General features: G+C 33.5%; 51 protein-coding genes and 5 pseudogenes (1 of these 56 only partly in view). 22 read left to right on the plus strand and 34 right to left on the minus strand.

The features are described from left to right. The 3 genes from KO527_RS14570 to KO527_RS14580 form a co-directional block, all read right to left on the minus strand. The coding region (locus KO527_RS14570) for a hypothetical protein (RefSeq protein WP_216041012.1) at window positions 1-203 on the minus strand (203 nt) is incomplete at its 3' end. A gap of 14 nt (window positions 204-217) precedes the next feature. Continuing rightward, a complete protein-coding gene (locus KO527_RS14575) occupies window positions 218-1,483 on the minus strand; it encodes a tetratricopeptide repeat protein (protein WP_216041013.1) in 1,266 nt (421 codons plus the stop codon). A gap of 244 nt (window positions 1,484-1,727) precedes the next feature. Then, entirely contained in the window at window positions 1,728-2,942 is a 1,215-nt protein-coding gene (locus tag KO527_RS14580) for a Xaa-Pro peptidase family protein (RefSeq protein WP_216041014.1), read from the minus strand. A gap of 157 nt (window positions 2,943-3,099) precedes the next feature. Here KO527_RS14580 and KO527_RS14585 point away from each other — a divergent pair, with 157 nt between their 5' ends. Further along, entirely contained in the window at window positions 3,100-3,996 is an 897-nt protein-coding gene (locus KO527_RS14585) for a cation diffusion facilitator family transporter (protein ID WP_216041015.1), read from the plus strand. Here KO527_RS14585 and KO527_RS14590 read toward each other — a convergent pair. Genes KO527_RS14590 through KO527_RS14635 form a run of 10 tightly spaced genes read right to left on the minus strand, consistent with a single transcriptional unit; the run spans window position 3,993 to window position 13,361 of the window. Then, complete coding sequence (locus KO527_RS14590; protein ID WP_216041016.1) at window positions 3,993-4,952, minus strand: LPP20 family lipoprotein; 960 nt, start codon at window positions 4,950-4,952, stop codon at window positions 3,993-3,995. The genes KO527_RS14585 and KO527_RS14590 overlap by 4 nt on opposite strands. Beyond that, window positions 4,949-6,799, minus strand: coding sequence for a right-handed parallel beta-helix repeat-containing protein (locus KO527_RS14595; RefSeq protein ID WP_216041017.1), 1,851 nt, complete (start codon window positions 6,797-6,799; stop codon window positions 4,949-4,951). Before KO527_RS14595 ends, KO527_RS14590 begins: the two co-directional genes overlap by 4 nt. After that, the gene (locus KO527_RS14600; RefSeq protein WP_216041018.1) at window positions 6,780-7,787 is read right to left on the minus strand and encodes an MlaD family protein; all 1,008 of its coding nucleotides are present in this window, start codon (window positions 7,785-7,787) and stop codon (window positions 6,780-6,782) included. Before KO527_RS14600 ends, KO527_RS14595 begins: the two co-directional genes overlap by 20 nt. Window positions 7,788-7,789: 2 nt before the next feature. Beyond that, on the minus strand, window positions 7,790-8,446 hold the full coding sequence (locus KO527_RS14605) for an ATP-binding cassette domain-containing protein (protein WP_216041019.1): 657 nt from the start codon (window positions 8,444-8,446) through the stop codon (window positions 7,790-7,792). Beyond that, window positions 8,443-9,240, minus strand: a complete 798-nt coding sequence (locus KO527_RS14610; protein ID WP_216041020.1) for an ABC transporter permease — start codon at window positions 9,238-9,240, stop codon at window positions 8,443-8,445. Before KO527_RS14610 ends, KO527_RS14605 begins: the two co-directional genes overlap by 4 nt. After that, entirely contained in the window at window positions 9,224-9,940 is a 717-nt protein-coding gene (locus tag KO527_RS14615) for a hypothetical protein (protein WP_216041021.1), read from the minus strand. The genes KO527_RS14610 and KO527_RS14615 overlap by 17 nt, the downstream gene beginning before the upstream one ends. Beyond that, a complete protein-coding gene (locus KO527_RS14620; RefSeq protein ID WP_216041022.1) occupies window positions 9,915-10,610 on the minus strand; it encodes a hypothetical protein in 696 nt (231 codons plus the stop codon). Before KO527_RS14620 ends, KO527_RS14615 begins: the two co-directional genes overlap by 26 nt. Continuing rightward, entirely contained in the window at window positions 10,607-11,608 is a 1,002-nt protein-coding gene (locus KO527_RS14625; RefSeq protein ID WP_216041023.1) for an LPP20 family lipoprotein, read from the minus strand. The genes KO527_RS14620 and KO527_RS14625 overlap by 4 nt, the downstream gene beginning before the upstream one ends. 12 nt (window positions 11,609-11,620) lie before the next feature. After that, window positions 11,621-12,889: a murein transglycosylase domain-containing protein gene (locus KO527_RS14630; RefSeq protein WP_216041024.1), complete on the minus strand. Its 1,269-nt coding sequence runs from the start codon at window positions 12,887-12,889 to the stop codon at window positions 11,621-11,623. A 22-nt stretch (window positions 12,890-12,911) separates the two neighbouring features. Beyond that, window positions 12,912-13,361 (minus strand): LPP20 family lipoprotein, encoded by a 450-nt coding sequence (locus tag KO527_RS14635; protein ID WP_216041025.1) that lies wholly within the window; start codon window positions 13,359-13,361, stop codon window positions 12,912-12,914. Between the two features lie 157 nt (window positions 13,362-13,518). Here KO527_RS14635 and KO527_RS14640 point away from each other — a divergent pair, with 157 nt between their 5' ends. From KO527_RS14640 to KO527_RS14695, 12 genes are all read left to right on the plus strand, one after another. Further along, window positions 13,519-14,580, plus strand: coding sequence for a hypothetical protein (locus KO527_RS14640; RefSeq protein ID WP_216041026.1), 1,062 nt, complete (start codon window positions 13,519-13,521; stop codon window positions 14,578-14,580). Window positions 14,581-14,588: 8 nt separating this feature from the next. Beyond that, the gene (locus KO527_RS14645; protein ID WP_216041027.1) at window positions 14,589-16,592 is read left to right on the plus strand and encodes a CsgG/HfaB family protein; all 2,004 of its coding nucleotides are present in this window, start codon (window positions 14,589-14,591) and stop codon (window positions 16,590-16,592) included. Between the two features lie 15 nt (window positions 16,593-16,607). Next, window positions 16,608-19,427, plus strand: a complete 2,820-nt coding sequence (locus KO527_RS14650) for a hypothetical protein (protein ID WP_216041028.1) — start codon at window positions 16,608-16,610, stop codon at window positions 19,425-19,427. Beyond that, window positions 19,428-19,775: a hypothetical protein gene (locus KO527_RS14655; protein WP_216041029.1), complete on the plus strand. Its 348-nt coding sequence runs from the start codon at window positions 19,428-19,430 to the stop codon at window positions 19,773-19,775. It begins immediately after the preceding gene. 29 nt (window positions 19,776-19,804) lie between these two features. After that, complete coding sequence (locus KO527_RS14660) at window positions 19,805-20,404, plus strand: adenylate/guanylate cyclase domain-containing protein (RefSeq protein ID WP_216041030.1); 600 nt, start codon at window positions 19,805-19,807, stop codon at window positions 20,402-20,404. A gap of 76 nt (window positions 20,405-20,480) precedes the next feature. Then, window positions 20,481-20,756 (plus strand): hypothetical protein, encoded by a 276-nt coding sequence (locus KO527_RS14665; protein ID WP_216041031.1) that lies wholly within the window; start codon window positions 20,481-20,483, stop codon window positions 20,754-20,756. A gap of 96 nt (window positions 20,757-20,852) precedes the next feature. Further along, the gene (locus KO527_RS14670) at window positions 20,853-21,566 is read left to right on the plus strand and encodes a DUF599 domain-containing protein (RefSeq protein ID WP_216041032.1); all 714 of its coding nucleotides are present in this window, start codon (window positions 20,853-20,855) and stop codon (window positions 21,564-21,566) included. A 124-nt stretch (window positions 21,567-21,690) separates the two neighbouring features. Next, complete coding sequence (locus tag KO527_RS14675) at window positions 21,691-22,065, plus strand: hypothetical protein (RefSeq protein WP_216041033.1); 375 nt, start codon at window positions 21,691-21,693, stop codon at window positions 22,063-22,065. 293 nt (window positions 22,066-22,358) lie between these two features. Continuing rightward, on the plus strand, window positions 22,359-23,474 hold the full coding sequence (locus KO527_RS14680) for an efflux RND transporter periplasmic adaptor subunit (protein WP_216041034.1): 1,116 nt from the start codon (window positions 22,359-22,361) through the stop codon (window positions 23,472-23,474). Window positions 23,475-23,547: 73 nt separating this feature from the next. After that, window positions 23,548-26,676, plus strand: coding sequence for a CusA/CzcA family heavy metal efflux RND transporter (locus tag KO527_RS14685; protein WP_216041035.1), 3,129 nt, complete (start codon window positions 23,548-23,550; stop codon window positions 26,674-26,676). A gap of 133 nt (window positions 26,677-26,809) precedes the next feature. After that, a complete protein-coding gene (locus KO527_RS14690) occupies window positions 26,810-27,586 on the plus strand; it encodes a transporter substrate-binding domain-containing protein (protein ID WP_216041036.1) in 777 nt (258 codons plus the stop codon). A gap of 89 nt (window positions 27,587-27,675) precedes the next feature. Beyond that, a complete protein-coding gene (locus KO527_RS14695; protein WP_216041037.1) occupies window positions 27,676-28,251 on the plus strand; it encodes a thymidine kinase in 576 nt (191 codons plus the stop codon). Between the two features lie 62 nt (window positions 28,252-28,313). Here the strand turns inward: KO527_RS14695 and KO527_RS14700 are convergent, their stop codons facing one another. Then, on the minus strand, window positions 28,314-29,123 hold the full coding sequence (locus KO527_RS14700; protein WP_216041038.1) for a pyruvate, water dikinase regulatory protein: 810 nt from the start codon (window positions 29,121-29,123) through the stop codon (window positions 28,314-28,316). 284 nt (window positions 29,124-29,407) lie between these two features. Between KO527_RS14700 and ppsA the strand changes: the two genes are divergently transcribed. Continuing rightward, a complete protein-coding gene (gene ppsA, locus KO527_RS14705; protein ID WP_216041039.1) occupies window positions 29,408-31,783 on the plus strand; it encodes a phosphoenolpyruvate synthase in 2,376 nt (791 codons plus the stop codon). 161 nt (window positions 31,784-31,944) lie between these two features. Then, window positions 31,945-34,998 carry an FAD-binding and (Fe-S)-binding domain-containing protein gene (locus tag KO527_RS14710; protein WP_216041040.1) on the plus strand — a complete coding sequence of 1,018 codons (3,054 nt, stop codon included), beginning with the start codon at window positions 31,945-31,947 and terminating at the stop codon, window positions 34,996-34,998. 192 nt (window positions 34,999-35,190) lie between these two features. On the opposite strand, the gene KO527_RS14715 is transcribed toward KO527_RS14710, so the two are convergent. Further along, complete coding sequence (locus KO527_RS14715; RefSeq protein ID WP_216041041.1) at window positions 35,191-36,402, minus strand: tyrosine-type recombinase/integrase; 1,212 nt, start codon at window positions 36,400-36,402, stop codon at window positions 35,191-35,193. A 431-nt stretch (window positions 36,403-36,833) separates the two neighbouring features. Continuing rightward, window positions 36,834-37,289 (minus strand): hypothetical protein, encoded by a 456-nt coding sequence (locus tag KO527_RS14720; protein WP_216041042.1) that lies wholly within the window; start codon window positions 37,287-37,289, stop codon window positions 36,834-36,836. Between the two features lie 534 nt (window positions 37,290-37,823). On the opposite strand from KO527_RS14720, the gene KO527_RS14725 reads away from it, so the two are divergent. Both KO527_RS14725 and KO527_RS14730 read left to right on the plus strand, forming a co-directional pair. Continuing rightward, window positions 37,824-39,743 (plus strand): DEAD/DEAH box helicase, encoded by a 1,920-nt coding sequence (locus KO527_RS14725; RefSeq protein WP_216041043.1) that lies wholly within the window; start codon window positions 37,824-37,826, stop codon window positions 39,741-39,743. Between the two features lie 92 nt (window positions 39,744-39,835). Continuing rightward, complete coding sequence (locus KO527_RS14730; protein ID WP_216041044.1) at window positions 39,836-40,126, plus strand: DUF1244 domain-containing protein; 291 nt, start codon at window positions 39,836-39,838, stop codon at window positions 40,124-40,126. Between the two features lie 111 nt (window positions 40,127-40,237). Here the strand turns inward: KO527_RS14730 and KO527_RS14735 are convergent, their stop codons facing one another. The 14 genes and pseudogenes from KO527_RS14735 to KO527_RS14790 form a co-directional block, all read right to left on the minus strand. Beyond that, window positions 40,238-40,768 carry a DUF1456 family protein gene (locus KO527_RS14735; protein WP_216041045.1) on the minus strand — a complete coding sequence of 177 codons (531 nt, stop codon included), beginning with the start codon at window positions 40,766-40,768 and terminating at the stop codon, window positions 40,238-40,240. Between the two features lie 85 nt (window positions 40,769-40,853). Further along, window positions 40,854-41,324, minus strand: coding sequence for an FKBP-type peptidyl-prolyl cis-trans isomerase (locus tag KO527_RS14740; RefSeq protein WP_216041046.1), 471 nt, complete (start codon window positions 41,322-41,324; stop codon window positions 40,854-40,856). Window positions 41,325-41,435: 111 nt separating this feature from the next. After that, the gene (gene asd / locus KO527_RS14745) at window positions 41,436-42,548 is read right to left on the minus strand and encodes an aspartate-semialdehyde dehydrogenase (RefSeq protein WP_216041047.1); all 1,113 of its coding nucleotides are present in this window, start codon (window positions 42,546-42,548) and stop codon (window positions 41,436-41,438) included. 153 nt (window positions 42,549-42,701) lie between these two features. Next, entirely contained in the window at window positions 42,702-44,240 is a 1,539-nt protein-coding gene (locus tag KO527_RS14750) for a GGDEF domain-containing protein (RefSeq protein WP_216041048.1), read from the minus strand. 146 nt (window positions 44,241-44,386) lie between these two features. Beyond that, on the minus strand, window positions 44,387-45,811 hold the full coding sequence (locus tag KO527_RS14755) for an extracellular solute-binding protein (protein WP_216041049.1): 1,425 nt from the start codon (window positions 45,809-45,811) through the stop codon (window positions 44,387-44,389). An 84-nt stretch (window positions 45,812-45,895) separates the two neighbouring features. Continuing rightward, complete coding sequence (locus tag KO527_RS14760) at window positions 45,896-46,582, minus strand: hypothetical protein (RefSeq protein ID WP_216041050.1); 687 nt, start codon at window positions 46,580-46,582, stop codon at window positions 45,896-45,898. Between the two features lie 57 nt (window positions 46,583-46,639). Beyond that, window positions 46,640-46,768 (minus strand): annotated as a pseudogene (locus KO527_RS14765) (TrmH family RNA methyltransferase); the annotation flags it as partial. 22 nt (window positions 46,769-46,790) lie between these two features. Further along, window positions 46,791-46,919 (minus strand): annotated as a pseudogene (locus KO527_RS25975) (TrmH family RNA methyltransferase); the annotation flags it as partial. Between the two features lie 22 nt (window positions 46,920-46,941). Next, window positions 46,942-47,070, minus strand: a pseudogene (locus KO527_RS25980) (TrmH family RNA methyltransferase); the annotation flags it as partial. Window positions 47,071-47,092: 22 nt separating this feature from the next. Continuing rightward, window positions 47,093-47,221: pseudogene (locus KO527_RS14770) on the minus strand (TrmH family RNA methyltransferase); the annotation flags it as partial. Between the two features lie 22 nt (window positions 47,222-47,243). Continuing rightward, window positions 47,244-47,372: pseudogene (locus KO527_RS14775) on the minus strand (TrmH family RNA methyltransferase); the annotation flags it as partial. A gap of 22 nt (window positions 47,373-47,394) precedes the next feature. After that, complete coding sequence (locus KO527_RS14780) at window positions 47,395-47,901, minus strand: RNA methyltransferase (protein WP_216041051.1); 507 nt, start codon at window positions 47,899-47,901, stop codon at window positions 47,395-47,397. A 297-nt stretch (window positions 47,902-48,198) separates the two neighbouring features. Then, entirely contained in the window at window positions 48,199-48,711 is a 513-nt protein-coding gene (locus KO527_RS14785; RefSeq protein WP_216041181.1) for a YcgN family cysteine cluster protein, read from the minus strand. Between the two features lie 21 nt (window positions 48,712-48,732). Further along, window positions 48,733-49,020, minus strand: coding sequence for a YcgL domain-containing protein (locus KO527_RS14790; protein ID WP_216041052.1), 288 nt, complete (start codon window positions 49,018-49,020; stop codon window positions 48,733-48,735). 110 nt (window positions 49,021-49,130) lie between these two features. Between KO527_RS14790 and minC the strand changes: the two genes are divergently transcribed. From minC to minE, 3 genes are read left to right on the plus strand one after another with little or no spacing between them, the layout of a single operon-like run. Continuing rightward, entirely contained in the window at window positions 49,131-49,844 is a 714-nt protein-coding gene (minC, locus tag KO527_RS14795) for a septum site-determining protein MinC (protein WP_216041053.1), read from the plus strand. 5 nt (window positions 49,845-49,849) lie between these two features. Next, complete coding sequence (minD, locus tag KO527_RS14800; protein ID WP_216041054.1) at window positions 49,850-50,659, plus strand: septum site-determining protein MinD; 810 nt, start codon at window positions 49,850-49,852, stop codon at window positions 50,657-50,659. A 1-nt stretch (window position 50,660) separates the two neighbouring features. Further along, complete coding sequence (minE, locus tag KO527_RS14805) at window positions 50,661-50,918, plus strand: cell division topological specificity factor MinE (RefSeq protein ID WP_042149299.1); 258 nt, start codon at window positions 50,661-50,663, stop codon at window positions 50,916-50,918. Between the two features lie 89 nt (window positions 50,919-51,007). Here minE and rnd read toward each other — a convergent pair whose 3' ends face one another. The 3 genes from rnd to KO527_RS14820 form a co-directional block, all read right to left on the minus strand. After that, complete coding sequence (gene rnd / locus KO527_RS14810) at window positions 51,008-52,150, minus strand: ribonuclease D (protein ID WP_216041055.1); 1,143 nt, start codon at window positions 52,148-52,150, stop codon at window positions 51,008-51,010. 59 nt (window positions 52,151-52,209) lie between these two features. Continuing rightward, window positions 52,210-53,871 carry an AMP-binding protein gene (locus KO527_RS14815; RefSeq protein ID WP_216041056.1) on the minus strand — a complete coding sequence of 554 codons (1,662 nt, stop codon included), beginning with the start codon at window positions 53,869-53,871 and terminating at the stop codon, window positions 52,210-52,212. 192 nt (window positions 53,872-54,063) lie between these two features. After that, window positions 54,064-54,930, minus strand: a complete 867-nt coding sequence (locus KO527_RS14820; RefSeq protein ID WP_216041057.1) for an alpha/beta hydrolase — start codon at window positions 54,928-54,930, stop codon at window positions 54,064-54,066. A gap of 110 nt (window positions 54,931-55,040) precedes the next feature. Here KO527_RS14820 and KO527_RS14825 point away from each other — a divergent pair, with 110 nt between their 5' ends. Beyond that, window positions 55,041-56,348, plus strand: a complete 1,308-nt coding sequence (locus KO527_RS14825) for an alkaline phosphatase (RefSeq protein ID WP_216041058.1) — start codon at window positions 55,041-55,043, stop codon at window positions 56,346-56,348. 99 nt (window positions 56,349-56,447) lie between these two features. On the opposite strand, the gene KO527_RS14830 is transcribed toward KO527_RS14825, so the two are convergent. Continuing rightward, window positions 56,448-57,191 (minus strand): methyltransferase domain-containing protein, encoded by a 744-nt coding sequence (locus tag KO527_RS14830; RefSeq protein ID WP_216041059.1) that lies wholly within the window; start codon window positions 57,189-57,191, stop codon window positions 56,448-56,450. Window positions 57,192-57,298: 107 nt separating this feature from the next. On the opposite strand from KO527_RS14830, the gene gloB reads away from it, so the two are divergent. Further along, a protein-coding gene (gene gloB / locus KO527_RS14835) for a hydroxyacylglutathione hydrolase (RefSeq protein ID WP_216041060.1) crosses the window boundary here: on the plus strand, window positions 57,299-57,671 show its 5' portion. 395 nt of this gene lie beyond the right edge of the window; the window shows 373 of its 768 coding nt (coding positions 1-373); it begins with the start codon at window positions 57,299-57,301; its stop codon lies beyond the right edge, outside the window.

Genomic DNA, 57,671 nt, shown 5'->3' on the forward strand with positions numbered 1-57,671 from the left:
TGGCTTTGGCTTTGGCTTTTTGAGCTACTTTGAGATTGAGAAGGGGGACTCGATTTTGTAGGTGTAGACTTTGAAGCCGAAGAGCTTGATGGTGGCGAACTCGAAGGCGGCTGACTTGGAGGCGGAGGCGTCTGGGTAGACTTACACGCCACTAGAATAAAAATCAAAGTCATCATACAAAATAATTTAAGTGCTGTATTCATTATATAACTCCAATTTATTTCGGAAAGATATGTAGTTTCATTTGTTCGGTTTTTATCGGTATTCCTTTTACAAGCTTAGGTCTGAATTTCGTATGTCTCAATGATTTTAATGCAAGTGATCTTAACCTTGTGCTTTCTTTCATATTTGAATTAACAACCCTTATGTTTTTTGCTCGACCATGTTTAGTCACATCAAAAGATGCTTGTATGAATTTAGTATTTGATAGTAATAAATCCTTCGATATGTTTTCTCGAGTATTAGTGGCCAAATTTGGTAAATAAGGAAGTGCAATTGGTTTTTGGAATAAGTCTTCAGTAAATGTATTACCAGCATCATTTAGCATCGCAAATTGATAAGCTTCATTGTATAAACGCATAGCGGATTGCCTTTTTTCAAATAATAAATACCAATCAGCAAGTTTCAGCTTAACTGTAGAAATAGTAAAATAATCAGGTTGCGTCTGATTTTCCAATATCTCAATTTCATTTAATATTGTATCTCTACCATTTGAAAAGCTGGTACGTTTGAGTGAAATAATTTGGTTTTGATAATTCGTTGTAGTGGTATATTCGGTATTATCTATTAAGTTTGAATTAATCTCTGAAATATCAAAAGTTGCAAAAAAATAGTTTATTATCATTTTGTTATTCAATATATAAATATTGCGCTTATCAAATTCACCATAAACTGTTTCGCTAATATTTAACGCCATTTTATATAGGTAATGTGCATTATATAGATCTTGCGCAGGGCTAGGGGAGTAGCTCATGGCGTAAGATGTTAAATTCCAATTAGCCAACTTAACCAAAACTTGTAACATCCCTTCATCTTGCTCGGCAAAATTACGATTATGCAGCCAATATAAATAATTGTACTTCTCATGAACTTGTTTCCATTTTTTTTGCTGTTTTAAGCTTAGTATTATTTTTTCTAAAATGGGAATTTGCGCTTTTGAATATAATCCATCATTAATTCTATTTAAATGAAGAGAACGATTAAAAGTGGTGATCGCTAAATCATGCTTTTGTTGTTTTTGATATATGTCGGCTAAATTAGCTAATTCTTGAGCTAACTTATCACTATAAACGCCTTCAGCAGATTCGAGTTCTTCAATTGCATTTTCGTAGTCTGTGATTTGCTCATTTAATGTTTTTGGTGAGTTGTTATCAGCAAGTTTAAATGGGTTACTGGGATTATTGAGTGTATTAGCTGCACTAATAGAAAAGCACAAAAATGTCAGTATTAAAAAACTAAAATTCAAATATAAATTTTTTGTCATAACTAATCTCCATGATTGCACCGAATTGGACGTAATCTTTTGAGCAAGTTTTCCCTGACAGAAATTTTTCTTAGTTATAGCTAAGATATTTAATTTATTATTATATTTTATTTAAAACATTTTAAACTAAATGTTTTCTTTTATTTGATTAAAGTATAGACGATAAAAATTAGATAGTTGTAAATATTAGGCAGATTTTAAATTAATAAAAAAAGCATCATAAAAATGATGCTTTTTTACATGTTTAAGCTTCTAATCCGAAAGGATCATCTATCGAGTGAGAAGGGGTTGTAAACCATACAGGTCCATTTTCATCCATATAAAAATGATCTTCTAAGCGAATACCAAATTTTCCAGGGATCACTAACATAGGTTCATTACTAAATACCATGCCAGTTGCAAGTTTTGTTTCTGTTCCTCTAACTAAATATGGCCATTCATGAATATCTAATCCACATCCATGACCCGTTCTATGAGGTAAGCCTGGTAGTTGATAGTCTGGACCATACCCATGAGCCTCTAATACTGTTCTTGCACCGTCATCAACATTGCCACAAGATGCATTCAATTTAGCTTCATTAAAGGCATTTATTTGAGCATCTTTTTCAACCTGCCAAGCAGCTCGTTGCTCTGGTGTTGCTTCTCCATAAGCATATGTTCTTGTGATATCCGAGTTGTAACCATGTAATAAACATCCAGTGTCTATTAATACCCAATCATTTTCTTTTAGGGTCTGAGGATCTTTAACACCATGAGGGAATGAAGTGGCTAAACCAAATAGCACGATGCAAAAAGAAGAACCTGTTGCACCGACTCGTTTATGCGCTTCATTTATAAATTGCGTTACTTCCAATGTTGTTATGCCTGGATGTAAAATCCTAGCGGCAGCTTTGTGTACTTCAATTGTCATATCTTTTGCACGTTGCATTAGTGCAATTTCAGATTTTGATTTTATTTGTCTACATAAAGCACTCACTTCTGAACCATTAACATATTCATAATGTGATGCAGCTTTTCTGATGCCATCAAAAACAAAAAATGCTGCAGACTCATCAATAGCAATTTTACCTGAGGAGATCCCCATTTTATTTAAAGTGTTTGCAAATAGGGCATACGGGCTTTCATGCTCGTGCCAACCATTAAAATGACCCTGAATAAGCATATGATCTCTTAATGAGCCTTCTTCAAAATGTGGTGCGATGAACTCTAATTCACCTTGCGCTGGCAAAATAGCACCTACAAGTCTTTCACTTTTATACCATTTCAACCCTGTAAAATAATATAAATTAGTGCCAGCATCTAGATACATAGCTTTTATATTTTGTTCACGCATTAGCTTTTGTGCTTTATTTATACGTGCTTCAAATTCTTTTTGAGATATTGAAACAATATCTTTAGTCATATCTGACAATTTATTTAGCTCTTGCTCTATCGAAGAGCCGCCTACGCCTAATGTCATGTTAAGTTCTCAATTGCATACAATATGTAAAATGTACCATGTAGATATCAAAAAATGAAGATAAGCTAAGTGTTTAACTGTAATAATTGAAAATTAAAGTGCTTTTAATTGTAACGAAGGATACAATTGCGACTATATAACATTATATATTTTTTAAATGACAGATATTACAACCCATAAATCTTCTCAAAGACGTTTATTAACAGCACTAGCCATCACCTGCACTTTCATGATAATACAAATCATAGGTGCTTTTTATGCTAATTCTCTGGCTGTATATGCAGATGCTGGTCATTTGTTTGTCCATAATAGTTCATTATTTATCGCTTTAATTGCGTCAGCTCTTGCAATAAAACTTGCTACTACTTTTAGCGATGGATACCGTAAAGCTGAACTTTCTGGGGGCTTAATTAATGGTTGTTTGTATCTATTAATAAGTGGCTTTATTTTACTGCAAGGCTCTGAGCGTTTATTAGAGCATGAACATCACGTAGGTTTAGAAGTAAATACTTTTATTATGTCTTCAATTTCTGCTCTTGGATTCTTATTTCACGGTGTTTCCGCTTTTGTCTTATATCGAGGTAGAAAAGATAGCATTAACGTATACGCTGTTTTCCTGCATACTTTTTTTGATTTACTATCTACAGTCATTACCTTCATAACGAGTATTGTGATTCATTATACAGGTTGGTTAGCTGCAGATTCTATCTCGAGTATGATAATTTCTATATTTGTATTAGTGACAGGTTTGAAACTCGTTCATAAGTGTATCGTTGGTTTATTCTTTTGTGGGGTACGCTTACCTTCAGTTAAAAAAATAGAAAAAGCCTTATTGAAGCTAGATCATGTCGATAATATTCATAATTTAATTATAAAAAGTGAAAATAAAGAAATATCTGTCGGTGTGCATATTGTTTTAAAACACGCTTGTACGTTAGAAAAACATGATGAAATATGCCGTTTAGAGGTAGAATCTCTATTAAAAAACCAATTCAATGTTGCTCAATGTGTATTACAAATTGAAGCACATGGCTGTAATGGTGCATTTGCTTAATCTAATACAATAATAACCCCGGTATCTTTTAACATATTATTTTTTGTTAAATAAATCAGCTTTTGAGCATCCTGATTATTTAACATGATCTCAGAATTGTTGTTGTTCCATATTTTATTCGCCTTTATTAATAAAGGCGAGTCGCCCACAATAGGGTGATCCATTGCAAATTCGACCTCTGAAGCAAAAAGAGACACTAGTTGTCCACTATCTATAATCTCACTGATATTTTTTTCATTTGGATATAGGATATCGCCACTACTTCTTCTGATTTTAGGATCAAGTGAAGGTATAAAATCACTGCCTCTCACATCAATTACGATACCAGAGATTTCATTAATACTCTGTGAGGCTTTTAATTCAGGTTTTTCATCCAGAAGTGCTTCAATATCAGACACTCTCTTAGTTAATATTTCTATTTGTTTTAATAAATCTTGCGCAGAACTATTACTTTGGCTTGCATATGCTGATCTCATGAATCCGTTAAATAACATTTTGATATTAAATGCAGAGTTTTGTTTATTATTTAATTGTGCATAAATGGATTTAGAAATTTTACCTTTTAGTGGCGCTTGCAAAACAACTTTACAAGAACCATCAGCCCTGTTAACTCTCGATTTGATTAAAGCACCTTGTACCGTTCCCTCAACACTTGATTTAACAATATCACTCGTCAGAGAATAATTACTAACAAGGGTCGTTGAATTCACTCGTACACCTTGAAAAGACTCTAATAAATTACGTTGTGCATCCACTATCGCGGCTCTGCACGCAAGTAACGGAGAAACTTTAGGATTTTTACCTGCAGGAGCGACACCATAACCAATGGCTTCAACACTCGATTTTGTCCAATCTATAACACCACTTGCGCCTACAAACTCAGTATAACTACCATCTTTTGCAGCTACATTATTCACAAAACAACAAATAAAAATAATTAATGGATAAGCTTTCATGGATGAACCTCCATTTTACCTAACACAGCTCTTGAAGCTGATTTATCAAACGAGACACTTTTTAGCTGTACCGCGAAACTAGATGAGTTTTGGATATGAAATGGTTTATTGCTTTGTAATTTACATGTGTTTATTTTTAAACGAGAGCGACCTGACAATACAATTGCACTGGTAGAACTACCAAAAAGTTGACAGTTAATCAGACTCACATTTGCATTACCGCTTATATTTATTGCTGAGTATTTTGCTTGAGTAGACTTAAGGTTTTTTAAAATCGGATCTCCGGTTTTTATCCCGATACCTATCCCTGGATTTATAAGCGACAAACCTTCAATTTCAACTGTATTAGTACTATTTAATATTAAATACTGTTTTGAAGCTGATGACATAGACTCATTGGAGAATTCAATATTCTTTTTACTTCCCCAAAAATATGCATTACCTTTTATTTCAATCGTCGCTGTTTTTTTAAATTTCAGTTTTACACCTGGTTCTATCACAATTGTAGAGTTAGGCATAAAGCGAGTATATTCGGTAACGATATAAGGGCTATGCTTTCTTGTTAATACAGATGTACCAAAATAATCTCCTTTGAGCTGATTGTTTAATTCTTCGATATCGAGTAATTTAATGGGGTAAACCGTTACATCAATTTCATTTGAAAAGCTTTTATTTTTAGCTTTATCTATTGCGATAATAGATAAGTTTATTACTTCAAATGGATTAAATGGCCCTTGCAAAGTCAGTTCTGATGCGGATGATACAAAATGTACTTTTTGATTAGAGTTGTTTGAAGAACGGGTCACTTGATAAGTTATGCCTTTTTCAAGAGCTTCACTCCATGAAAGGTGTATATTGTCCGTCGTTGAAAAATCGGCTTTAAAGTTACTTACGTTTGATGGTTTTTGATTGTCAAAATTAACTAACCCCATTGGACTAATACTACGGGAAATTTGACCTTTTGAATCGATCAGCTTACCAGTGACAACACGTTCTATCCCTTGCCATCGTTTATCAACGTTAATTTTAGAAGTATAAATACCAGGATCACTTTCTATTAAATCAAAGCTACCTATATTTTCAATTTCAATAATTGCTCTATTACCTGAATCACCTTTGATCCCTAAGGAAATTGAATCTCCATATTTAAACCATTTATCTGCACCATCATGTAAAACCATCTCAATAGCAGGTGAGGAGGTGCCTTTATAACCTTCTGGTTCTGGCATTGATTTAGATATTTCTCGGCCTAATTCATCAGCTGCTGCAAATAAGTTTTTATCTTCTAAATGAAGTGCAGCCAATGCTGCATTTAATAATAAACCCCACGGGCTTGTTGATACACCACCAGCACGCGATGTGATCGTTTTATCAATATGCCATATACGATCGCCGTCTTTGGAGATGAGCTCTAAACTAACACCGAGTTTTATATGCGCATAAATACCCGCATAAAAACTTTCATAATCTGTGACAGTACCAGTTAAAACGGCGTCTGCTCCTAATGAGTCTGCTAATTGTTGGGCTGATAATTTGCCATTATGATTTTTAAGATCTACTTCCTTATTATGTATTAATTTAAAGTTTTTATTTGATAAGTGACTTTGAAGTACAGCCCTTAGGATTTTTGGGGCTTCTAATTCTGATGTCGAATTTGAAAACTTTGAGATTGCAATCACATTGGGCAGTTGCTCTTTATTTATCTGCTTATCTTCACCTGAAGTCATATCTTCAATTGTTCTAATAGGCTTAGTAATTGCTATAGTGCCTTTTCTGCTTACTGAACAAGCCGACAGTATTAATAAGATCGAAATTGAAATTATAATATTACTTGTTAGTCTGTTCACTAATTTCTCCTTGAATGGGGGTTTTAAGTAAATCTTTGACTGACTCTTTATTGTTATAGTATGGAATTGCAGATCCGTCTTGCTTTTTAACATTCTTCATCGGGTTTGAACCCAAAATCCATGAGTTTTTTATTTTTTTAGATAAAAGCTCTATTTCTAAAAGGGTATTATCTAGCTGATTTAATGTAGTAGGTACTTTTTTAATACTTGGTTTAATTTCACGGGATAATAATTTGAGCTCATTTATAAATTCAGTGGTCGATTTAAATGTTTTCTCTGAATCTACCAACCTAAGTTCCATCAAAGAGATAACTGGTGATATTTTGTCGCTGATTTCAATCAATTTAGTATCAAATGTTTCAATACTAGAATCTATTTGAACCGAAGTTTTAATTAATGATGTTATAAGCGTATCAACATTAATCAATATTGAATTTATATGCTGCTTTTGTTCAACCAGATTTGATGTTAAGTTATCAATATTCGCTATTATCTTGCCTATTTTCTTGGACGATTCTGCAACATTAAATTCTTTAGTCAGATCCGCTAACGATTGTGGCTCTTTCGTATTTATAAATTCACCATCTTTAAGTATGTTCAATTGAGTACCAGGAATAAAAATCATTCCTTGGCCGATTAACATAGTATCAAAACCTAATTGAGAATCTATTTTTAAGTAGCTATCTGATTTATATAAATTTTCATACTTACTGGGTAAACTAATTGAAATTTCAACTTGGCCAGTTTTTAATAGGTTAATGCTTGTAACCTTACCAATATCAACACCTGCAAGCTTCACTGGGGCACCTAATGTGATACCAAAACTTTGTTTAACATTGGTTTTAAATTCTAAATACTGCTCTGGTGTTATAAGCCCATTTTTAATCGTACTTAAATAGATGAAAGCTGAAAAAGCAAAAATGATAAATAAGCCAACAAGCTTTTCTTGTGGGCTTGTTTTAAAAGACTGTGGTAAAGAAAAACTCATAATTAATAGCGCGAAACATTAAAATTTTTAATTTCCAATCTATGATCTGAAAAATTATCCATATCACCAGCAGTTATAGTCATAATCATGCTCATATTGTTATTTCTAATATATCTGACTAATTTCATTAATAATCCCTTTCTCAGTTGCTCTGACATACCAGATTGTATTTCATCCAATAAGATGACCTTTGGTTTAGATGAAAGTAGTCTTAATAAGTTTGCAAGCCTCAGTTGAACATCATTAAGCTGATAGGGGTATTTATCGAGTAAATAATGCAAATCAAATTCTTGTGCAACACTTAATACGTTGTTATCAATAACACTGTCTTTAATTTTTGTATGAAATATTTGAGGCAACTTACAGTTTTCTTTAACTGTATACATAGATAGTAGTCCATCACTTTCGAATTGCATGCCAACAGTATGAAAAAGTTTAGAATTATCTATATTCGTTGATATCAATCCTTCATATATTACACAGCCATATTGCGTTACTAATGTGTTGTTACATATTTTTAATAAGCTAGTCCCACCATCTAATACTCCCGTTTTAATGACTGTTATTTCATTATAGTTAATTGTTAAATTTAAATTTTTGAACACTATGTTTTTATCAAACTGTAAGTGTATACCTTTTAATTCAAGTAACGTTTTCATCTATAAGCAACCACCGACAATACAATATTTACTGTAAATAAAATAATTAGCTGACTTGTTGTTGATGTTGAAATTGATCTGGAAATACTAGCGAATTTAGGTTTAACAGATGCACCATAATAGATACAAGTTAAACCAATAAAGAGTCCTGCAATGAGTGCTTTTGACGCACTAATGATAACTTCATTAAGTGATATCTGCTCTAAAATTGTTTGTAGGAAATAAAGTAAGGTAACAGAATCATTTTGCAACAGTGACATTAATACCCAAGACGAAAAAATGCAGACCAAATCGAAGTAAAAAAACATTAATAATAATGATAGGGGAAAAGCATAAAATACAGGCAGTAATAATAAAAATACAGCAGGTATTTTTATCGCACTTAATACTTCTAATTGATTATGTTGCTTCAAATAGCCTATTTCTGCAGTCACCGCATTTGCTGATCTGGCTATTAATATAATGCCAGATATAAGCGGACCAATTTCTCTTACAATGACAAGTACAAATAACTTTGCATAATAATCAATAAAACGCGTATTTTCTCCCAGAATAGAATATGTCAGTGACATCATTAAAATACCTATCAATATCGCTATCACCGTATTGATATAAGTCGCTTTTAGACCTGTATTATAAATCTGCCTAATAAATAGATCCCAAAATATAGAAAACTTATTAACAGAGAATAAACTTGAAGATATAATAATTGATCGGGTTAAAAGGCCAAATAAATCTAGCAGCATACCAAATAAACTTATAATAATATGACCAAGCTTACCCAGTAAAACCATGTAATTGCCCCCAAGATAAAAGTTCTTTTATTTTTAAAGGTGATAAAGCTAATTCATAATATATTAAGGCCTCATAATAAAATCCTTTTGCTTTTACCATCTCATTATTTTTTAAAGCAATACTGGAAGACAGTACAAAAGCATCAGCTACTAACTGCCATTGCTGTAACCTTATATAAATTTCAGATGCCAATATTAAAGAGGGTAGATGTAACATTTTTTTGCCTTTAAGCATTAATGCTTGCGCATAATGTGCCTGAAAGTCGATAAGTTCATTTATTTCTGCATCAGTTAACAGCTTATCTTGAAGTAGTTTTACAATTAACCTTTGTTTTTGGCTATTTGTAACTTGAGTTAGCTCATTAAACCAATATTGTGTTTTATAGAGGTTAAAGTTTATGGCTGCAGCTTCAAATATTTTCGCTTCATTACGTGTTTTTAAAACTGTAACCCACATTAAATTACAATATGAATCAATATCCACATCATTAAGACATAAAAAAGCATATGATCTATAAGCATCGAGCCACTGTTTTTTTTCAAGGAAGTATTTACTGAGTCTTTTAACACCTGAAATATTTTTACTCTCTAAAAAGTATTTTAAATTATTTTTATTTTCTAAAGGTATCGCACTACCATTATTTGAGGAGCAAGATATCAGCAAAAACATTAAACTAAGATAAATGATTTTTTTTATCATCTTGTTGTATCATCCGCTTTAAAACATGAAAGTTGTCTTCTGTATTGACGTATAAATCTAAAATATTAATCGCTTCATCAGTTGATTTATGTTGCAGCATAAAATTAAGGCTATGACGCAAAGGTTTTAATGAATTATTACTGATCTGCAGCTCTAATAGGTCGGCAAAATCATCATAATCGCCTTTTAAAAATAAGGTTTTTGATTTCCTTTCAAAACGCCATTCTGTAAAACGCATTAAATATCGATTCATAACTGACGCCAGCAGAAATGCAAATGCCATTGCAACTAAATCACCTAACTTATCAAATGAAATTTCTTCAAATTGTTTCGCATTCTCACTGATAGTAGCGCTATTTGTTGCTCTAATAACTTCAATATAACTTTTTGCGACGCTATTAAGCGGATTGATTTGTAAAGCCTGTCTAAATTTTAATTCTGCATCTTTAAATTGTTTACTTTCATATAAAGCTTGACCATAAAGCGCAAATAAAACATCGTTTTTCGGATAGTGCACAGTTGCTTTTGCTAAATAAGTTTCTGCCTTTTTGAATTCTCCGGCCTCAACATTTATTTGGGCTTTAACTATGGCTACTTTTAAAGAGTCAAATGCAAACACCTTAAAATGACTCAGTAATAAAACCATAATCAATAATGAATATTGCCTCATTGAGCTACAACTATCATGACACTGGCTTTATCGAGTGTTTTTGCAATATAGGCATTTGATTTAATGAAAGTGGCAACATCATCAGATACCACTAGATCGGAGTTTCTTGACTTATAAGTTCCTATCGCTTTTACAATATAAGGTGAATAAGCAACACGTTTATTGTCTACCGCATTATTAACATCAAAATCATATGAAACAGGGCGTTTTTTAAATGCTTCACTGTTTAGCATTTGAGCGGTAGGGTAAATAACCTTACCATCTTTTGTTCTTAGCTTAGGAATGGTAGCAAGCTGAAATTCATCAACGCCTTGCGCATCTATTAATAATCCTGAAAAGCTGGTATTGCCTTCGAATGCTAAGAGCTTTGCATCTATAAAATCCAATGCATCTTTAGGTTCTTTTTTTATTTTAACTTGTAGCTCTCTTAGTAAAGTAACAATATTATCAGATGAATTATTATCCCTAGCATATGCTTTACTTATAACCCTCCAATTTTCACCATTAAAGATTCTGCTAATAGTGTCTTTAATTTTAGGAATTAAATTAAAGGAAGTTTTAGTATCTCTATTATTTTTATTTGATATTGTTTCAATTAAATTACCGTCCATTTTAACTTCAATCACTACTTGGGCGACTTCATTTTGATAAATATCTTTGATAATCAAAGCACCTTTTACAACAGCATCTAATTTAGTTTTTATAACGTCAGAATGCGCCTCTAAATCTTTAATGGTAGTTTCCGAGCTCACTCTGACACCCGATAAAATTTCAGCTAAGTTTCTATAAGCATCAACTTGTGCAGCTCTTCTTGCCATTAACCTTTTTTTGCGATTGGGAATGTTTTCGCCAGCAACACCATAACCACTGGCAAATACGGTGCCTTTAGTCCAATTTACACCGCCGGTTTCACTTCCTTGGATCACATCTTCTGCTTTTAATGCATCACTCATTAAAACTAAATGTGTAAGTAGTAATGTTAAAAGTAATTTTTTCATTTAAGCTCCATTTTAACTATCAAAGTGCGCATACTTAGATTTTCTAGCAACGATTTTTTTTAAGTAATTTCTTGTTTCTTGTGCAGGTAAGTATGTCAATAAATGACTATAGACTTGTTCAGCAGACATTTGATTTATCGTTTTAGCTGCTTTTGAAAGGTTTTTTTCTCCTGTAAAAGTTTTTGCTAGATTACCGACACCAGTATTATAACTTGCTACAGCACAATAAAATCTCGATAGAGGGTCCTTTATTTTTCGAAGATATCTACTTTGCAGTAGTTTAAAATATGCAGTACCTAGTTGCAGGTTGTTCGTTTCATCAAATAAATACTCTGGTGATACCACCTTCTTTTGGCCATGGGCATAATTATGGGCGTCTATTCCGGCTGTTTTTGGCACAAGTTGCATTAAGCCAAATGCAGGTACTGCAGAAACAGCTCTAGGGTTAAAGCTAGATTCTGTTTCCACAATTGCAAGGATTATTGAAATAGGAACGCCATATTGACTAGAAAACTGTTTTACAGAATCAAAGTTTTGTTCCATTAGCACTTTTTGATAATCGTTAACAAACTTTATGGACATACGAAGAATTGATTCGTCACCCTTTGCTATTAATTCTAATTTCACACCGGTGTCTTTACTGAGCGTGCTATTAATAATTTTTTCTTGTGTTGAGGGGGTATTAATCTTAATTGGTTGTGATGCTTCTTGATTTATCTCTTTACTTTTTTCCTGATTACTAACTGATAACTTTTCAACTGCAATATTTATGATAACGTCCTTTTTTGGTAAAACAGCATTTAATGGATTAAATTTTTCCACTTTTGAATGCTTTACATCTATACCTTTATTTCTTAAGTTTTGATTCAATTCTTTTGCGAATACATCCAATTCATTAATATCAGAATTGTTTTTTGATGTGAGCGTTTTAGCCATTTTATCTAATTTTACTTTCGCAACTTTGAGCGCTTCACTTTCAACTTTCGTTTCTATTATGACTTCACCTTTTTCATAATTAATAACTGAACGCGTTTCTAAATTTTTGCTATATCCCACCCAGGTATTTTTAGAGGGCAGACGAATATCATCAGGCCACTTAACAGATATCTTTTTACTTGCACCTTTGAACGATTCTTCTATCGCTTTTGAATATGCATCATATATTGCATCTATTTGATCTGTTTTATCTTTAAATTGTTTATCTAGTAACTTATCAATTTCATCAAATGTTAAATCTGGTGGCGTTGCATACGCAAAGTTAATCGCTAGGTTAGTTAACATACAAAAAACCATTAACTTAATGTTATTTATCATTTAATGATTCACTTATTAACTTGATTGAATCTCTTGATTTACAGATCTTTGATTCGTTTGTTAGACACAAACCCAATGTCACCTCAGCGACAAAGCTGCCTTCCTCTGGTTTTACATTTTGCTCAATAATAAACGCGCCTTTTATCAGGCTCTTAACCCTAGTCGCTATCACATCGCTTGTGACTTCATAATCTTCAACGCTTGTACCTGCGCTTAACTGAATTCCTCTTGTTGTTTCAGCCATTTGTCTCTGTGCATCCAACTGCGCAGCTCTTTTAGCCATCATTTTTGCTTGAAAGTCACTTGAGGTTTTAGTTGGGTCAACAGTACCAAAACCTTTCACTTTCAAGATACCAGCTACTTGTGATGCACAAGTATTTGATGAGGCAAAAAATATTGAAACACTGAGTAAAGTTACTGTTAAAGCATTATTAACCATGTTTTTTCCTTTGTATTTCTTACTACTTGCATGCGCTAAATTTAAGTTAGATAAGCTAAGTCATTACATTAGTCTATAATTGAAAATATAGTAAAAAATGTACATTTGTGTAGTTAAACTATAGTTGTTTCTAAATTAAATATGGAAATACAAAACCATGGTTCAATTTCAACTAAAGCGTTTAAAATTGTTTTTATTTTTTTTTCTTTTCATATTACCTTTAAGTATTCAAGCTAAAGTGATTGTGGCAAAGGGGATCAGTGATGTAGTTGAAGGAGAAAAAGCTAAAACCAGAAATATAGCACTCACAAATGCAAAACGTGCAGCTGTCGAACAAGTAGCAGGTGCTTTTGTACAATCAAGAACATCGGTTAATGACTTCGTATTTGCGCAAGACAAAATCTATAGTTCTTCATCAGGTAATATCTCTTCTTATGTCATCTTATCTGAAGGAATTAATGATTTTGGCGCTTATGAAGTAGAAATTGAAGCGAATGTTGATATTCAGGAATTATTATCTGATATTAAACAAATTTTAAAAGTAAACGGCTGGAGCCGAAAACCAAGAGTTTCTATCGAAGTAAATACAAATAACCCATCTGCAGGCACAAATTTAAAATCTATTTTAACGTCTAAGCTCAATAAAAATGGTTTTGAAGTCTTTGATCAAAGTCAGCGAATTCAAGCAGGCTTTACCATATCGATGGATGTGAATTTTCAAACCACTCAAAGTAATTATCAAGGTATCAATCTGGTTTCTAATAACTTATCTGTTGTCACTAATGTAAAAAGAAAAGGCGATGGACAAATTATAGCGAGTTCAAATGTACAAGCATCAAAAGCCGGTAGCAATCAATCAAAATTAATTAAATCCTTATCTAAACAGCTTATTAGTAAAACTTGGTCTACATTAAAAAAGGAAATAATTAAATTTTGGCAAGAAGAACAGTATATCGCTCGTTCAATTTATTTAGACCTTAAAAATATCGCTTCATATAAACAAGCACAAGCATTTTCAAGTGCTTTAAAACAAAGTGTCTCGGGAATGCTAGATATAGAAATTGTGAAGTATGAAAATGAGATAAGTAATTACCTATTAAAGTATAAAGGATGGCCAGAGCAACTTCATGCTGAAATTTTGGCTGGTCCTTTAAAAAGCGAATATCAATTAGAACTTATAAGCGTTGATTCAAATAATGTCACATTTAGAATAAATTAGGGATTAATATGTTTAAAAATAAATGGCTAATTTTTACAGTAGCGATAACGATATTGATCGGTTGTCAAAGTACTTCTAATAAAGGAAAAAAAGAATTTGATATTTCCCAGCAATTAATGGCTTCTCAAAAATATTCTGAAGCAGTGTCATATCTAGAACTTGCGATACAAAAAGAGCCGAAAAATGAGCAATATAAAGCGATTTTAGCCAATGCAAAACAAAAAGCGACAAGCCAGATAATCAATGAAATTAATCAAGTATTAACATCACAGCCGTTAAATAAATCAAATATAGATTTATCCAAATCTTTGCTTATGAAAGCTAAAAAAATAGATGCTCAAAATAGTCTGTATTCCCAAAGTGAATCATTGATTTCCAGCAATGAAGCTAAATTATTATCTCAAGTTAAAACTCTTCATAAGAATGTTAAATCTAATATAAATAATAATGAATGGGTTAAAGCAAACTTTACAATTAAAAAGCTTACGAAGCTTTATCCAAACTATGAAGACTCAAGCTTATTAATTCAAAAGATAAAAATCCAAGGAAGTCGGTTTTATTTTAATAAAGCCACAGATGCTTTTGTTAAAGATGATTTTAAGCATGTATTAGAGAACGCAAGAAAAGCAATCACTATCAACCCTACAAATAAAAAAGCCAAACAACTAATTGAAAATACAAATAAAAAGAACAACAAAGAGTATTTTATAAAATTAGCTGAACAAGCAAAAGAGCAATTAAATTGGGAGCAGGCCTACAATTCGTGTGAGAAAGTACTTTCATATGAGCGCGTGAATCCATTTTGCATAGATTTAAAACAGATTGCTAAAACTCAATGGAGTGACTCATTGATAAGTCAATCCCGTCAATTTATGACTCAAGGTTATTTAGCTAAAAGCGTTGATAAATTAAAGCAAGCCCAAGATATAAACTCTGGTTATGAAGATAATAAATTAACCGCACTTAGAGCCTCTTTATCCCAAAAAATTGATAACACAGCAACGGAACTGGCTGAACAAAGAAAATATGGTTCTTCTTGGTACCTTTTACGCTTAATTACACAGTTTAACCCTGATTATGAAGACCTATTTAAAAAAACAAAAATCGTAGAAGACGCTATTGTTGAACGCGTTAAAAAATCCATTGCTGTATTTGATTTTAAAAGCCCATCTTATAATGCAGATTCAGGTGTATTAGTAGCTAACAATCTCATTTCTAACTTATTCAATAGCGCAAGCAAGGACATCAATATTTTAGAAAGAGAAAACTTAAAGTCTATTTTAGAAGAAATGAAATTAGGTCAAATTGGTGTTGTTTCAGAGTCAACAGCACAGGAAATGGGCCGTATTTATGGTATTGATATCGCGATCATGGGCAGCGTCTTACTATATAAAGTAGATGCAACTAACTCTAAAAGTTCAAAAACAGTGCGGTATAAAGTTGGTGAAGAGATCTCTGATAATATTGATTATTTAAATTGGAAAGCGATGAATCCTAATCCAAAAAAAGAAGATTTAAGAAGTGCGCCTAAAGCAAAAATATTAACACCTAAATATGAAGAAAAAGAATACGATGTACAACATATGAAGAAGGTCGGTTTTATTCAGTTATCTTTTAGAATTGTTGATGTTGCAACGGGTGCAAATACGCGTGTAGAAACAATCGAAAGAAAGAAAATAGTAGAAGATCAATCAAATGAAGGTATCAAGGATGCAAACGTAAAGTTTAATCCTTTAGAAATTCCAACAGATACTGAGCTTTTACAATTAATGGCGACAGAAGTAGTAGAAGAGCTTTCTAGAGAAGTATTAAAACCGTTAAGAAATTTAGAAAAAAAATACTTTGAGAAAGGAGAGGAGTTTTTATTAAAACGTAAAGAGAATATTAATGCAATAGAGCAATTTGTTGATGCGGTTTTCGATGAAAAACTCAAAGCATCTGTCGGTTCTCCAATTACAAGTCAATCTAATAAATACTTACAATCCATTATTGAGAATCATAGATTTAATTAATCTTAAGGTTAAACAATGAAACACTTATGGATTAAATTTGTTTTAATCGGATTATTAATTTTCTGTAAAATTACAATCGCAGATACACGAAGTTCAATTGCATTATTTAACTTAACACCTATTAGCATGGATGCAATAGGTGCAGATGCAGATTTGCTATTCTCTTTAGAAACTGAACTTGATAAATCTCAATCCATTTCTGTCATGTCTCGAAGAGATATGGAAGCCATTCTGTATCGTATTGGCGGGGCGCAAGTTGCTGATACAAATAAGGTGATGTCTTATGGTTTAGAACTTGGTGTTAATTTTGTTCTGACCGGTGAAATAGACAAAACTGGAAGTTTAGTCACTGTTAATATCAAACTTATCGATATATCTAATAATCGAGTAAGCCAGACCTGGCAAGAGTCATATAATGGTAGAGGTGACATTCTTCAACGCTCAAAGCAGTTAGCCAAAGTGATTGAATTAACTCTAATAGAATCAGCTTTACAAAGTAATTCATTTACCGATGAAGTCACTGCGCTTGACTATATTTTGGATTTAACTGCAAGTACCAGTAACTCTGGTATCCAAATAAATTGGAATATTAGTACAGATATTTCAGTTTTATACACAAATGTATATAGAGGTTCATCACAAGAAGGGCCTTTTGAGTTTGTTTCAAGTATTGAAGAGACACAATTTGAAGATGAAGTCAGCGGCAGCTATTTTTATAGGTTAGACCTAGTATTAGAGGATGGGAGAGAAATAAAAGGAACTAAAACAGTCAGCGCACAATCGTCAACTAACAATATAAAAGTAGATATAAGTTTGTCTCCGCCAACAATTATGAGCCAAAGTAGTTTAGTTAACGGCATTAAAATTGACTTTATTCCTCAATTGAATAATCAAGGTGTATTGGGATATCATTTTTATCAAAAACAAGCCGATAGCACTTGGTTAAAAGTACATTCGATTAATAAAGATAAAACATTAAATTATTCTATTGTTTTAGATAAAAACTTTATCCCAAATAATGCGTATTCAGTATCTGTTACCGCATTCAGTGAGCAAGGGGAAAGTAAACGCTCCGAAGTAATTAGTTTTACAACACCGAGTCTAATTAAATTAACGACCGACAATAAACAATATTTACGAGCTACAAATCTTATATGGGACAAGGCGAATTTAGGAACAGGTTATAAAATTTATCGGAAAAAACAAACATCAAATGAATGGCAAGTTGTAAAAACATTATCAGATCTCACTAAAACGCAATATCAAGATAAAGTTGGCTTAGAAGATGGGCAAACCTATCTGTATGCCATTTCCTTGATTGATAAGTTTACTGAATCACCAAAGTCAGAGCAAATACATATATCAACAAAACCGCTATCTGAAGCGCCAAATCAATTTAGTGCAAAAGGGAACTTAGTTAAAAAAGTAAATATAACGTGGCAACCCATCATTGACAGTGATATTTCTGGTTACGCTATTTACCGCCATGAAGGCCAACTTACAGATGATACTCGTTTAACTGAGATTGCATTTGTTGAAAACTATCAATCTAGTAATTATACCGATGGCAGTATCAGGCCCTTAAAAGATGGGCAGAATTATCATTATGCGATTGCCGCTAGAAATATATTTTCTACTGATGGTAAATTAACTGAAACTCAAAGCATTATCACTAAACCTTTACCTGAATCCCCCTCTAATATTGCGTTATCAGCATCAGAAAATGCAATAAAAATCACTTGGAACCCAAATCCAGAAACCGATATAAAACACTATCGTGTATTTAGAAAGTGGAATAATGAGCCATGGCAAAATATAGCAAAGAGTACAGACACCCAATTCCAAGATACAAATTTAAAGGTCTATGCCAAAACGTTTTATAAACTCACCGCTATTGATTTAGATGGATTAGAAAGTAACAGTTCATCGACCCATGAAATTTTAAGTCCTTTAAAACTAAATCTTAAAGTTAAACAACAACACTTATTGAGAACAATAATACTTTCCTGGGAGCCTAAGAAAAACATAACTGGCTATAAACTTTATTCAAAAGATAAAAATAAAACCAAATGGCAGTTAATTAAAACATTAGAAGAACCAACACTTGCCACATATAGAGATGTTGATAAAAAGAGATTAAAAGAAGGCTCCGAATATGAATATAAAATAACAGCATTTGATAAGTTTATCGAAACGCAGTTTTCAAATATCGTAGTAGGAACAACCAAAGCCCTACCATTACCCCCTCAAGAATTTAAAGCTAAAAGTGGTTTAGTTAAAAGTGTGCAACTGTCTTGGTTACGCTCTACTGATCAAGACAATAAAGGGTACATACTATACCGTAAAAATTCCAAAGGAGAATTTGAGGAAATAGAAAAGATATCAAATCTAAATAAAGACAACTATTTAGACGATGGAGATACCTTTAGCGATTTAACTGATGGCACACAATATGAGTATAAAGTTGTAACATTTAACAAATATTCTGTGAGCGGTGCATTTTCACACGTTATTAGCGCGACAACTAAACGTATTCCAGAAACAATTAAAGGGTTAAGCATAGAAAAAGACACTACAGGTTTAATGCTTTTTTGGCAATTATCAACCAATAAAGATATTAGTCAGTATCACATATTTAGAAGTACAAATAGCAGTTGTTCAAGTATGAGAAAAATTACTAATGTTAACTCAGCTGAAGATGTATATCTAGATTCAACTATAAAGCCTGATACTCATTATTGTTATAAAGTGATGGCAATTGATAAAGATAAGCTACAAAGCAAGTTATCCCTTCCTGTGTTATACAAAACATTACCTAAAATAGAAGGAACATAAATGAAATTATATATAGTTTTTTTATTATTTATAACAAGTCATTTATATGCAAACGATTTATCTCAAGCAAATAAAATGACTAAAACCCCTGAATATAACAAAATTAAAAAAGTGTATGAAAAATGTGTTATCCAAAAAGGCATTGAGTTTGTAAAAGTAAGCTCCCCTTCTGAGGCCATAAAATATGCACCGATTGCATGTAAAAGGCAGCTACTTGCAATAAAACAGTTTTTTTTATCAAGTGCTTTTAAAAATGAGATTATTAATGCATTGGTTCAATCTGTAAAAGAAGGGGCTGAAATTGATTTAGTTAACGCTGTATATAAAGAACGACTGAAATATTTCTAACCTTATTTAGAATAAGTAGGGGCAATAAAATGAAAGAATTACAAACATTATTAGGTGATTACTTTCACCAATCTGATGATGATAATAAATCAGAAATAGAAGAAGTGATTTGGGCAAAATATGGTGTAAGTGGTTATATATTAATAATGGATATGTCGGGGTTTTCTTTAGTAACGCAAAGATATGGCATCGTTTATTATTTAGCTATGATAGAAAAAATGAGATGTACAGTAAAACCATTGATATCAAAAAACTCAGGTACTTTAGTCAAGTTTGTAGCAGATAATGTATTTGCTTCATTTCAAAGCGCCGAAGATGCAATTAAAACAGCAATTGATATCAATAACCAACTTGATGAGATTAATCAGGCATCTTCAAAACAATGGGATATTTGTGTCTCAACGGGGATAGATTACGGTCGCTATTTATGTACTGATGATGGTGATGTATTTGGTGATGCTGTAAATTGTGCAAGTAAATTGGGCGAAGATATCGCACACAAAAATGAGATACTTGTATCCCAAAAAGCATTTGATAATATCAGTAATCCTGACTCATTTACCGCAGAACATGTTCGATTTAAAATTTCAGGGATTTCATTGGAAGCTTATTCAATTAAAGCTAAATGATTAAATTTCAGTTGCTGTTTTTTTTTTCTTAATTTAGTCTAAAATAATAGGTTCATTTAACTTATCAAGTGATCTTATGACAAAAGAAATGGACAAGTTATTATCCAAACATAAACAGTTAATCCACAGTGAGAATCAAAAAGTACTTTCGCATGTGCAACGTGAAACACCAGAATGGGTCCATAATACGGTTATGGTGCAGGGGTGTGATGTACCTTTCAAATATAATAGAAAACAGAAGTACAAAAGTTTAAAGGGTGCAGTCGTTAATATTACTTATTATCCTACAACAGAAGTGATTGCTGGTTTTGAAATGGAAATAATGAAAACAACACGAATTAAGATATCTTAATTGATAATTATGTTATTTAATCTTTTCAACACTATAATTTTATAAAGATAATTTGTACACTTAAATATCATACTTTCTTGTGAATAAATTCAAATTATGTTGTTTTCATTATTAGATGTTTTAGCATTATGCTGCTTTATTTTTTGCTGGTCTGGTTATACTTATTTTGCACGTAAAAAAGCAAAAACAACTGATTGTATCGCGCGAAGTTTACATCAACACCGTATTCATTGGATGAAAGAACTCATGAATCGTGACATCAGAGTGGGCGATGCTGCGCTTCTAGCAAATCTAGAGCGAAACATTGCTTTTTTTGCTTCAACAACCCTCATTATTTTAGCTGGTGTATTAACTCTTTTTGCTCAAGTAGAACGACTTGAATCAATTATCGCTTCTTTACCTTTTGCGCTGAATGCCAATCATTTCACAATACAAATTAAATTAAGTTTACTCGCTTTTATATTTGTATTGGCATTTTTTCAATTCACTTGGTCTATGAGGCAGTATGGTTTTGTCAATGTGATGATAGGCGCTGCACCAATAGATTTAACAGCTCATAAAAAGCACTTACAAAAATATGCCGTTGAAATGGCTATAGTGCAAGATCAAGCCGCGCATTCTTATAATTATGGACTGCGATCTTATTATTTTTCTTTAGCAGCGATTTGTTGGTTCTTTCATCCTGTTTTATTCATTTTAGCAAGTATATTTGTTTCTTATACTTTATATAGACGTGAATTTAAATCAAAAGCCGTCAGAGCAATGACAAGAGCTAAAGAGTACCTTAAGCAAGAACTCAATGAAAAGTAATATGTTTTGTTATATAGTTTCAATTACTTAGCACTTTTAATAACTTATAAATACATTGAGAAATGAAATTTTATATGTTATTTTTTCTTTGTTTTAATTAATTTTTTGGGTATATATTTTTTAGATGTTAAAAAATAGGTTATTATTTTTATTAGTGATGTTATTAATGTGCCAGCCTTTGCTGGATTTCATTGATGTGCAACACCATAATGAAAAGCTTAACCAAACCTCCCAACTTTTAGTTCAACAAGCAGAGTTAGATTCTCATTGCATAGAAAATGGAGATCACAAACTTCATAATGTTGAACACCAATCTATTTCCCAAGAACTTGATGAACAAAAAGATTGTTCTCATTGTTACAGTTGCCATACAGGGATTTTTTTACCTCTTGTTTTAAACAATACGGATATTGTACTTAATCCTCTCTCACTACAAAATTTAAGAGTATTATTTAACTCTGAACACATAGCACCAGAACATCGCCCTCCGATAGCTTAATCATTTTTACCTCATAAATTTTAAACAAACCATAACTTTCAAAGTTACTTGTACATATTTACCATACATAAAATTTAGGTTTATCTCATTAGAGATCCTGAAATTTATGTTGGAAATACCAATTCTATTAAGTTAGTGATCTAATATAAATTAGGATAAATTTTCAAGAACAAGGCGCTTGATTGAGCAATAGCTGGCTATTGGGAATGAAAGCAACGTAGTTATTGTATATTTAGACCATTTAGATTGATCATATATTTATTAGAATTGGTATCATGCTTAAGAGAATTAAAATGCTTAAAACACTATTAACAGCTTGTATTATATTAATATTAGCGATGACATCAATGCACACATATTCATCAGAAGGTCATGAACACAAAGAAGAAGTTGAAAAAGAAATCACAACACTATTTACTTCAGAACAAATGCAAATTAGTAATATTGAAGTAGCAGCTTTAACACCTCAAAATGTAAATTTTTCACTCTATGCGCCAGGTGAAATAATGGCAAATGGATATACCAGCTACTCAGTCTCCCCAAGAGTTGATTCAATCGTACTCAAACGTCATGCTATTTTAGGTCAACATATCGAAAAAGGTGCAGCGTTAGTGACTTTATTTAGCGTTGATGTCGCAAGAGCACAAGCCGCATATAGGCTGAGCTTAGCCCAATGGGCAAGAGTAAAAAAACTCGGTAAAGCAACTGTGACTGAAAAGCGCTATTTAGAGGTAAAAGCAGAGCATGAAGTTGCTTACAGTACTTTAAAAGCATACGGCTTATCTGAAGACGCAATTAAAAAATCCACATCATCTAAAATAGATAACCTTGGACAATATACTTTATATGCACAAACACCCGGTGCCGTATTAGCCGATGCGTTTTTACAAGGGAAAAGAGTGCTAGCTGGTGACGAAATAATGTTGTTAGCAGATGAGCACCAACTTTGGGTAGAAGCGCAGTTACCGCCTAATAGCTTGATTAATATCCCTGAAGGCACAAAAGCAAATATTGTAATTGATAATCAAGAGTTTATCGCTGAAGTTATTCAAGAAGGCCATACCATAGACCAACAATCGCGCACTAGAACAATTCGTTTATCCTTGGAGAATGAACAACATAAGTTACACCCAGGAATGTTTACTGACGTTAACTTTCTATTTAATGAAGACAAACCTGTCATGACAGTGCCTGAAACTGCTTTAATGCGAAGTGCTGATGGAGACTGGGTTGTTTATGTAGAAGATCATCCAGGGGAGTTTGAACCCGTAGAAGTGTCACTTGGTCGTCGATTTGTACAAGGCCGTGAAATTTTAGGTATTAAGTCAGGCACTAAAATTGTTATGAAGGGCGCATTTTTTGTTGCTTCACAAATTGCTAAGGGTGGATTTGATCCACATAACCATTAACGAAAATGATTGTAACTTGTGAATTTAACAAAGGTGGGATAATTCCCATAGCCATTATAGCTTAAGGCAAATTATGTTTAATAAAATAATAGAATCAGCCATCAATAATCGTTTAATAACCATATTAAGCCTTGTTGCTTTAGTGATCACTTCATTTATTGTGATCCCAAAATTAAATTTAGACGCATTTCCTGATGTAACAAATGTTCAAGTATCAGTTAATACTGAAGCCCCCGGTTTAGCTTCCGAGGAAGTTGAACAGCTTATTACATACCCGATTGAAGCTGTAATGTACGCATTACCAGATGTTGAGCAAGTGCGCTCGATCTCAAAAACGGGTCTTTCTGGTGTTACGGTAGTATTCAAAGAGGGCACTGATATTTACTTTGCTCGGCAATTGGTATTTGAAAGGCTGCAATCAGCTAAAGAACTCATTCCGCAAGGTGTTGGAATGCCAGAAATTGGTCCAAATACCTCAGGGCTTGGTCAAATATTTCAATACTTATTGATTGCGGATGAAAACTCTGGTCTAGATGCTATGGCATTACGAAGTTTAAACGATTGGGTCGTTAAACTACTCATTTTACCAGTTGATGGCGTGACTGACGTATTATCTTACGGTGGCGATGTAAAACAGTACCAAGTAAACGTTAATCCTAATAAATTATTAGCATATAACTTAACCCAAGATGATGTTGTAACTGCTCTTGAAGGTAACAACGAAAATGTTGGTGGCTGGTATATGAACCGTGGCCAAGAGCAACTGGTCATTAGAGGCATGGGCTGGTTTAATAGCTCAATAAAAGGTATCGCAGAAATTAGTCAAACGCCAGTTAAAACCATTAATGGAAAAGTGGTCACTGTTTCTGACATCGCAAAAATAGAATTAGGTAGTGAGATCAGGCAAGGTGCAGTTACTATGACGCGTCGTGCTCAAGGTGACACAATCGAAACCTTAGGCGAAGTCGTATCTGGTGTTGTTTTAAAACGCATGGGAGCAAATACAAAAGCGACAATCGATGGTATTAATCAAAGAATGGAATTAATTCAACAGGCATTGCCTGATGGCGTTACATTGGAAAGTTTCTATGATCAGGCTGATTTAATTTCAAAAGCCGTATCAACAGTTGTTAATGCGTTATTGTTAGCTTTTGTTTTTATTGTCATTATTTTAGCGCTATTTTTAATGGATTTAAGAGCCACATCATTAGTACTCATATCTATTCCTATCGCTATCGCTATCGCCTTAATGATTATGTCATGGTTGGGGTTATCAGCTAATTTAATGTCTTTAGGCGGTATAGCAGTTGCAATAGGAATGCTTGTTGATGGCTCGGTTGTCATGGTAGAAAATATTTATAAACATTTAATCGACCACAATAATTCTAAATCAACTAAAGATCGCGTATTAATCGCTGCAAAAGAAGTCGCTCGTCCTATTTTTTTTGCAGCTTTGATTATACTCGTAGTTTTTTTACCTTTATTTAGCTTTCAAGGCGTGGAAGCTAAATTATTTCAACCTATGGCCATCAGTATCATGCTTGCCATTATAGCCGCTGTTTTTGTTGCACTCATCTGTGTACCTGCATTAGCGGTATTTCTATTTAAGAATGGCATTAAACCAAAAGAAAGTTTTTTATTAAAACCCATAGAGACTTTGTATCATCGAGGGCTGAATTTGGCGATGAGAAGTGTAAAATTAGTGATTGGCATCGCTTTATCTTTAGTTTTATTCACTATTGTATTAATTCCTCAGCTTGGCACTGAATTTGTCCCAGAATTAGAAGAAGGCACACTTAATTTAAGAGTTACTTTAGCACCTTCATCTAGCTTAGATACAAGTTTAACAGTTGCGCCAAAGATTGAAGCTTTATTACTTGAGTTTCCAGAAGTTGAATATGCACTTAGTCGAATTGGTCGCCCAGAACTTGGCGGTGATCCGGAACCTGTGAACAATATCGAAATATATATCGGGTTAAAACCTGTCACACAATGGACTAGTGCTATTAACCGTTTTACGCTGCAAAATCTAATGGAACAAAAATTAGACGTTTTCCCTGGATTACTTTATAACTTCTCTCAGCCTATCGCGAGTCGTGTTGATGAACTGCTCTCAGGTGTTAAAGCACAATTAGCGATAAAATTATTTGGACCAGATTTAGATGTATTAGTATCTAAAGGACAAGAAATTGAAGCCGCTGTAAAGCGTGTACAAGGGGCAAAAGATGTTGCAATGGAACAAATAGCAGGTGAAGCGCAACTTGTTATAAAACCAAACCGTCGCCAATTATCTCGATATGGTTTATCTGTCGGTGATGTTATGGCAGTTGTCAGAGATGGTTTAGGTGGCACTGATGCTGGCCAAATTATAAATGGCAATGAAAGGTATGATATCTATGTACGTTTGGAAGAGAGATTTCGAAAGAACCCACAAGTGATTTCGCAATTAAGAATCAAATCTCCTAGTGGTGCTATTGTACGATTAGAAGATGTTGCAGCTGTTTCAATTTCTTCAGGACCCCCACAAGTAAGGCGTGATGATGTTCAGCGTAGAGTAGTAATACAAGCCAATGTTCAAGGAAGAGATATGGGTAGTGTGGTTGCAGAAATTCAATCAGCAATTGCTAAAAATATCGATTTACCCACGGGTTACTCAACTGCAATTGGTGGTCAATATGAAAACCAGCAAAGGGCACAACAAAGACTATCAATAGTAGTGCCTATATCATTACTGATGATCGCACTCTTATTGTATTTTGCATTTGGCACATTCGGACAAGCCATGTTAATTTTAGTGAACGTGCCTTTAGCAGTGATTGGTGGGGTTGTTGCTTTGTATGTATCAGGGCAATATTTATCGGTTCCCAGCTCAGTTGGTTTTATCACATTATTTGGTGTCGCTGTACTAAATGGCGTGGTAATGGTTGAAAGTATTAATCAAAGAATTACAGCTGGTGAAGATGCCTCTATAGCAGCATTTAATGGAGCAATTGCTAGGTTAAGACCTGTTTTAATGACAGCTTTGACTTCAGCTTTAGGTTTGATCCCTATGTTATTATCTAATGGCATAGGTGCTGAAATTCAAAAACCTTTAGCGACTGTGATAGTAGGGGGTTTAATCACAGCAACATTATTAACTTTGTTTGTAGTGCCTGTATTATTTACGAAATTCTCAAAAGCAAAAATAGCACAGCTATCTTAAGATAAAATAGACAAGCAGCATTAAATGTCGCTTGTCTACTTACCCATTTAACAGAGCACCTTCAATAAAAAACACTGCTTAACATCTATCGACTACACTTTAAGTTTATCACGTCATTTTTAGGTTTTTACAATTGAAAATTTATCTGATGTTATTGTGTATTCTAACTATCTTTAATTTAGCTTTTGCTAATACACAAACCAATTTATTATTTTGCTATGAAGATAAGTCATTACCGCCTTACTTTTTAGGAGAAGGTGCTGATGTGCCAAAAGATAAGCCAGGTGCAACCATTGAATTGATGCGACAATTAGATCTAAAATTCTCTGAATTAAACATCAAATATATTAGAAAGCCCTGGAAAAGATGCTTAGATGATTTATCAAAATCGACTGTGGATGCTGTAATAGGGAGTTATCATGCCGAAAGGGAAAAGTTTGGCGTTTATCCTAAAGTTGTGGACAAAGTTGATCCTTCAAAAGCAATTAGTAAACACGCTGTATGTTTTATTAAAAACAAAAACAGTTCATTTTTTTGGGATGGAAGAAATATACAAGGTAATAATAAAATGGTTATTGCAGTGACTGCTGGATATATGATCATTAAAGTATTAGAAAAACTGCCTGTGATAATACATGAAACTCGGTCTGCCGATCAGGCTTTAATTTTGCTTAAAAAGAAAAGAGTCGATGCCGCTGTATCTTTATGTCAAATAGATAAGTATGCAATGAAAAGACATAATGAACTTGAATCTCAATTTACACTTATGTATCCACCATTGCATGTTAAAAATGGCTATTTAATCGTATCCCACGAGTATTATCAAATTAATGAACCACTGGTACAAAAAATTTGGAATTATCTTATAAATTTAGATAAAAATGCGATTTATAGCGAATATTTTAAATAATTTCTAATAGGTATATCAGCCATTACCCACTTTCAATTAAATAATAATTAAAGTAGCATCCGTTATTCTATTTTTTTACCGAGAGTAATATGGCTCAATTGTACTTTTATTATTCAGCAATGAACGCAGGCAAGTCAACGACTATGCTTCAGTCATCTTTTAATTACCAAGAACGTGGTATGAACCCAGTAATATTCACTGCAAAAATTGATAATAGATTTGGTGAAGGTAAGGTTAGTTCAAGAATTGGATTAGAAGCTGATGCTGAATTGTTTACAGTTGAAACACAGCTATTTGATCATATTGCTACATTAAATGAAAAACAAAAAGTACATTGTGTTTTAATTGATGAAAGTCAGTTTTTAACAAAAGAGCAAGTACATCAAATTTCTGATGTTGTTGATACCTTAAAAATTCCAGTTTTATGTTATGGTCTAAGAACTGACTTTAGGGGGGAGTTATTTACTGGAGCCCAATATTTATTAGCATGGGCAGATAAATTAATTGAATTAAAAACTGTTTGTCATTGTGGCCGAAAAGCCAATATGGTGCTTAGAACAGATGAAAATGGTGTTGCAATGGCTGATGGCGATCAAGTTGAAATCGGCGGAAATGAGCGTTACGTTTCAGTGTGTAGAAAACATTATAAAGACGCATTAAAATAAAAAATTATAAAAAAGCAGGTTCATTACCTGCTTTCCCAATTTAATATCAAGGCTATTTGATATTAATATTTTCGTCTTTCAAGACCCGTTTCAGCCAATATTTTAGCCGATATTTCCTCAACAGAATGCTGTGTAGAATTCAAATATGGAATACGGTTCGTTTTATATAACATCTCAACTTCACGTACTTCAATTCTACACTGCCTCATAGAGGCGTATTTACTGTTTGCGAGCCTTTCGTTTCTAATAGCAGCTAAGCGTTCAGGTTTTATTGTTAAACCAAATATTTTCTTTTTATGCGGCAATAATGAAGGAGGAATTTTAAGATCATCCATATCATCGTCAGTAAAAGGATAGTTTGCCGCTTTTATGCCATATTGTAATGCCAGATATAAACTTGTCGGGGTTTTACCACTTCGACTGACCCCAACTAAAATAATGTCAGCTTCTTCATAATTTTTTAAATTAGCACCGTCATCATTCGCTAACGCATAGTTCACAGCATCAATTCGAAAATCATAACTTTTTTCATGCATACTATGCGTTCTATGGGTACGGGGCACAGGTTCTACTTTGATTTCTTCTTCTATTTGATCACTAAAAACGGTTAAAAAATCATAACACACACCTTGAGATGAATTAATAATATCTGTTAATTCATGATCAACAAAAGTGTAAAAAACCAAAGGTTTTTCACCTTTAGAACTGATAGCTTTATCTATTTGGTTTTTTACTTCTAATGCTTTTTCCTTGGTTTCTACAAATGGGATTGTAATATTTTTAAAATCCACAGGAAATAATGACAGTGTTGCATGGCCAAAAACTTCGGCTGTAATAGCCGTACCATCAGAAATATAAAATGCTGTTCTCAACTGTTTAACCTCAAGTTTTTAAATATCTTGTTTTGTTAAGAATAATATACACTATATTTTGAATATATATCTAAACTGTAAATATATATATCAAAATCACATATTTGTGTATTTACCTGACCCCATTTAGCGGTGTAGAATTAAATTGACCTATTTGGAGGGTCTCATTCGTTAATATTGATAGTTGATACTATGTTGTGAGTTTTTATTGGAACGCAGTTCAACTAAAACAGGGTAAATAGCACTTAGTATCAATCATATAATCTGCTTTTGGAGATAGTTCCGTGCAAGAATCCGTTCTCTGGTATCAAGAACTTGGTATGCAAGATGTTCCTCGTGTTGGTGGTAAAAATGCCTCACTTGGTGAAATGATTTCTAACCTAGCAAATGCTGGTGTTCAAGTCCCTGGTGGATTTGCAACAACATCAGATGCTTTTAACGAGTTCCTTGAGCAATCAGGATTAAATGCTCGCATCTATAATGTATTAGATGACTTAGATGTTGATGATGTGAATAAGTTAGCGCTGGTTGGCGCAGATATTCGTCAATGGATCATTGATACACCTTTTCATGAATCTTTCAATTCAGCTATAAAACAAGCCTATACAGAGCTATGTGACGGCCATGAAGATAATGCATCATTTGCTGTACGTTCTTCAGCAACAGCTGAAGATATGCCTGATGCATCATTCGCAGGACAACAAGAAACTTTCTTAAATGTCCGTGGCATTGATGCTGTAATGGTTGCAATCAAGCATGTTTTTGCTTCTTTATTTAATGATCGTGCTATTTCATATCGTGTTCATCAAGGTTATGACCATCGTGGTGTCGCATTATCTGCTGGTATACAGCGCATGGTAAGATCTGATAAAGCATCATCAGGTGTGATGTTCAGTATAGATACTGAATCTGGTTTTGAAGACGTTGTGTTTATTACCTCAAGCTATGGCTTAGGTGAAATGGTTGTACAAGGCGCTGTTAACCCAGACGAATTCTACGTTCATAAACCAACTCTAGCTGCTGGAAGACCAAGTGTTGTTCGCAGAACTTTAGGCTCAAAAGCGATTGAAATGGTTTATTCTGACGATGAAGGCCATGGCAAGCAAGTTGAAATTATAGACGTACAACAAAGTTTAAGCGACCAATTTTCAATTACTGATGACGAAGTACAAGAGCTTGCAAAACAAGCTGTTATCATCGAAAAACATTATGGCCGAGCGATGGATATCGAATGGGCTAAAGATGGTAACGACGGTAAACTTTATATTGTACAAGCCCGTCCAGAGACTGTTCGCTCTAATGAAGATGCGAATGTTATGGAGCGCTATAAACTAAATGAATCATCAAAAGTAATTGCTGAAGGTCGTGCCATAGGGAATAAAATTGGTAGCGGCACAGTAAGAGTACTTGAGTCAATTGCACAAATGGATCAAGTACAAGTAGGTGATGTTTTAGTAACAGATATGACAGATCCAGATTGGGAACCTATCATGAAACGTGCATCTGCGATTGTTACTAATCGTGGTGGTCGAACATGTCACGCTGCAATTATCGCGCGTGAATTAGGTATTCCGGCAGTAGTAGGTTGTGGTAATGCAACTGATTTAATTAAAGAAAATGATGAAGTTACGGTTTCATGTGCTGAAGGTGATACAGGTTTTATTTATCAAGGTAGATTAAAATTTGATGTCATTACTTCTCGTGTAGATGAAATGCCTGATTTACCAATGAAAGTAATGATGAATGTTGGTAATCCAGATCGCGCATTTGATTTTGCTCGTCTGCCTCATTCAGGTATAGGTTTAGCTCGATTAGAGTTTATTATCAACCGCATGATAGGTGTGCATCCAAAAGCACTGATAAACTTTGCCGAACAAGATGAATCTGTAAAAGATGAAATCAAAGAAATGATGGCCGGTTATGATTCACCAGTTGAGTTTTATGTTAGCAAACTTGTGGAAGGTATCGCTACTTTAGGCTGTGCATTTGCACCTGAAAAAGTAATTGTTCGTATGTCTGATTTTAAATCAAACGAATATGCTAACTTAGTAGGCGGACAACAATACGAACCTGAAGAAGAGAATCCTATGATAGGATTCCGTGGTGCTTCTAGATATATTTCTGAAGATTTCCGCGATTGTTTTGCACTAGAGTGTGAGGCAATTAAACGTGTGCGTAACGATATGGGTCTTACTAATATTGAGATCATGATCCCATTTGTAAGAACCGTTGGTGAAGCAAAACGTGTTATTGAATTACTTGAAGAGCATGGCCTAAAACGTGGTGAAAATGGTTTACGCATTATTATGATGTGTGAATTACCTTCAAATGCGTTATTAGCTGAAGAATTTTTAGAGCATTTTGATGGTTTTTCAATTGGTTCTAACGATTTAACTCAACTGACGTTAGGTTTAGATCGAGATTCAGGTCTTATTGCACATTTATTTGATGAGCGTGATTTAGCCATTAAAAAGCTTTTATCTATGGCAATTCAAACTGCAAAATCCAAAGGTAAATATGTGGGTATTTGTGGTCAAGGACCTTCAGATCATGAAGACTTTGCAGCCTGGTTAGTAGAGCAGGGCATAGATTCTGTATCTTTAAATCCTGATACAGTTTTAAAAACTTGGTTATATTTAGCCGAACAACACGGTAAATAAATATTAATCAGATAAAAAGGAGCTATTAAGCTCCTTTTTTTATACTTCTTTGTTAACAATATGAATAATTATAATAACTGCCAATTAGATGATCCGAGTTTTAACTCCACCATGATATAATTGCCATATCAATTATGTTTTAAATATTTTGACTAAATACAATGATAAAAAAACTATCGCAAACGGACACAGTTTCGGATTTAACAAATCAATTTGTTGAGCAACTTAAGCACACTTCTTTTTCAGGTGAAATTGATATATCGTTTGCAACTCGAGTTGTAACGTCAACTGATAACAGTATTTATCAAGAAACGCCTCAAGCAGTTATCTTCCCAAAAAATGCCAACGATATTCAAATTGCATGTGCACTGACGAATAAGGATATCTTTAAAACTTTATCTTTTGGTCCACGAGGTGGAGGCACAGGTACAAATGGTCAATCCTTAACTCCTGGTATCATGCTCGATTTATCTCGACATATGAGAAACATAATTGAAATAAATGTTGAAGAGTCATGGGTTAAGGTTGAAGCGGGTGTTATTAAAGATCAATTAAATGATTATTTAAGACCTTTTGGCTACTTTTTTGCGCCAGATTTATCTACAAGTAATCGCGCGACTGTAGGCGGTATGATTAATACAGATGCCTCGGGTCAAGGGTCTTTAGTGTATGGTAAAACCAGTGATCATATCTTAGCTATGGATGCTGTATTAATAGATGGCACTGAGTTTTCAACTAATAAAATGCCAGTAGAGCAAGTAAAAGCGCTTGCCAAAGAAAATACTCGCGTAGGCAATCTATACGATACCGTTTTAAATATAGGTTTAGATAATAGGGCACTCATACTAGAAAAATTCCCAAGACTAAACCGTTTCTTAACTGGTTACGATCTCGAAAACATCTTTAATAAAGATTTAAACGAATTTGATCTTGGCCGAGTACTGACAGGCTCGGAAGGTTCATTAGCAGTTATTACCCATGCTAAATTAAATATCACGCCAATTGCTAACTTCAAAACTTTAATTAACATTAAATACGATAGCTTTGATTCGGCATTAAGAAATTCACCATTTTTAGTTGAAGCTCGGGCAACATCAGTAGAGACAGTTGACAGTAAAGTGCTAAATCTTGCAAGAGAAGATATCATTTGGCATTCAGTTTCAGACTTAATTACAGATGTACCAGGCAAAGATATGCAAGGACTCAATATGGTTGAGTTCAATGGTGAAACACAAGAAGAAATTGATGATAAAGTTAAAACCTTATGCTTAAGATTAGACGAACTAATTGCTGATCAACAAGCAGGTTTAATTGGTTATCAGTTACTGACTGATAAAGATGATATATTAAAAATATATGCCATGCGTAAAAAGTCTGTTGGTCTACTTGGCAAAACAGCCAGTAGTAAAAAGCCATTAGCATTTGCAGAAGATACCGCAGTCCCTCCAGAACATCTTGCTGATTATATCCAAGAGTTCAGAAATTTATTAGATTCACATAATTTAGATTATGGCATGTTTGGTCATGTTGATGCAGGTGTTTTACATGTGAGACCCGCATTAGATATGGCAGATCCTGAACAAGAAAAATTGTTAAGGGTCATATCTGATGAAGTTGTAAAACTCACAGCCAAATATGGTGGTTTAATGTGGGGTGAACACGGTAAAGGATATCGTAGTGAATATGGCCCAAACTTTTTTGGTGATGAGCTATTTTCAAAGTTAAGAGAAATAAAAACAGCATTTGATCCAAACAATAAATTAAACCCAGGAAAAATTTGTACTCCTATCGCGAGCGATTCAGAGCTAGTAAGTGTTGACTCACAAAAAAGAGCTTGGTTCGATAAGGAAATTCCAACAAATATAAAAAGTAGTTTTGACAATGCTATGAATTGTAATGGTAACGGTTTGTGCTTTAACTATGATGAAAAGTCACCTATGTGTCCTTCATATAAAGTCACTAAAGATAGACGATATTCTCCTAAGGGTCGTGCTTCTTTAATGCGTGAGTGGTTAAGATTACAAAGTAATAAAGGTGTTGATTTATTACAAACTGAAAATGATATAAATAAACCAAGCAGTACATTTACAGACATCAAAGCTTGGTTTGAAAAACTAAAAAATTCTAAAGCAAAACAACAAGGAAAATATGATTTCTCTCATGAAGTTAAAGAATCTATGGATGAATGTTTAGCATGTAAAGCATGTACTACTGCTTGTCCAATTAATGTTGATGTCCCTACATTTAGATCTCGTTTCTTAAATTATTATCACGATGTTTATGCGCGTCCGTTAAAAGATTATTTCGTTGCAAATATAGAACAAACAGCGCCAATCATGTCTAAGTTTTCAAAAGTGATAAATCCAATTTTAAAAATGAACCTGACTAAAAAAGTTATCCAAAAACAAATTGGTTATGTAGATACACCTTTATTAAGTGAGCCTTCTCTTACTTCACAAGTTAAATCTAAATACGATTTTAATTTTGATAATCTAAAGCAACTCAGTGAAGAAGAAAAATCAAAAACAGTTTTAATTGTTCAAGACCCTTTTACGAGTTTTTATGAAGCGGAATTAGTGGTTAGTTTAATTACATTAATTGAAAAATTAAATCTGCGTCCAGTACTATTACCATTTAAACCCAATGGAAAACCGCAGCATGTAAAAGGATTTCTAAAAGAATTTACCAAAACAGCAAAAACATCTGCAGAGTTTTTAAATCAAGTGAGTAAACTCAATATAAAGATGATTGGTTTAGATGCATCTTTAGTAATGTGTTATCGCGATGAATATAAAACAATTTTAAATACACAAAGAGGGCACTTTGAAGTTTTACTTGCTCATGAATGGTTACAAGATCAAGAATTCCATCCAGCAAAAAATACCAATGATAAAAACTTTGTTTTAATAAATCATTGTACAGAAACAACTGCATTACCCAACACTGTTAATGTTTGGAAAAATATTTTTGAACAATCAAACTTAATTTTAAATTCTGTCAGCACTGGTTGCTGTGGTATGGCAGGCACTTATGGACACGAGGCTAAAAATTTAGATAACTCTCGTGCACTTTATGATATGAGTTGGAAACCAGTTATCGAAAAAAATCAGAGGCATATAATTTTAGCGACTGGATTTTCTTGTAGAAGCCAAGTGAAAAGATTTGAAAACTTTAAGCCTAGGCATCCAATAGAACTATTAGCTGAAATATTATAGATAATAAATTGCGAACCAAAGAAAAATAATTTGGTTCGCAATTAAAATATACCAATTCTATTAGGTTATTGATCTAATATACATTAGGATAAATTTTCAAGAGCACAGGTTTTTTGTTCCAGACAAAACCTGAGTACCTATATCCATATAGGCAAGGCACTTGATTGAGCAATAGCTGGCTATTGGTATTACTTATAATTTTCTTTTTAAACCCGACTTAGCTCTTTCTTTAACATTTGTTTGAATGTAAATTTGATCTGTCGTGGCAATTTTTGAATGACCTAAATCTTCAGATAAATGTTTTAATGGACGTGTTTGCGCATCGTGAGTTGCACCTGTATGCCTCAACCAATGTGCCGTTGCCGCTTTTAATTGTTCCGCATCTTCAGTGAATCCATCTTTAAATAATGATGCTTCAGCTAAATCAAAACTTTGCTGAACTAATCTTCGTAATTGTCGAACTGTCATGCCACCATGACCGCGCAATTTATGAATTATCGGTTCTGGATCATCAGAGCGAGGCAGGGGACTTAAACCCCTAAAGATACGATATCGTTTTAAATAATCTAAAAAATCATCAGATAAAGTAACATCTCTTAATTTATTTCCCTTGCCCATGATCCTTAAAAACCAAAAATTATCATTATCCTGCCAAAAATCAGACATAACAGCCGACCATTGAGGACGTTCAGATAATTCCGAGATCCTTAAATATAACCCCTTAAGACACGCTAAAATAAATAAATTCCTTTCTAAAGTTGGATCCTCTAGACATCTATCTTTGGTTATTCCTAAAACATATTCCCACTGAATATCACTTAATGTATCAGGCATATTGATTTGAGACTGAACAACTAAGTAAGGACTGTTTTTTTTTACCACAGGAACAAAGTTGGCGAATGTTTTTTCTTCTAATATTGCGAACTTATAAAATACATTAAGGGCTGTAAATAGAGATGAGAAACTTTGTTGACTAAGTCCTTGTTCTTTAACTATAAAAGGACGCCAACTTTCATTTTGAATACGCAAGCCATTATTATTTTTATAACGCCATTGAACTGAATCAGCAATCCAATCTGAACTAGGGTTAACTACAAATTCTATATATTCTTCTAAATCTACACGCTTTAGATCAAATACTGATAACGCTTTTACATGCCATGACCAAAGATAAAATCGTTCTAACTCACCTCTAAATCGATTAAATGTGCCTTCTGATTTTCTACCGTATACAAATAAGAACTGATATAAAAAACTTAAATCACTATAAATGTTAAGAATTGACTTACTTTTATTAGCGATAAAATCAGATAACTGAGGGTATTCTTGCTGTAAGGTATTATCTTCAAGATGAGAAATTTGAAGACGCAGCTGCTTTAATGTATCAACCAATGCAATTAGCATATATTTTTAAACTGTATTTTAATTTGGTGTTATTTTAAATAATTACTGTATAAATGTCCAGTTTATTACTTTAAGTCCGATACCTGTTAGTACTGGACATAAAGAGTAAACACAATAATAACTGTATATAAATCAATCTATTTAAGGCTGTTAAATTTATATATACAGGGTCGTATGTAACAAAGATAAATAAACAAACAATTTAACATAATATCAATTATAGGCGATTGCAGTTGCTAATTTATAAAATATAATGGGTCTTGACTTACATAATAATTAAGCATTTTATAGTTGGATATGATGATTTGTACAACGTTATTTATGGAAGTTTAGATTTGGATAATTCTGGTTGATAGATGTGTTCCCTATCAGTTGTATTTAATGAGCGAATAAACTAAATAAATAATACATTCGCTCTTAATATATAAGCCTTAAGCTTCTGACTTATTTGAATATTTTTTAACAAAGTTTTTAATAGATTTACCATTACAACGAACTGAATTCACATTTTCATATTGCTCTTTTACAGCATCTAGCCCTAATTCAACAGCTTTTACGCACAGATCTGATTCCATATTTTCATCAGCTGCATATAATTTCGTTTCTGTAATATTGTCTAGTGTAATTCTTGTATTAACTTTACCGTATTGTTTTACAAAGTCATTTAATGTTTTTGTATTACAATAAAAGTCATTACTATAACTACTTAGATAAATACCATTCTTAGCAGCTAGATTTTTTGCAGCTTTCATTCCTTTATCAGCCGCCATGATACAAATTTGAGATTCAAGATCTAATTCTACCATTTCAAATTCATAACTTTGTGCTTTAACTTGCGCATTAGTTATTAATAATAGACTGCTTAGTGATAATAAAATTTTTTTCATAGGAACCTCAGTAAGTATTAGTTGCTTAAAATAAAGCTGCCGCTTTATTTTGATCGAATTATATACAGTAATAGTTAAACATCAATTGAATTATTTATTTAATTTGATTTAGAATAATGAATTAAAATTACATTAAAACTATATAAATAGATTTATCATTTCATTTACAACTTTTACAACCCTGCTCTATAAGTCTTACTTAATTTAATTTTACTTGTGTTTATTATTTATCACTGTATAGTACGCATCTCTCCGACAGGTGCTAGAGATTTTGAAATAATCCAACTTAATCATATTTTAAGTTCAGCCAAGTTCGGTAAGTCATCTAACAGTTCGTAAAACGAAAAGATGAGTACATAAACTGAGGTTGAAAGCATCTGTGAAATTTATTTTTTCAAATAAATTTACTTCACACTAAGACTGAGATCATGCATTTGAATAAAAACACAACTGTTTTTATCGCATTTTTTTGGATCAAGGGGATGTCTTCTAAGCTTTTGCCTCATTCTTTAAAAGAATAGATAAGAGACATACATGACTGATAGCACAAACATCACTTTTGATTCATTAAACTTAAACCCTTCTGTATTACAAGCGATTACAGAAATGGGTTATACATCTCCTACACCAATTCAAAAACAATCTATACCTGTATTATTAGAAGGTGGTGATGTATTAGGTGAAGCACAAACTGGTACTGGTAAAACCGCAGCATTTGGTTTACCAACAATATCAAGATTAGATCCAAATTTACGTGCACCACAAATGTTAGTTGTGTGCCCTACCCGCGAACTTGCGATTCAAGTAGCTGAAGCTTTATCTGATTTTTGTAAACACATGCGCGGCATGTTCGTTACTACAGTTTACGGTGGCCAATCTTATACGCCACAATTACGTGATTTAAAACGTGGCCCACAAATTGTTGTTGGTACACCTGGCCGTATGATGGATCACATCAAAAAAGGTCGTTTAAATTTAGATAATTTAAAAGCATGTGTACTAGATGAAGCTGATGAAATGCTTAACATGGGCTTTTTAGAAGATATCGAGTGGATTTTAGAGCACGTACCTAATGAAACTCAAATGGCATTTTTCTCTGCAACGATGCCTGCACCTATAAAAAAAATCACGCGCAAATTCTTAACTGATCCAACACATATAAAAATTGAATCAGTTAAAGAAAATAAAGCAAAAATCACACAAAAAGCATGGCGTGTTGGCCGTATTGGTAAAAATACAGGTTTAGAACGCATTGCAGAAGTCGTTGATTATGATGCTATGATTGTTTTTGTTAGAACCAGAAACGATACGATCGTTTTAGCCGAACACCTAAATAGTAAAGGTTTTGCAGCATCAGCATTAAATGGTGATTTACAACAACAAGATCGTGAACGTATTGTAGACCAATTAAAAACAGGTAAAATTGATATTTTAATCGCAACAGATGTTGTAGCACGTGGTCTAGATGTTCCTCGTATTTCACATGTTATAAACTACGACTTACCACATGATCCAGAATCATATGTTCACCGTATCGGTCGTACAGGTCGTGCTGGTCGTGAAGGCGAAGCAATATTATTTGCTACAGGTCGTGAAATGCGTAGCCTACACCGTTTAGAAAGAGTGACTGATGGTCAAATAGGTACATTTGATATGCCAACATCAGAGCAACTTGGTAAAAAACGTGTTGCTAAAACTCAGGAAAAGCTACAAAAAATCATTGAAAGCAATGATTTAGCACAATTCACTGAAATTCTTGAAACTGTTGCAAAAGATACTGAACTATCACCGCTAGAGCTGGCTTCTGCTTTATTGTTTGAAAGACAGATAAAAATGCCATTTTTCCCGAAAGCAGACCCAGTAGAGCGTGCTTCGGATAGAAATGAACGTGGTTCTAGAAACGATCGCAATGATAGAAACGCTAGAAACGATCGTGGTGGTCGTAACAATGACAGAGCTGATCGTGGTGAACGTAGACCTCGTCGTGATAATGGTGAATTTAATACATATCGTTTCAATGTTGGTCGTGCTCAAGGTGTTCGCCCTGGTGATATCGTTGGCGCTGTTGCAAACGAGATTTCAATTAGTGCAAGTGATATCGGACAAATCCGTTTATATGGTGAGTTCACACATGTTGATTTACCAAAAGATATGGACAAGCAAGCTTTTGATAAATTACAAGATGTTCAAATTCGAAGACAAGATATTTCACCAAGTCTAGCAACTGCTGAACAGATTCAAGAAGCAAAGTCTGCGGATCAAAATTCTCAAGAACGTCGTGGCAATGGTAATGATCGTGGAAACAGAAATGATTCACGTCGCGATCAATCTCGTGGTCGTCGAAATGACTCTAGAGGTCGTAGCGATTCTCGTAGCCGTGATGATGTTTGGTCTAAAAAACCACGTGCTAATAGTGGTAATGATTCAGGCAGAATCATTCGTCAATTTTCATAATTGATTCATAAATCAAAAAAGGGTAGCTTAGCTACCCTTTTTTATTTGTCTTAGTTAAAATGCATTTAGATTAAATATTATCGGAAAAATCAATGGATAAGCAAACACAAACAGAACTAGAAGCAGCAGCTTTTAGAAAGTTATTGTCTCATTTAGATGAAAACAAAGATGTGCAAAATATAGATTTAATGATCACAGGTAACTTTTGTCGTAATTGTTTAAGTAAGTGGTTAGTTTCAGAAGCTAAAGAACGTGATATCGCACTTGATATGGATGATGCAAAAGAGTGGGTTTATAAAATGCCTTACAGTGAATGGAAAGAAAATCATCAACTTCCCGCGACTGATGAACAAATGGCTGCATTTAACAAACGTCAAAAATAATATTATCCTCCTTATAAAGTGGGTAATTAATTAGTGACATTAATACCACTTAGATATATAGGAGCATAAAAAAGGCTAGCAAATGCTAGCCTTTATTAATTTGGAACTTAGTTATTTGTTTGTTTTATTCCAAGGAGAATCTTCAGCAGCAACAGGTTTTTTCTCGGACGGTCTAAATTTTTCACATAAACCGATTAAGAAGTTTCTTAATAACTGATCCCCGCAAGGCTTGAAGTTACGTGTACCACGTTTTCTAAATAGCGCAGTAAGTTCAGTTTTAGAAAATCTAAACCCTGCTTTTTTCATCACATCAAGCATATCATCATCTTTAAATTCGAATGCTATTCGTAATTTTTTCATAATAATATTGTTATTTAGTCTTACAACTTCTGCAGCGTTTTTATCAGGCTGTGCTTTGCCATCTTCTCTAACACCGCGATTTTTTATGATTAATCCGTCCAGAAACATTTCTAATACAACATCAGTACATTCAACAAATGCTTCATCTTCATCTTTTTTAAGAAGACAGCTAATTGAGAATTTTGTTATTTTATGTCCTGATAATGCGAAAATATCCGCCATAGATTCTTCACGTAAATTTAAAGCATAACGTAAACGGCGTAGTACTAGGTTATTAATCATAAAAACTCCAAAATAAGGTCGGCTAAAATACCATGAATCCTTAGAATAGTCATGTTACATTCATTAAATCATAAAATAATTGATATTAGTTGATAGCTAATAGCTCTACTTCAAAAATTAATGTTGATCCTGCCGTTATTTTACCAGCGTTTCGGTTGCCATATGCTAAATGACTCGGGATCACAAAACGCATTTTATCACCCACAACCATAAGTTGAACACCTTCAGTCCAACCAGATATCACTTGATTTAAACCAAATGAGATAGGTTTGCCTCGATCTACAGAGCTATCAAATACTGTTCCATCTATTAATGTACCATGGTAATGCACTTTAACTTTACTTGTTCTTGTTGGATGGTCTTCACCCTGTCCTTTTGTGATTACCTTATATTGTAATCCTGAATCAGTTTCTAAAACCCCTTCTTGTGTTTTATTAAATGCTAAATACTCTTTACCTAATTTAATATTCTCTAAAGATACTTTTTTAACATTTGCTTTATTATAAAAATAAAAAACAACTAAAATAATAGCGCCAATCGCTAAAATCATTTTCATTGGATACCCTTAACTTAAACTATTTATATCAACAGCAGCATAATACCTGATAACTTTTTTAAATCTGCAATTTTAGACATAAAAAAACCCGAATTAATCGGGTTTTTTTTATTATTGTTCAGTTATTATACGTAACATACGTCGAAGCGGCTCTGCAGCACCCCATAACAACTGATCTCCTACTGTAAAGGCACTTATATATTCAGGGCCCATCGCGAGTTTACGGATACGCCCAACTGGAATACTTAATGTACCAGTTACATTAACAGGCGTTAAGTCAGTTGATGTTAACTCTCTGTCATTAGGGATCACTTTTACCCAAGGGTTATGCTCTGCCAATATAGATTCAATTTTTTCTACTGAAATATCTTCTTTTAATTTGATTGTCATTGCTTGAGAATGACAACGCATTGCACCTACTCTGACACATAAACCATCAATTGGGATAGGTTGCTGTGATGACCCCAATATTTTATTGGCTTCAACTTGTGCTTTCCATTCTTCTTTACTTTGCCCAGAAGGCATTGGCACATCAATCCAAGGGATCAAACTACCTGCTAAAGGCACTCCAAACTGTGCTGTAGTGAGTGATTCAGATTGTATTTTTTCACTTACTATGCGATCAATTTCTAAAATTGCAGAGTGTGGATCGTCTAACTTATCAGCGACACTTTGATGAACTTCACCCATTTGTTTAATAAGTTCTTTCATATGCCTAGCACCAGAACCTGATGCAGCTTGATAAGTCTGTGGGCTTACCCATTCAATAAGATCTTGCTCGAACAAGCCACCTAGTGCGAGTAACATTAATGAAACAGTGCAATTTCCGCCAACAAAAGTTTTAACGCCTTGTTCTAGCCCTTGAAGAATCACATCTTTATTAACAGGATCTAGTACAATAATGCTGTCATCTTTCATGCGTAAACTAGATGCAGCATCTATCCAATAACCATTCCAACCTGTTTCTTTTAGATGAGGATATACCGCGTTAGTATAATCTCCACCTTGACAGGTTAAAATAATATCCATTTCAGCTAAGGCATCTAAATCCTTGGCATTTAATAATGGCTTACTGGTACCTGCAAAGTCAGGTCCCATCTGTCCCGCTTGAGATGTAGTGAAAAATGTCACATCTAAATTATCAAAATCATTTTCTGTTTGCATTCGGTCCATCAATACTGAACCAACCATGCCGCGCCAACCTACTAGCCCTACTTTTTTCATAGTTAAAAACCCTAAAATTTTTTCATTAAAAACCAATTACAAATTGCGTGAGTTTTTAGATAAATTGGTATATTTGATTGCTGAATTTAGCATTGAAAAGAAGATAAAACTAGCACGAAATTAACAACATTAATTTTTTTCAATCAAGGAGGTTTATTGTTGGATCACAATTGTATTTCTATCCTTTTTAGCCTCATACAGTGCAATATCTGCTTTGCTATAAAAATCTTCAAAAGCATCATTTTCATCCGGTATACTGCTATATATTCCAGCTGAAATAGTTAATAATTCTGATACTTTAGATTTTTCGTGTTTCAAACCAGCTTTTAATATTTCATCTTGAAGCTCGCGCAATTTCAACTCTTGAATGTCTGAATCTGTATTTACCATTAAAATTGCAAATTCTTCACCGCCAATTCTATAACAAGAATCTCCTGTACGCTTAAAGGTCTGCTTTATTAATTTAGATATTTGTTTTAAGCATTTATCACCTTGAGGATGCCCATATGAATCGTTAAACTCTTTAAAATAGTCAATATCTATAATTGCCAAACTGAGTGATATTTTTTGTCTAGCATTTCTTTTGATTTCTGCATTTAAATTTTGTTTAAATTGGCCATGATTTAACAAACCGGTTAATGAATCTCGCGTTGATAATTTCTTTGCTTTTTCTACATAAAGTTTAAGTTCCCCTAAGGCATCTTCCATATCTCCTAACTCATCATTTTTATGAACTTCAATTTGTATTTCTACATCACCTTGAGATAACTTAAGTATTTTTTTTCTAATTTTAGTTAACCGGATTAACAGACTTTTATTTACAAATATCCAAATTGATACAAAAGACAGGCTAATACTTAAAATAATTAACATTAAAAATACATAGTTGATATTACTTACTGTATTTAATGTATCTTGCTTTTTTGACTCCATAATCGATTGTAATTTTATACTTAAATTATCGGAGGTTGTTTCAATTTCTGACACAGTTTGACTTTGCTGTGAAACAATCGAATCTAGTACACCTCCTAAACGAAGCACATCATATCTCACCTTAAAAATAGAGTTTTCTCCTGAGTATACGGCGGTAACTTTTGCAAGCCAAGAATTAGCAAATTTTTTATATTTGTATTGTGATTTTCCTGAGCTAGCCATTTGATTAAAAATACTGACAGCTTTAACTCTTAATGCATTTATTTCACTTATATTGCGGCTATTATTAACAGTGTCGAATATTTCAATCAATTTAGTACTATTTTTGTAAAACTGATATGCATAAGTTACTTCAGACTTTTCGCTTTTAGTTACGGTTTTATAAACTGTTTTTTTCGCGTATCGCTCCATTTCTGTTAATAACGTTTTTTGGCTATATGTAGTCAAGTCTTTGATTGTTTCTACAAATTTTTCACTTTGTTTATCTGCGGACCTTTTTAATAAAATTTGCCTTTTAAATTGAGGTGTAAACTCTTTATATAATGCAATATTATTTAATTTAATCTGTAATGAAATGCGTTCTTTGTCTGGGATAGTTTCATTGAGAATTGTGATAATTAAATGTTCTATTTTACTCCAATGAATAATGATTTGATCTATATTTTTTATGACCATAGCATCATCTTGATTCGATACTATTTGCTCTAAGTTAACCAAGATATCTTTACTTAAAACTGATAAATTAGAATTTTTTTTCATTACCGGCAAAGTATTATTAATCACATCTTCATAGGAATTACTGACGATTGTGACCAAAGTATTCGCCGTGAAAATACTTACTAATGTTAATATTAAACTCAATAAAAAAGAAAAATTAAGTTGGTTTTTAATCTTAGTACGGAACATTAGTGTAAAACCATGGCTTTTTCACCGATTTCATTTTGGGCTTGCAATATTTTATCCATTAGTTGTTCTACACCTTTGTTTATTGATATTTTTTCATGTGATATTAAATATGTGTAATGCTGTAGCAAGGCATAAATTGTGCCCATGGCTGTACTCATATAATGGCCATGAGATTTAATCTCTCCAGACCAAGCCATACTAGCTTGAAATGTCGACTTGTAAGCAAAAAACTGTGGCGAGTATTTATTTAACTTATTTGTAAGTTCTAAATTCACATCTTTACGAGTTGAATTGCCACCACCAAATGCATAATTCATTTGGCCTTTTTTAGATGTCATAAACCGGATAAACCAAAAAGCGGCTTCAGGATTTTTACTATCGTATGCGACAGAAAATGCATATGCGCCATGATAAGGCTTACCACCTGGGGAACCATATATGGCAAATTTTTGAGTCGAGTCATTTTCATTAACTTCTGATGATTTTACCCATAAATTATTATAAGCAAATGGCCACATTGCGACCTTGCCACTAGATAAAGCATTGGCAGCTTCGAGATAAGCAAAAGATTCATTAGCGGGAAGTGCATAACTTTTTAATTTTAAATAATAATGAGCTGTTTCATATAATAAGTCGAAAGTTTTAGGTAAATTAAAATTGATAAGTTTGTCGTTGTTATAATTAGGTTTAAACCAATAACCTCCTTTTGCCCATAAGATTGATGACCACTCATCATTAATATGAGGCTTATTACCGGACATCAAAGCGATACCATAAAAATTTTCTTTTAATGGTTTTCCTTTTAGTAAATCACCTTTTTGTCGAGTAAAAAACGCTGCAATATCTTGAAGTTGTTCTAATGTTTTAGGGGGAGTTAAAGGATAATTAAAACGCTTATAAAAAGAGTTTTGTTCTATCTCATTTTCAAAAAGATCTGCTCTATAATGATTACCCATTACATACGTATTGTAGGGCACGCTATATAAAACATCTTTATAGCTTAATATTTCAACGAGTGAAGGAAAAAATGGTGCAAGAAAGTTATTCCAACCTTTTTTTATAGGATCAAATTTATCTGCTAGTGTATTTAATGGTCTTGTATAACCTTTTGCGGCCCATTCTTTGGCCCAACCAGCCTCTAATGTCATAACATCATACTTGCCACTGGCATTTTCCAGACTGTTAACTTGAATTGCTAACATATCGGCTAACTCTAATTCTATAACATTAACTTTTACACCGGTTATTTTAGTAAATTCAGGCGCTAAGTTATTTTTGACATAATTAGTCCAGTGACCTTTTTCTAGTACAACGTTAATAGATTGTTTATTCGAGATGTTTGGTAAATTAGACTCTATCGCATACGCTAATGCGTTAGTAAAAACAAACAGTAAACTAATGAAGGTTTTAATAGCACAGTGCATAGAAACCACAAAATAAAGGGTTATTTATATCTAAGATTAGCAAAAGCCGCCATTTAAAGAAATAAATACCTCCATAGAGGTTAATTAAATTTGTATACCTACAAATTTATAGCTTTCACTTTCTGTGTAAATTAACAGGTCAAAATAACTTTGGTTGGCTAATGTATAAAACGTAACTATTGCCTTATCACTTTGTGTATCAGAAATTAAATGATAGCTACCCCAACTTGTTACTTGAGATGTAAACGAGCGAGATAAAAAGCTGCCATTATCAAAGTTCAACGTAAATTGTTCATGTGTTCCGTTAAACTCTAATACCCTATCATTAATTTTATATGTTTCATTTAATGTTGAATTTGCAGGTCTTTGGGCAGTTCTGCTTTGATCAAGTTTAAAGTTAAGTTTTTTTATAGCATTTATGCAAGTACTACCAGCGTCTTGAGTATTTTTACATTGATATTGGTATTGAATATCATTAAACGAGCCTATTACTGGGATCCATGTATCTAGTGCACTATCTTTATGAACTGCATCAGTTTTAGAGTTTGAATAAATTGAAATGACTTTAGTCAGGCCATGTATAGCCTCTAAGCGAGAGTATGCAATGGCAGTGGAATCTGAAACAATTAAAGCATTATTACTATTGTTTTGCTCAAGGTAGAAACCGTTTGCTATTTTTTTTGAATTTATTTCTACAGGGGGTGTGTCTGAGCTACCGCCACATCCAAAACAGAAAATGAAAATTGCAGTAAAACACATACGAAATGACATAAATAAGCTCCTTTTATTTTAGAGCTTATTCTAGCGTGATTTAAGAGACGCTTCTAACTAAATTTTCACTTTATTATTGTTATCTCGGCTGCCTCGAATCACATCATCACCTAGAGCGATGTTATCTGACTTAGCCATACGATCGTATAAGACAACATTTACGGTTGCAGCAAGATTCATGCAACCTTGGATTTAGAAATATATATAACTAGATTTTAACCTTGTTATTGTTATCTCGGCAGCCTCGAATAACATCATCACCTAGAGCGATGTTATCTGATTTAGCCATACGATCGTATAAGACAACATTTACGGTTGCAGCAAGATTCATGCAACCTTGGATTTAGAAATAAATATAACTAGATTTTAACCTTGTTATTGTTATCTCGACTGCCTCGAATCACATCATCACCTAGAGCGATGTTATCTGATTTAGCCATACGATCATAGAAGACAACATTTACGGTTGCAGCAAGATTCATGCAACCTTGGATTTAGAAATATATATAACTAGATTTTAACCTTGTTATTGTTATCTCGACTGCCTCGAATAACATCATCACCTAGAGCGATGTTATCTGATTTAGCCATACGATCATATAAGACAACATTTACGGTTGCAGCAAGATTCATGCAACCTTGGATTTAGAAATATATATAACTAGATTTTAACCTTGTTATTGTTATCTCGACTGCCTCGAATAACATCATTACCTAGAGCGATGTTATCTAATTTAGCCATACGATCATATAAGACAACATTTACGGTTGCAGCAAGATTCATGCAACCTTGGATTTAGAAATATATATAACTAGATTTTAACCTTGTTATTGTTATCTCGACTGCCTCGAATAACATCATCACCTAGAGCGATGTTATCTGACTTAGCCATACGATCGTATAAGACAACATTTACAGTTGCAGCAAGATTCATGCAACCTTGAGTCGGAATATAAATAACGTCTTCACACCAAGCTAATACTTCTTTATTTAATGAACCATCTTCAGGTCCAAAAATATAAAAAGCACTTTTTGGATGTGTATAAGTTGTTAAAGGTTTAGCACCCTCAATTAGCTCTATTGCCACAGGTGTTGCACCTAATGGAATTACTTTTTTTAAGTCTTCTGCGCCAATTAAAGGAATATCTTGATGTACTTTTTTTGTATCGGTGACAAACTTTTTAGCATGTTCATATCGATTGCCAGTATAAAATACCGAGTTAGCACCATAACACCCTGCTGCTCTCATCACAGCACCAACATTGCTTGGACTTTTAGGGTTAAATAAACCTAAACAGGCGAATCCATCTTTTTTCATGTAAATCTCTTTTTAATAATCTTTATACTAATACCGTTTCCGTTAATGAAGTAGTCATTCAGCGGGAGTTCAAAGCTTTTTAGGCAAGGCATTGGTTGCAGCTAATGGTTATTCCCTTATCAAAACCAATAACGCAGTATAAATCGCTTTGAAACCCGCCTAAAAGGAGCTTTGAGGATTTACACTTCGTTGTTATGACAGCTCTAAAGGGAGTAACCATTACTTCACTGACATGCCTAGAATTGTAAAACCCCACAAGCTCTGAGTGATAACTTAATTATCGGAATTGGTATAAAACTAATCGCAATCGTGCTTTGGCCAATCAGATATGTAATCTTCGAAATCTTCTAAAGCAACTTCGTTATCTTTTACGACTTTATCTACCACGCTAATATTGGCATCATGCATCGCTTGTTTGCTACCATTATTGAGCAAAGGATGCCAACTTGCTAAACCTCTACCTTCATAAAGCCGTCTATAACTACAGCTTTGAGGCATGAAAAATATATCTTTCACATTTTCTTTCGTTAATTGAACGCATGAGGGCACATATTGTGTCCTTTTTTCATATTCAGTACAGTAACATGATTTTGTATCTAGATATTGGCAAACAATGTTGGTAAAGATTAACTCTTCTCCTTCTCTGAGAGAGTCAGTCGGCTCAAAATCATCTTCATCATCACTATCTATAAAACTATTTAGACAGCACTTTCCACATCCATCACAAATCGCTTCCCATTGTTCATTATTCATTTGCTCAAGGGATATGTTCAGCCAAAATTGAGACTCAATTAAACTTTTATTCATAATAGATTCTATTAACCATGTAATTTACTTAGTTAAATCGTTCGCCCCATTTTCATTTCTAAATTTTTCTAACAAGTTTACCCTTGGTGGTGGTATTTGTAAGTAATAACCTTGGTCAGCTAAGTTTTGTTTTACTTTTTTGATATCTGCACCCGCTAAACTTTCACGATTACCTATATTGATTAACATAACAAAAACAGGCTTACCAAAAGTATTTAATAACGCCTCTGGTACCTTTGAAAAATCATCTCTTTTTTCAACAAAAAGATATGTGTCAACTTTACGTGTGCTTTTATATATAGCAGATAACATTTGGTGCCTATAGAACTTGCTTAACGGTGGCGCGCATTATAACATGTCATAACAAGAAAGTGAGGCGTTTTGCAATCAGAACGCTGATAAAGAATAATTAAAAAGCGCCTATGTCGGAACAAATTTTTGAACTTAAAGGGAATCTTTTCACGTTATCTGTTTTAAACTTGTATAAAAATGACTTACAAGCTTTAAGCAAGCAACTTGATGAGAAAATATCACAAGCACCTAAATTCTTTTATGGTGCTCCCATAGTGATCAATCTAAAGTCTATTTCAGAACAAAAAGTTGACTTTAATGAGCTCAAACAAATCTTAACTGGGTTACAACTTAATCCGGTTGGTGTTTGTAATGGCAGTGATGCGCAAAATATATTAGCTAAAGAAAGTATGTTATCAGTTTTAAACTACTCTCAAGATGTCAAACCTCAAGCTAAACCACCGGCTAATTCAGCGCTCAATACATCGATTGTTGAAAAAGAAGTCTATTTGCCTGCTCAAGTTATTAACTCAACGGTAAGGTCTGGTCAGCAAGTTTATGCTAAAGATCGAGATTTAATTATTTTAGGTGCCGTGAGTCATGGTGCTGAAGTGATAGCTGATGGTAACATTCATATTTACGGGGCTTTACGAGGCCGTGCAATCGCTGGCGCAAAAGGTAATACGGATGCAGCTATATTTTGTCAAAGGTTAGAGGCTGAACTTGTCTCAATTGATGGCAATTATTGGATCAGTGATTCTCTTCAAGGAGAATTATGGGGCAAGTCAGCAGCTATAAATTACAAAAACGATTCGTTAGAAATTACAGCATTGGTTAAAGGATAAATATCATGTCAAAAGTGATTGTTGTTACATCAGGAAAAGGTGGTGTTGGTAAAACAACATCTAGTGCTGCTATCGGTACCGGCTTAGCACTTAAAGGTTATAAAACCGTTATCGTGGATTTTGATATTGGCTTAAGAAACCTTGATTTAATTATGGGGTGTGAACGCCGTGTTGTATACGATTTTGTAAATGTTATTAACGGTGAAGCTAACCTTAATCAAGCGCTTATTAAAGATAAACGCGTTGAAAAGTTATCTATTTTGCCAGCATCTCAAACCCGAGACAAAGACGCTTTAACTAAAGATGGTGTTGAACGCGTATTAAACGAATTAAAGCAAGAATTTGACTTTGTAATTTGTGATTCTCCAGCAGGTATTGAAGCGGGTGCTATGATGGCGCTTTATTTCGCTGATGAAGCAATAGTAACAACTAATCCAGAAGTATCTTCAGTACGTGATTCAGACCGTATTTTAGGCATTTTACATAGTAAATCTAAACGTGCAGAAGAAGGCTTAGATAGCGTTAAAGAACATTTATTATTAACACGTTATAACCCTGAGCGCGTTGAAAAAGGTGAAATGTTATCTGTTGAAGATGTACAAGATATTTTAGCGATAGACTTATTAGGGGTTATTCCTGAATCACCATCAGTATTGAGTGCCTCCAATTCTGGCCAACCTGTTATTTTAGATACTGAATCAGATGCCGGTAAAGCGTATCAAGATGCGATTGATAGATTACTAGGTGAAGATATTGATTATCGATTCTTACAAGTACGTAAGAAAGGATTACTAAAAAGAATCTTTGGAGGTTAAAATGTCATTATTAAGCTATTTCCGCTCACCAAAAGTTAAAACGGCTTCTTTAGCTAAAGAACGATTACAAATTATTGTTGCCCATGAAAGATCGCAACGTGGTACACCAGATTATTTACCACAACTAAAAAAAGATATTTTAGAAGTGATCCGTAAATATGTTGAAATATCTTCAGATCAAGTTTCAGTACAACTTGAACAAAATGCAGATGATTTAGCAGTTTTAGAATTAAATGTAACCTTACCTGAAGAAAAGTAAATTTAAAGCTAAAGTACAAAAAAGGGCTTCACAGCCCTTTTTTGTAATACTAATTTTATTCAGCTAGTGATCTAATATAAATTAAGTCCTTATTCCCACTCAATTAACTTACCTTGTAATATTTTATATCTCCAACAACTTAATAAATCAGGCAGTAGTTTCTTCTTTTTTTGCTCATCATCACACTTCCAAGTCCAACTGATTAATTGATTAATTTGTTTTTTACTTGAAATGATCTCTGTTGGTATACCTTGCTCTTTGGCAACTGCATCAATTCTTTGTTTAATTGATTTTACTTCTGCTTTATAGCTAGGGTAATCAACTAATCGTACTACTTTTTGAGGATGTTGTTCTTTTGAAATTGATTTTGCTTTTTCTATGCAAAGCAAAATTTCTTTTCCGGATTTATTCACTTCCATAGCTTCTATGCCAGGGATTTTTCTTAAAGCCGTAATGCTTGCAGGCTTAGCTTTGGCTATCTCTATCATATTATGCTCTTTTAATATGAAACCTAAGGCAAGATTTTTTATTCTTGCTTTATCACGACGCCAAGTTGCCAGTTCTTTTAAGACAGCTAAATCAAATGAGTTTAGCTGCCATGCATTTTTAATATCTAAATATAAATTCTCATCAGGTATTTGATACTGGCGTTTTTTTGCCATTAAAGCACTTTCACTTAAAACGATATCTAACCAGTTATTTTCATCTATTTGTTTTTTTATGATTTCAAAACAAGGTAAAAGATGAATTACATCACCAGCAGCATAATCAAGTTGTCGCTGTGTTAAAGGTCTTTGTAACCAATTAGTGCGAGATTCACTTTTATCAATTTCTAATGACAGTAACTTATTAACCATCATCGCAAAACCAACACTGTTGCCAAATCCTAAAATCCCCATGGCAAATTGGGTATCAAAGAGTGGTTTAGGCACACAATTTCCATGTCGCATAAACACTTCTAAATCTTCTGATGGTGAGTGTAATACTTTTAAAACTGACTCATCAGTTAATATTTTCCAAAAGCTTGATAGTTCAAGATCACAACAAGGATCAATTAAAGCAAGGTGGTTACCATCATATACTTGGATGAGGGCAAGTTCAGGAAACAAAGTACGACGGCGCATAAATTCAGTATCTATGGCTAAGATTTTACTTTCTTTAATTGCTTCTAAGTAAGTATTTAAGTGATCTTGTGTTTTAATATACTGAGTTTCTAGGCATAAAGAATGCAATTGATTATCCTAATAGCTATAAAAAAACCGGCTTAGCCGGTTTTTTAAAAATATAAAATTTAACTGGCTTCTTTTAAAGCGCGCCTTAAAATTTTACCAACATTTGTTTTAGGAAGTTCATCTTTGAACTCTACAAATTTTGGTACTTTATAATTTGTTAAATTTTTACGACAATGTTTGATTATATCTTTTTCTGTTAATAAAGGGTCTTTTTTAACAACAAAAATTTTGACCTGTTCACCACTTACTTCATGTGGTACACCCACAGCGGCAACTTCCAGAATACCCTCATGCATTGCGACCACTTCTTCAATTTCATTCGGGTAAACATTAAAACCTGAAACTATAATCATATCTTTTTTACGATCTACGATGAAAAAGAAACCTTCTTCATCACATTTTGCTACATCACCCGTCGCAAACCAACCATCAGTCATGCACTTAGCTGTTTCATCATCTCTATTAAAGTAACCTTTCATAACTTGAGGGCCTTTAACCCACAACTCACCAGATTCGCCAACAGGCATATCTTTACCATCATCTCCAACAATTCGTAATAGCGTGCTTGGTGCAGGTAAACCGATAGAACCGTTATAGCTTTCTAAATCGTACGGACTAATAGTCACTAATGGCGCACATTCTGTTAAACCATAACCTTCCATTAATTTGCTGTTTGTTACTTTCTCCCAACGCTCTGCAACAGGCCTTTGTACAGCCATACCGCCACCAAGAGAGAATTTTAAAGTGCTAAAATCTAAATCGCTAAAGCCAGGCGTATTAAGTAAACCATTAAACAATGTATTTACACCTGTAATGGCAGTAAATTTATTATTTGATAAGTCTTTTACAAAAGCTTTCATATCTCTAGGGTTAGTGATTAATAAATTTAAACCGCCATATTTCATAAAAGTAAGGCAGTTAGCTGTCAAAGCAAAAATATGATAAAGCGGTAAAGCAGTAACAACTACCTCTTTACCTTTAACTAAAATTTTATCCAAACAACCTGATACTTGTTCTAAATTAGCAACCATATTGCCGTGTGTTAATATCGCGCCTTTAGAAACACCTGTAGTACCGCCTGTATATTGTAAAAATGCATAGTCATCATGAACTAAATGCGGTTTTTTGTAGTTATTTACATCGCCCTGAGATAATACATCAGTAAAATTAATTGTATTAGGCAAATTAAACGGCTTAACCATCTTTTTAACGTGTTTAACTACAAAGTTGACAAGATGCTTTTTAACACCACCACACATATCACCAACTTGAGTCAGTACAATATTTTTGATCTCAGTTTGAGGTAAAGCTTGCTCTAGGGTATTGGCAAAATTTTGTAATAAAATAATAGTTTGTGTTTGAGAGTCATTTAATTGATGTGCCAATTCTCTCACCGTATAAAGAGGATTAACATTAACAACAACACAACCCGCTCTTAATGTGCCTAAGATTGCGATTGGTGTTTGTAATAGGTTTGGCATCATCACGGCGACTTTGTCACCTTTTTGTAAACCTAATTCATTTTGTAGATATGAAGCAAACTTTTTAGTTTCATTATCAATTTCTTCATATGTTAATTGTTTACCCATATTTGAGAATGCAGGTAAATTGGCATATTCTTTAAAGCTACGTTCAAATAGCTCAAGTAGTGAGTCATAGTGATTTGGATCTATTTCTTCAGGCATGCCTTCTGGGTACCTATTTAGCCAGATTTTTTCCACTTGTTGCTCCCGTTCTTATAATTTATTTTTATATACCAGTAGTTTAATTTAATAAATCTCGGTATTTTGTTTGCGCTTACTTTAACCTTAATTCAACTAAGGTCATTTAACAACTGAGTAAATACTCTAATCAAGAGAGTATCATCACATATTTAAAATAAAGATACAAATGTAAGCTGAAATCTTTATTTTTCACTTTATAAACTCTCTGATTATGCTTGCGACCTTTTGTGGGTTTTGCATATGACAATGATGACCACCTTTTACCGTTTCAACACTTAACTCACTGTAATATTTAGAGTATATTTTTATAGAATGTTTTATTTGTTCATAACCTTGTTCGGCTACTATTAGTTTTGTGGCCGCCTTTACCTGTTTAGTAGCCATGATTGCTTGTGCTTCATTGAATCGAAAACCAGAATGATGTTTTAATTTTGGATCAATTCGTAATTTTATTCCTAATTCTGTATTTTCACTGTTTCTTTTCATTAATAATGCACAGTGTTCATATTCTAAGTCACTCACAGCCATACGTACTTTTATTAATGAATTTAAATCTTTATATACTCTAGATGCCTTTTTATCATTTTTGTCAGCGCTTTGCCCGCGATTGAGAATTGCAGTCCTCAATTGGCTGACAACATCTTCATCTGGTGTTGTTACTAGGCCAATGCCTTCAATTAAAACAACCGAACGTACAAGTTCAGGGAAGCAGGCTGCAAATAGTGTTGCCGTCATAGCCCCCATAGAATGGCCTAGGATATGTACAGGAGTTGAATAATTTTCTGAAATGACTTGGTAAATATCATCTATATAATCAACAAAATAATAATGTGCTTGGTTATTTCTCCATTGAGAATGTCCGTGCCCAGGAAAATCAAATGCCAACCAATTATACCGAGGTAATAAATGCATTAATGGATAAAAACTTGCCAGATTATCCTGCCATCCATGTAATGCGACAATATTTAAATTATCAGCTTTATGATCATTAACCACGCCGGCTATTTTAGGCTCAGCTGAGCGCGCAGTTATATTTTTTAAATTATAATTGTGCATGGCTTCCTTTTATATACGCATTATCTTTTTCTACTTTCATCGCAATAAGTACCAATAGTCTTATTATTCTGTTATGAATATGCGCATCAAAAAAATACAAATTAATCAAAATGAAAAAATCACTTATTATAGTTTCTACAGCACTGACTGTTACAGCATGTGCTCAGTTAGATAACGCTCCTGAAAAACAATTCCCTAAGAATATTATTTATATGATAGGTGATGGTATGGGACCCGCTTATACAACCGCCTACAGATATTATAATGATGATATCAATACACAAGAAATTGAAAAAACTGTTTTTGATACAATATTAACAGGCACTGCTCGTACATATCCTGATGATGATACCTATGTTACTGATAGTGCTGCAAGTGCAACTGCGTTAAGTAGCGGAATTAAAAGTTATAATGGTGCAATTGCCGTTGATAGTGACAAGAAACCGGTAAAAACGATGCTTGAGCTGGCAAAAGAGAAAAATATGCTCACAGCACTTGTAGTCACTTCTCAAATCAATCATGCAACACCAGCGAGCTTTACAGCTCATAACGAAAGTCGCAGAAATTACGACGAAATCGCAAATGATTATATTGATAATAAAATAAATGGAAAATTGCCTGTCGACCTTATGTTTGGTGGCGGCACTGATTACTTTATTCGTGAAGATAGAAACTTAGTAAATGAGTTTGTAGATAATAACTATCAATATGTCGATACTTTAAAAAATATCAATAATATAACGCAGATTCCAGCTATTGGATTATTTAATAAAATAGGACTGCCTTACGCAATAGATGCAACTAAAAATCATCTAGAGGTAATGACAGATAAAGCATTAAAATTAATCGACAATCAATCTGATAAAGGATTTTTCATGATGATTGAAGGCAGTCAAATTGATTGGTGTGGTCATAATAATGATATCACCTGTGCGATGGCAGAAATGCACGATTTTGCTAATTCAATTGAAATTGCTAAACAGTACGTTGATAACAACCCAGATACTATTTTAGTAGTAACAGCAGATCACTCAACGGGTGGACTAACTATCGGTGCAAATCATAAATATAAATGGGAAGCTCAGAAAGTTAAAGACTTTAAAGTGAGCGCAAGAAAACTCAGTAAAAAACTTTTCAAAAACTCAAACCTAAACCAAGAGTGGAATAAATATTCAAGTACACCATTATCAGATCACGAAGCAACATCTCTTAACACAGCAAAAAGTTCAGATGAAGCAAGCTTATTTATCGCAGTAAAAGAAGTGATTAATGCTAGAACTTATACAGGCTGGACTACAAATGGCCATACAGCCATGGATGTACAAGTATTTTCTTACGGTAAAGGCGCAGAACACTTTACTGGCAATCTAAACAATACCGATATCGCAAAGCAATTAATCAAATTTATTAAAGGTTAATCCATAGATATTAAAAAGGCAGAATGCGTATCTCAATCTGCCTTTTTAAGTCACTGTCTTGTCCTGAAATGTGTAAACACATTTCAGGACAAGACACCTTTATTTTATATTGCCTCTTTGCACACTCACCTCTTTAGCAACCGGTGCAAAGTGTGGTCTCGCATGCCATTTAGGTTTAATAGGCGTTAAAGGAGTGACTCTTTTACGGGCCACCAGCATATAAACACTGCCCATGGGTTTTAAATATTGTTGGCAAAAGTTTTGCCATGGACCAAACCGTGATAAACGACTACCCCTCGCTAATGAAGAATATATAAAACGTTCGTCTTTTATTACTTCAAAACCTAATAAGTTCAGCCAATCTTTAACTCTTGCAGGCGTAAAAAAACGACCACTCCAAGGTAATTTTTGTCGACTAAATGGCAAAAGCCTCGCCATGCCACATAAACTAAATGGATTAAATCCCGTTAAAATAATATAACCACCAGGGAGTAATACTCTTTGTGTTTCGCGTAAGATATGATGCGGATCGCTGTAGTATTCTAAACAGTGACTCAGTAAGCAGCCATCAACAGAATGTGCCATAAAAGGTAATTCATCTACTTCAGCTAAGACTCCCGCACGATTACACTCTGGAGCGACACAAATTTGATGTTTTATACAACAGGCCTGCGTATTTAACTGCCCACTTAAATCACCTAATTTCAAAAAATGATAGCCAAACACTCTAGGTAGCCACTGAGATATTTTCTTTTCTATTTCTTGTTGTAAATAATCCCCATGAGGGAAGTCCTGCCAATTTTGTGGTTTTGGTGCGTCTTGAAAACTTAATGCCGGTTTCAATGATGTGTCTCCCGATATTATTTATAGAAATTTAACGCTAGATGAGACTTTAACTTATCTGATATATTGTAATAATTAAAGCAGGTTAAATAAAAAATCGATACTATATGTTGAATATATACCCAATTCATGCATTTTCAGATAATTATATCTGGGCAATTACTAAAGATGACTCTAAGTCAGTGTATGTTGTAGATCCTGGTCAATCAGAACCCGTACTCAACTATATCAGTGATAACAACCTTGTGCTTAAAGGCATATTAATTACCCATCATCATTGGGACCACACTGATGGCGTTAAAAAATTAAAACAACTTTATCCTGACATTATAATATACGGCCCACAAAATAGTGTTTTTAATGATTCAGATATCACATTAAAACAAGATGATTTAATTAATATTTTAGGTCAGTCATTTAATATATTATCAACACCTGGGCATACGTTAGATCATATCTGTTATTATAATGAAGATACAT

It is taken from the genome of Pseudoalteromonas sp. C2R02 (assembly GCF_018860845.1).
In the GTDB taxonomy this organism is placed as follows: Bacteria; Pseudomonadota; Gammaproteobacteria; order Enterobacterales; family Alteromonadaceae; genus Pseudoalteromonas.

What these genes read in the sequence shown, in the direction of transcription:
- KO527_RS14575 (WP_216041013.1), bottom strand. Translation starts at nt 1,483, where the DNA reads ATGACAAAAAATTTATATTTGAATTTTAGTTTTTTAATACTGACATTT.
- KO527_RS14580 (WP_216041014.1), bottom strand. Translation starts at nt 2,942, where the DNA reads ATGACATTAGGCGTAGGCGGCTCTTCGATAGAGCAAGAGCTAAATAAA.
- KO527_RS14585 (WP_216041015.1), top strand. Translation starts at nt 3,100, where the DNA reads ATGACAGATATTACAACCCATAAATCTTCTCAAAGACGTTTATTAACA.
- KO527_RS14590 (WP_216041016.1), bottom strand. Translation starts at nt 4,952, where the DNA reads ATGAAAGCTTATCCATTAATTATTTTTATTTGTTGTTTTGTGAATAAT.
- KO527_RS14600 (WP_216041018.1), bottom strand. Translation starts at nt 7,787, where the DNA reads ATGAGTTTTTCTTTACCACAGTCTTTTAAAACAAGCCCACAAGAAAAG.
- KO527_RS14605 (WP_216041019.1), bottom strand. Translation starts at nt 8,446, where the DNA reads ATGAAAACGTTACTTGAATTAAAAGGTATACACTTACAGTTTGATAAA.
- KO527_RS14610 (WP_216041020.1), bottom strand. Translation starts at nt 9,240, where the DNA reads ATGGTTTTACTGGGTAAGCTTGGTCATATTATTATAAGTTTATTTGGT.
- KO527_RS14615 (WP_216041021.1), bottom strand. Translation starts at nt 9,940, where the DNA reads ATGATAAAAAAAATCATTTATCTTAGTTTAATGTTTTTGCTGATATCT.
- KO527_RS14620 (WP_216041022.1), bottom strand. Translation starts at nt 10,610, where the DNA reads ATGAGGCAATATTCATTATTGATTATGGTTTTATTACTGAGTCATTTT.
- KO527_RS14625 (WP_216041023.1), bottom strand. Translation starts at nt 11,608, where the DNA reads ATGAAAAAATTACTTTTAACATTACTACTTACACATTTAGTTTTAATG.
- KO527_RS14630 (WP_216041024.1), bottom strand. Translation starts at nt 12,889, where the DNA reads ATGTTAACTAACCTAGCGATTAACTTTGCGTATGCAACGCCACCAGAT.
- KO527_RS14635 (WP_216041025.1), bottom strand. Translation starts at nt 13,361, where the DNA reads ATGGTTAATAATGCTTTAACAGTAACTTTACTCAGTGTTTCAATATTT.
- KO527_RS14640 (WP_216041026.1), top strand. Translation starts at nt 13,519, where the DNA reads ATGGTTCAATTTCAACTAAAGCGTTTAAAATTGTTTTTATTTTTTTTT.
- KO527_RS14645 (WP_216041027.1), top strand. Translation starts at nt 14,589, where the DNA reads ATGTTTAAAAATAAATGGCTAATTTTTACAGTAGCGATAACGATATTG.
- KO527_RS14650 (WP_216041028.1), top strand. Translation starts at nt 16,608, where the DNA reads ATGAAACACTTATGGATTAAATTTGTTTTAATCGGATTATTAATTTTC.
- KO527_RS14655 (WP_216041029.1), top strand. Translation starts at nt 19,428, where the DNA reads ATGAAATTATATATAGTTTTTTTATTATTTATAACAAGTCATTTATAT.
- KO527_RS14660 (WP_216041030.1), top strand. Translation starts at nt 19,805, where the DNA reads ATGAAAGAATTACAAACATTATTAGGTGATTACTTTCACCAATCTGAT.
- KO527_RS14665 (WP_216041031.1), top strand. Translation starts at nt 20,481, where the DNA reads ATGACAAAAGAAATGGACAAGTTATTATCCAAACATAAACAGTTAATC.
- KO527_RS14670 (WP_216041032.1), top strand. Translation starts at nt 20,853, where the DNA reads ATGTTGTTTTCATTATTAGATGTTTTAGCATTATGCTGCTTTATTTTT.
- KO527_RS14675 (WP_216041033.1), top strand. Translation starts at nt 21,691, where the DNA reads ATGTTAAAAAATAGGTTATTATTTTTATTAGTGATGTTATTAATGTGC.
- KO527_RS14680 (WP_216041034.1), top strand. Translation starts at nt 22,359, where the DNA reads ATGCTTAAAACACTATTAACAGCTTGTATTATATTAATATTAGCGATG.
- KO527_RS14685 (WP_216041035.1), top strand. Translation starts at nt 23,548, where the DNA reads ATGTTTAATAAAATAATAGAATCAGCCATCAATAATCGTTTAATAACC.
- KO527_RS14695 (WP_216041037.1), top strand. Translation starts at nt 27,676, where the DNA reads ATGGCTCAATTGTACTTTTATTATTCAGCAATGAACGCAGGCAAGTCA.
- KO527_RS14710 (WP_216041040.1), top strand. Translation starts at nt 31,945, where the DNA reads ATGATAAAAAAACTATCGCAAACGGACACAGTTTCGGATTTAACAAAT.
- KO527_RS14715 (WP_216041041.1), bottom strand. Translation starts at nt 36,402, where the DNA reads ATGCTAATTGCATTGGTTGATACATTAAAGCAGCTGCGTCTTCAAATT.
- KO527_RS14720 (WP_216041042.1), bottom strand. Translation starts at nt 37,289, where the DNA reads ATGAAAAAAATTTTATTATCACTAAGCAGTCTATTATTAATAACTAAT.
- KO527_RS14725 (WP_216041043.1), top strand. Translation starts at nt 37,824, where the DNA reads ATGACTGATAGCACAAACATCACTTTTGATTCATTAAACTTAAACCCT.
- KO527_RS14730 (WP_216041044.1), top strand. Translation starts at nt 39,836, where the DNA reads ATGGATAAGCAAACACAAACAGAACTAGAAGCAGCAGCTTTTAGAAAG.
- KO527_RS14735 (WP_216041045.1), bottom strand. Translation starts at nt 40,768, where the DNA reads ATGATTAATAACCTAGTACTACGCCGTTTACGTTATGCTTTAAATTTA.
- KO527_RS14740 (WP_216041046.1), bottom strand. Translation starts at nt 41,324, where the DNA reads ATGAAAATGATTTTAGCGATTGGCGCTATTATTTTAGTTGTTTTTTAT.
- asd (WP_216041047.1), bottom strand. Translation starts at nt 42,548, where the DNA reads ATGAAAAAAGTAGGGCTAGTAGGTTGGCGCGGCATGGTTGGTTCAGTA.
- KO527_RS14750 (WP_216041048.1), bottom strand. Translation starts at nt 44,240, where the DNA reads ATGAAAAAAAATTCTAATTTATCAGTTTTAAGTAAAGATATCTTGGTT.
- KO527_RS14755 (WP_216041049.1), bottom strand. Translation starts at nt 45,811, where the DNA reads ATGCACTGTGCTATTAAAACCTTCATTAGTTTACTGTTTGTTTTTACT.
- KO527_RS14760 (WP_216041050.1), bottom strand. Translation starts at nt 46,582, where the DNA reads ATGTCATTTCGTATGTGTTTTACTGCAATTTTCATTTTCTGTTTTGGA.
- KO527_RS14780 (WP_216041051.1), bottom strand. Translation starts at nt 47,901, where the DNA reads ATGAAAAAAGATGGATTCGCCTGTTTAGGTTTATTTAACCCTAAAAGT.
- KO527_RS14790 (WP_216041052.1), bottom strand. Translation starts at nt 49,020, where the DNA reads ATGTTATCTGCTATATATAAAAGCACACGTAAAGTTGACACATATCTT.
- minC (WP_216041053.1), top strand. Translation starts at nt 49,131, where the DNA reads ATGTCGGAACAAATTTTTGAACTTAAAGGGAATCTTTTCACGTTATCT.
- minD (WP_216041054.1), top strand. Translation starts at nt 49,850, where the DNA reads ATGTCAAAAGTGATTGTTGTTACATCAGGAAAAGGTGGTGTTGGTAAA.
- minE (WP_042149299.1), top strand. Translation starts at nt 50,661, where the DNA reads ATGTCATTATTAAGCTATTTCCGCTCACCAAAAGTTAAAACGGCTTCT.
- KO527_RS14820 (WP_216041057.1), bottom strand. Translation starts at nt 54,930, where the DNA reads ATGCACAATTATAATTTAAAAAATATAACTGCGCGCTCAGCTGAGCCT.
- KO527_RS14825 (WP_216041058.1), top strand. Translation starts at nt 55,041, where the DNA reads ATGAAAAAATCACTTATTATAGTTTCTACAGCACTGACTGTTACAGCA.